Raw genomic sequence first — 53,336 nt, 5'->3', positions numbered from 1 at the left:
GCTCTTCGCCAGGACCCGCTCCCGACGTACGCCGTCGGACAGGAGATCTCCGGGCTCGCCCGTGTCCGTGAAGCCGTTGCGTTCATAGAGCGCGACCGCATTGCTGTTGTCCGGCATCACGGACAAGCGCACCGTCTTGGCACCGCGCTCGGCGCCCCAGCGCTCCACTGCCTGGATCAGGTAGTCCCCCACGCCCTGGCCCCGAGCCGCGGGACTGACCCACATCGAGATCAGCTCGACGCTGTCCGCCCCCTCGCCCGGAACCCCACTGACCATCCCCACCGGACGGCCGTCGAGCAACGCGACGAGATCCCGCGCGCCAGGAATGGACAACCGGGCACGCCAGCGCTCCTCCCGGTCGCCGGAGCCCTGCCAATCCGCCAGCGTCGATCCGAACGCATGGGGCGCCTCGGCGAGCGCCGCCAGTCGCAACTCCCGCCACAAAGGCCAGTCTTCTGATTCCAGAGTGCGTAGCTCAAGCATGATCCAGACCTTGCCCGGCGTCGGGAACGGCAGCAACTTCATTACGGCGGCATGAACGAGGGCCCGAGGGGGCCCTGCCCTGGCCGACCGCCGAGCCGGATCCACGTCGGCTAAGCCGGATTCACGTCGGCCCGCACCAGGTGGTGGTCCGAATAATCGCTGGGTTCCACATGCTGATTGAGCGGTTCGACGCCCCGTAGAAAGATGTAGTCGAACTTGAGGTGCCAGTCGGTGGTCGGCTCGCAGGTGCCGGCGGTGGGCGAGGGACGGCACCGAGGTGACGCGTCCGCGGCCGGTTTCCACATCGGCGCGAGTTCGGGCGCGTCCGGCACGGCGTTGAAGTCGCCGAGAACGATCGCGCGGTCGTGCCGGGCGACCTCTGCGGCCAGTACGCGGGTCTGGGCCGCCCGGACCGTCTCTTGACGTCGTTGGGCGAGGTGCGTGTTGAAGACCCGGACGGGCTTGCCGCCCACCAGGGTGGTCACTGCCATGTACCCCCGGTCCTCGGATCCGCCGTCGGGGTACTCCACGCTGACGTGGTCCGCCATCGGTGCCGCCGAGAGAATCGCCTGACCGAAGGCTCCGGGGCGCCACGGCATTCCCCCGCAGCGACCCCAATTGCGCAGAACCGACCCGTACTCGACGTGGTAGACCAGCCCGTAGAGGTGCTCCAGGTAGTCGCGGATCTGCTCGACGTCACGTACGCACGCCTCTTGCATGCCGATGACCTGGGGCGCGTACGAGGCGATCTCCGCCGCCCGGCCCGCGTTCCCCACCTCGCACGGGTTGCAGATGTTCCATGTCATGACGCGGTTCGGCACGACGTCCTTGACGGACTCGACGGCGAGCGGCCTGCCGAAGAGGGCGAGGGTTCCAACGGGTGCGCTGGGGCCGACGAGCGCCAAGCACACCACGATCATGGCGCCCGCGAGCAACCGATTGCCCCTACCGAACACCATCTCCTCCTCAATGCGAATGCACACGGCGTCACATGACGTCTTCGTACGCGAGGTTAGGCGACGACGTTGTGAGCGACACCGGCGACCGACCCGTCACCAGCGAGAACCGGCTGAAAAGCGGCCCGTTTCGCCACCGAACCGACCTCGTTGAAACGATATGAGCAACGCCCTTCTCGTGATGGACGTCCAACAGGCCATCGTGGACATCGTGGACATCGGCGACGACGTCGACTCCACCTACCTGCCACGCCTGCGCAAGGCGATCGACGGCGCCCGAGCGTCGGGTATCCCTGTGATCTACGTGGTGATCGCGCTGCGCCCCGGCTTCCCCGAAGTCGGCACACGCAACAGGGCCCTCGCCGCCATCGCACGCGCAGGCCTCTACACCGAGGGCGCCCCCGGCACCGAGATCCATCCCGAGGTCGCGCCCCGGCCGGGCGACGTGGTGGTCACCAAGCGACGGGCGAGCGCGTTCTCGGGCAGCGATCTCGATGTGGTCCTGAGGGCACGCGGTATCGACAGCCTCGTGCTCACCGGCATCGCCACCAGCGCGGTCGTACTGTCCACCCTGTGCCAGGCGAACGACCTGGACTTCGACCTCACGGTCCTCGCCGACGCCTGCCTGGACACCGACCCGGAGGTGCACCATGTCCTCATCGACCGGCTGTTCCCGCAGTGGGCGGACGTCGTCACCGTCGACGACTGGGTCAAGGGGATCACACCCCGATAGGCCCGGTTCGGGAGCGAGTTCGGTCGGAACCTAGGCTGATCGGCATGGAATCTGCGGGTGCCGGAGAAACGGTCGGGTTGATGTGTCCGGGTTGCGGTGGTGTCGAGGTCCGGACGGTTGAGGAAGCGCGCCAGAGAAAGGGTGCGAGGCGTCATGGCCTGTACGACCGTCTGGATCCGGGTCCGGACAAGACCGGCGACGGATGCATGCACTTCGCGGAAGGCATGCTGCTGACCGCTCTCGGCATCGGCCTCGTGTACATGGGCGTCGATCAGCACAAACCTCTGTACTCACTCGGCGGTGCGGCACTCGCGCTGGTCTGCTTCTTCGGCACCTTCATGGTCGTACGCAGTGACAGGCGGGAAAAGGACGCCGCCGAAGCCGGGTATCCGCGTGCGGAGCGCCTGTGGCAGCCGGCGCACTACTGCTACGGCTGCACTTCGGTGTTCTGCCCAGGCGGCACCCCGTGGCGGGGAGTGCTCACCCCGGAGCAGTTCAAGAAGCTGGTGTGGACCGAAGCCGGGTACGCCGACCAACTCCTCGCAGGAGACAAGGCAAAGGATGCGCAGATACCGGCGGACGTGCTGCCGGAGTAACCGTGCCCCCCAGACGCGGGCCCGCTCAGTTTCCGGGAGGGGCGGCCAGTGCCTCGACCAGTCGGCGGGCCCGCGTCTCTTCTCCCAGGAGGGTCTCGACCAGAGGGCCCGTGCCCGGATCGGCCGGTGGTTCCGCGTCGGAACGGGAGTCGGGGCGGCCGGGGTCCGGGACACTCGTCGGGCCCGCGCCCTTGGTCTCGTCGATGTACTGCTCGACGGGCCGGGCGTCGGGCGTCAGGCGAACACGGTCACCAGCGGTCAGGGCGCTGTGGACCGAGGCGTAGTCGACGCCCAGGTCGGCGAGTCGCTCGCCACCCGCGTATCGGGAGCCGAGGCCGGTGGTGCTCTCCCCCGCCAGGTGCGGGTACCGCTGCGCGACCTCGTGGGTGGCCAGGACCGCCAGCAGCACGTGCTCGGTGCCCACCGTGTCGCTGCCGAGACGGCGTGCCTGCTCGTAGGTCTCCATTCTCACCCACCAGGCGGGCCGGGCCGCCCAGTTGACCCCGCTGAGCTTGAGCAGCCACCGCATCCACAACGGCGCCCGGCGGTAGTGGCGGTGGCCGAGCAGGACGTCGCGGGTGGGGTGCAGCAAGGGGTCGAGGCTGTCCTCCTGGCTTCCGGTGCCGCCGTCCAGGCGGGCGAGTACGGCCTGCGGTGGGATGCCGCACGTGCCAAGCGCCTCCACCGCGCGGTTGTCCCCCTCCAGCAGTCCCCGCAGCAGATGTTCGGCACCGAACTTCTTGGCGTCCTCTCGCCGGGCCTGTTCCATCGCGGCGGTCAGTGCCCTGGCCGCGGCGCCCGTGTAGCGGGTGCGGTCTTCGCCCTCCTCCCCCAGGACGTCCCTCTCGGTGACGACTCCCTCCGCGTCGTCGTCGGCGCTCCACGCGTCGTCCCGGTCCGTCCGGTCCCGCAGCACCGCGAGGAGCGCGACCTTGGTCGCCCCTTCGGCCGCGAGTGCCTCGCGTGCCGCCCCCTTGGCCGCGGTGATGCCGGCCAGCAGGTGCTCGCTGCCGATGGGTCCCCCGGCGCCCGTCCGCGCGCCGCGCGAGGCCCCCAGGATTCCCACGACGTTCCAGTCGGGTGACTTGGTCGCTTCCATGCGGCCTTTCCTCTTCTCCTTCTCCCTGGTCCTGCGCAGCAGCCTTCCTGACCGGGGCGGAGGTCGCATCGCCCCGCGGAAGGAACCCCTCCTGCAACCTGAGGTAGAGAGCGGGGTGCGGGCCTGGGCTGATCATCGGGCACCACGACGCCGCCCCGTGGAACGCGGTGTGGCGGGAGGGCGAGTTGGCCGGGTCCCGCCGGCGGATGAGACGCCGGCGGGACGGGCGGCCTTCGCTCCCTTCCCTTCCCTATCCCTGACCCTGAGGCCCTTCCCTGCCCCTGAGGCCCTTCCCTCAGGCGAGCCTGGAGAGGGCTTCGGCGAACTCCGCTGGGCGGCTGAAGTAGCCGACGTGGGATGTGGCCAGGGTGTGCACGTCGAAGGGGTTGTCCGGGGTGACGGCATCCGCCTCCGCGATGATGCGGTCCTGCGCCTGGACGGGGATGCTGCGGTCCTCGGAGAGCCGGAAGTAGGTGTGCGGTACCAAACCCCAACGGTCGGCGCGTATCACGGAGTCCGGGCCGATCACGTCGTAGTTCTCGTCCGGGTCCATCGTGTCGATGACCGCGCGGAACTGGGCGTCGGTCCCGTCGGCCATGATGGCGGCCTTGAGTTCGGCGAAGAGATCCGGATCGCTGTGCGCGGCGCGCCAGTTGAGCCGCGCGAAGCCCTGTGCGGCGACGTCGCCGGTGGTGATCCTCGCTACGGCGGCGTCCAGGAGGTTCCCGTCGTCCTCGGCGGGCTGCACCTCGTCCTCCGGCGTGGTGAAGCCGGTCGGGCAGGCGGCCGAGATGTACACGATGCGATGCAGCAGTTCGGGCACGGCGTTGGCGACGGCGCTGAGCGTGATGCCGCCGAAGCTGTTGGCGGCGAGCACGACCGGCCCGTGCGCGGCGAGGCGGGTGACGATGTCGACGACGTACCGGACGTTGTCGTCGAGCGTGATGCCCTTCATGGGCGACGGCGCTGCGGCGAGCGCTTCCAGGTCCTGGGGCGAGGCGAAGTACGGCGCGGGACGATCGGCCGAACTGCCGTGTCCGGGCAGGTCGATGGCGTACGACGCGTGGCCGCGCAGGGCGAGTTCGTTCTGCAGAGGGCCCCATGCCTGGGCATTGCTGGAGGCACCGGGGATGAAGACGTACGTGGTCATGGTGAGGTCCTAGTCATCGGTGTGACGCAAGCGTGCGGTACCGGAGACCGACGTCGAGAGCCGACGTCGGTCAGCGCGTGGCACGGGTGCGCGAGAGCTGCACCTTGATGACGAAACCCATGCGGGCAGAGTAGCCCGACGATCGCTTGAAGAGCACGGGAATTATGGCGGTCCGAGCCAAGTCGGCGGCGAATGCCCGTCGCTGAGCTCCGCTCAGGCGTCGAAGTGACGGCGCGCGTCCTCGATGTGGCCGAGGTATGCGTGGGTCCAGCCGCACATGGCGTCGACCGTGGCGCGCAGGCCCCGGCCCGCTTCGGTGAGGGTGTACTCGACCCGTGGCGGCACGGTGGGGTGCACCTTCCGGTCGACCAGGCCGTTGCGCTCCAGCATGCGCAGGTTCTGGGTGAGCATCTTGTGGCTGATGCCTTCGACCTCGTCGCGGAGCTCGCTGAAGCGCAGGGTGCCCTCGCCGAGCGCCTCGATGATCAGGAGCGCCCACTTGTTGGCGACGTCCGAGAAGATCTCCCGCGCCAGGGAGTCCGCGCGCCGCAGGTCGGCGTCCTCGGGCAGGCCCTTGAGCAGCTGCTTGGTCACCATCAGGTACCCCAGTCACCGAAAAGTGCGTTCTTCCAGGTCGGCGCTCACTCTCCTACGGTTTCCCAGTAACCGCAAGAGAGCACATCAGGAAGGGCGAGACCACCGTGACCACCATCGATGTCTTCCATCACCACGTGCCGGCCGAGAGCGACTTCGGCTACGCGCAGGCGATCAGGTCCGGCGACCTGATCCACATCTCCGGGCAGCTCTCGCTCGACGAGGCGGGCGAGTTCGTCCACGCGGACGAACTCGCCGCGCAGCTCGAGCAGACATACGCCAACACGGACAAGGTCCTGGGCCACTACGGCGTCACTCGGAACCAGGTCGTCTCCCAGACGCTGTACGTGGTGAACCTGCGGGAGAACGCCGCGGCGACGGCGGAGGGCAACCTGGCGTACTTCGGCGACCACCATCCGGTCAGCACGGTCGTCGGCATCACGGAACTGACCTTCCCCGGCCAGGTCATCGAGATCAGCTGCGTCGTGGACACGAAGCTGCCCGCCTGAGCCCACCGCGTGGGGATTCCGGCCGGGCCGGGCACGGGACGAACAGACCGGGCCGGGCACGGGACGAACCGGCGGGACCCGGCCCAGGACGAACAGGCCGGACCAGGCCCGGCCCGCATCGCGGCACTCTGCCCCGTACAACTGCCGGAATGCGCTCGACCCGGACGCGCGGCGCGCGTCCCCTCGCTTGACCTTGACACAATGACAAGGTCTTCACTGGGGAGCCAAGGAGGTGGTCCCGATGACCATGGCGAAACAGGACACCGGCACGACGCAGGCTCTCCAGGGGCTGGAGCACGGTGACTCGTCGGTGCGGCTGCGCACGGCGCTGGCCCTCGGTACGGCCCCCGACCCGCGGTTCGTCGACGCGCTCATCCGGCGGTGCGCGATCGAGCCCGAGTTCTACGTACGCGAAATGCTGACGTGGGCACTCATCCGCCACCCGGATTCCATGACGCTTCCGGCGCTCGTCGGTGAAGTGCGGTCGGAACGTGCTCAGGCGCGCAGCCAGGCCCTGCACACCCTGTCCAAGATCGGGGACCGGCAGGCGTGGCCCGCCATCACGCGGGCACTGCTGACCGACGCCGACGACGAGGTGGCCCGCAGCGCCTGGCGGGCGGCGGTCGTCCTCGTACCCCCAGGTGAAGAGCCCGCACTGACCGCGGTACTGGCGACCCAGCTCGGGCGCGGCGGGCGCGACACGCAGCTGAGCCTCAGCCGGGCGCTCATCGCGCTCGGCGAGGTGATCCTGCCGGCCCTGCGCGCCGCGGCGACGGATCCCGACCCTCACGTGTCCACGCATGCCATCGCCACGGAACGGCTGCTGCGCGACCCGGAGGCCGGGTTCGAGTTCGCGGTCGAGGAGGCGAAGCGCATCGTCGCTCTCGGCGGAGACGAACGGAAGGATGGGTGATCCGTGCTGATCGGTGAGGTGGCGAGGCGGTCCGGGGTCAGCGCCCGCATGCTCAGGCACTACGACTCGCTCGGCCTGGTGCGGCCGACGGGCCGGACCGACGGCGGCTACCGCGAGTACTCCGGCCAGGACGTCCAGCGGATCTTCCACATCGAGAGCCTGCGGTCGCTGGGTCTGTCACTGCGGGACGTCAAGCGTGCGCTGGACGATCCCGGCTTCGCCCCCTCGCAGCTCGTCGACGACCTCATCCGCCAGACACAGGAACGCATCGCGGTCGAGACGGAGTTGCTCACACGCCTCCGTCGGATCGATGCCGCTGAGCCCGCCGGCTGGGAGGACGTCCTGCAGACCGTGTCGCTTCTGCAGGCGTTGGGGTCGAAGAGCGCGGGGACGCGCCAGCGCGCGGCCCTGTCGTCCGCCACGGAGGATCCCGTGCCGGTCGAGGCGCTGGTCCAGGCGGCGCTGAGCGAAACGGACCCGCACGTCGCCGGGGCCCTGCGATGGGCACTGGCACAGTCGGGCGACCGCGGTCCCGCGCTGCTCGCGGAGGGTCTCGGATCGCCGTCGGCCCCGGTCCGCGAGCGCGCCGTCAAGTCCCTCGCCGAGATCACCACTCCCGAGGCGACCACGCTGCTGCGGGACGCCCTCACCCACGCCGACCTCACCGTGCGACGCTGGGCAGCCCTGGCGCTCGGGGCGCGGGGGGCGACCGAAGCGATCCCGACGCTCATCGACATGGTCGTCGGGGGCACGAATGACGTCGACGCGGCCGACGCGCTGAGCACTCTGGCGAACGATGCCGTGCCGACGGGCGATACGGCATCGGCGGACGATGCCGTGTCGACGGACGACACCGCGCTGGCGGATCAGATCGCCACCGGGCTCATCGACCGCCTCACCGACGCCACCGCCGCCCCTTCCGCCCGCCGACGGCTCACCCAGGCACTCGCCGACATCCCGGGAACCACGGCGACGCATGCCCTCACCGAGCTGACGCACGACAAGGATCACGCCGTCGCGCTCACGGCCACCTACGTTCTCGGGATGCGTGACGACGTCGGCGAAGTCCTCAGCGAAGGCCCCGCTGCGGCCCCTTCGCCTTGATCATGTCCCAACTGTCCGTGACCATCGAGACCTTGCCCTTGGCCGGGATGTACGCCGAGCCCTGGTGCAGGTAGTCCAGCAGGAAGACCATCTCGCCCTTCTTGCTGCCGACGAGAAAGGCGATCTGCGGGGACGGGGTGATGCGCGCGGCGGGGTCGGTGGTGCGCATGTACTCCTGGACGTCGGCGTTGAAGAAGGTCAGCGTGCCGCCTTCCTCCGTCTTCAACGCGTAGACCTTCTTGTGGTCCGTCTCGCCCGCCTCGTACGTGGCCTTGCCGCCGGGGGTGAGCATCTTGTTCTGCTCCAGCGGGAACTGGGTCATCCACTTCGCGGTCTCGCTCGCGCCGACTTTCGCACCCAGCTTCTCGTCGCCCGAGTAGAGCGCGACGAGCGCGTCGTCCATCTGGTCGGGGGCGAGGACGCCCTGCCTCTTGGCGGTGTCGCCGACCGGAACCGCGAAGCCGTCGGCGTCCTTGGTCAGTGCCGGCGTCTTGGGGTCCTTCTTGGTCGTCCAGCCGCTCCAGACGGCCTTCCATTCGTCGTCTTGCTTGTCGAAGACGACCGTGGCGCGGCTCGTCTTCGGCGACGTGCCGTTGTGGTCCTTGGTGTCGGCACGCATCACGAACCAGGTCACGCCGCTCTTCGCGGACGGAATCACGAACTCGCGATTCACGTAGGAGAACGGTTTGCGGCCCTCGGCCCTGTCCTTCGCGGACTGCAGCTTGTCCTGCTTGTAGGTGTTCGCGCTTGTCTCGAGGAGCCCGCCGCCCTCGACCGCGGACAGGATGTCGCTGTCGCGCTTCGCGTTGGCCCGGTTGTTGACCTTCACGTAGTTGTCGACGATCTTCTTCGCCTCGGCCTGGGTGACCACGCCCTTGGGGGCACGGTCGGCGGAAGTCCCCTTGCCGTCCCCGGACTTGGAGTCGTCACCGGAGCCGGACGAGCAGGCGCCGGCGGTGAGGGCGAGCACGGTCGTGCCCGCGGCCATGAGGAGGGTGGTACGGATCGTGCGGTGCAAGGACATGAGATTCCCCGTTGGTCGCAATCGTCGTTGGCGTCACTGCCGTTGCTGCCTTTGCTGCCGCCGCCGTCGTTGTCACAGCGGAAGCTGATGCTTCGTATCGCAACGCCACGTTAGCTTTCGCGATGATCCGGTCCGCGCCCAGGGTGGCCCGCGGTGGCCGGTGGCGGCGTCGGCCCGGCTGGCGCGCGATGGCGGCCGGGCTGCCGTACACCGACGCCCGCTGTCCGATCGCGTACGACGATGAAGGCGACGCGGTGGCAGCGGTGACGGTGTGGTCGGCCGGTGCGGGCAAGCCGGGGGGCTCGAGCCGATGGGCTCCCCGAGGTGCGGGACAGGTGCCGGGACGCAGAGATCGATAACGCGTGGGCGCCCACCGCCCCCCCCCTTCTCCCCCTTGGCACCGTGATCCGCTCCCAGCGATGAGTTCCTGCCCCGCCGTGAGTCTCCCCTGGCAGAAACTGAGACCGAGGTCGAGCAGAGGAACAGCCGTGAACGAAGACGTCTGGTCGCTGGTGCATGTGGAGCGTGCGGCGCTGATCGAGGACCTCACCCGCCTCGACGACGAGCAGTGGGAGCTCCCTTCGCTCTGCGCCGGGTGGACCGTGCACGACGTGGTCGCCCATCTGGTCGACACCGCGCGCACGACGCGCCTCCGCTTCATGGGCGGGCTCGTCCGGGCCCGCTTCGACTTCCACCGTCAGAACGCGCGCGGTGTGGAGCGCGAGCGCGGCGCCTTCCCGCAGGAGACATTGGAGCGGCTGCGGCAGGTGGCCTCGCGCAGAACGGGCCCTCCCGCTCCCCTCGACACCCGGCTCGTCGAGGAGGTCGTCCATGGCGAGGACATCCGCCGCCCCTTGGGCATCGCTCACGCCTACCCTCCGGAGGCCGTCGCCAGATCGCTCCGCCTGCAGGTGCGCACCTCGGCGTCGTTCGGCGGGGCCAAGGAACGAGTGGCCGGTCTCCAACTGGCCTCGACGGACACGGACGTGCTGATCGGGGAGCCGGACGGACCGCAGGTGCGCGGAACCGCTCTCTCCCTGCTGCTCGCCGTCTCCGGGCGCGACGAGGCGCTGGACGAGCTCGACGGGCCGGGGCTCGCCGCGCTACGGGCGGCGGCCTGAACGCGAGGGTGCGACGAGCCCTCCCTAAGCCTCGGCGAGGCCTGATCGCGGGATGGCTAAGCTGCGGCGCATGGACATAGTGATCCCGCTCTTCGACAAGTTCGAGCCGCTCGACGCGATCGGGCCGTACGAGGTCCTCGCGTACGTGCCCGGTGCCACCGTGCGGTTCGTGACCGCCGAACCCGGCCTGGTGCAGGACGTGTTGGGCTCCCTGCCGGTGCACGTCCCGACCAGGTACTCCGATGTCGAACGCTGCGACGTCCTGCTGATCCCGGGCGGGGGCAGCTTCAAGGCCATGTCGGACGACCCCGATTTCCTCGGCTGGGTGCGTCAGATCCATGTCGGGTCCCGCTTCACCACCTCGGTCTGCACCGGTTCCCTGGTGCTCGGCGCGGCGGGCCTCCTCGACGGTCTGACCGCCACCACCCACTGGGACGCGGCCGCCCACCTGGAGTCGTACGGCGCCGTCTACACCCCCGAGCGCGTGGTACGGCAGGACCGGGTGATCACCTCTGCCGGTGTCTCCTCCGGCATCGACATGGCCGTGCAGCTGGCCGCGCTGCTCACCGACGAGGTGACCGCCCAGGCGATCCAGCTCTACACCGAGTACGACCCACAACCCCCGTTCGACACCGGCTCGGTGGCCAAGGCTCCGGCCGAGGTCCTCGAACGGGCCCGCAGGCTGGGCTAGGCGAGAGCGACACCGCCCAGCAGTGCGAGCGCGGCCTCCGACGAGGAACCGGCGGGCGTCGTGCACACCACGAGGACCTGTTCCGGCGTGCGGAGGGGCGCCAGCGTCTGTTGCGTGACGGTCAGCGCTCCGATCGCCGGATGGTGCAGGTCGTAGGAGGCCGCGTCGCAGGGCGACACGCTGTGGTCCCGCCACAGGGCGACGAACTCCGGGCTCTTCATCGTCAATTCGCCGATCAGCTCCGCGAGCAGCGGATCCTCGGGGTGCCTGCCCACGACGGTGCGGAGGTTGCCGACGACAGCGCGCGCCTTGCGCCGCCAGTCCTCCCCGTACAGCTCACGGCAGTGCGGGTCGAGGAACAGCATCCGGCTCATGTTCGGGCGGTGGTCCGAGCTTTGTGGAGCCAGCGGGTCCAGGTGCCCTGCGAGCAGCCCATGGCCCAGGCCGTTCCAGGCGAGCACATCGGTGCGCCGGCCGAGGACCAGAGCCGGAACCCCGTCCAGGGCCCGCATCAAATCCCTTGTCTCGTCCGCGACGTGCTCTGGCTGCGGCCGACGGGCCCGCTTCGTACGGCGTGAGGCGTCGGCGAGCCGTGTGAGGTGATCGCGCTCGTGCTCGCCGAGTCGCAGGGCCCGCCCGATGGCGTCGAGCACCTCGGCCGAGGCGCCGCGGGACAGTCCTTGTTCGAGCCGGGTGTAGTACGAGGCGCTGACGCCCGCCAGTTGCGCCAGCTCCTCCCGGCGCAGACCGGCCACCCTGCGCGGCCCGAAGGCGGGCAGCCCGACGTCCTCGGGCCGGAGCCGAGCCCGGCGCGCCTGCAGAAAGTCGCCCAGCGGGCCAGGTCCGTCCATGCACGCAGTGTGCAACATGGCCCTCGGCCCAGCCACTCCCTGCCAGGGGTAGGACACAGCGGGGCTGGCCGGTCCGGGCGGCACCTTCCAAGCTCGGGAGCGTCCGTCCACGCCCCCTCCCCCGAGCAACGAGGAAGACCATGGCACAGATCGCCCTGGGTGACGTCACCGTCACCCGCGTCAAGGAGTACTACGGCCCGGTCGGAATGACTCCCTCGGACTTCTTCCCGGACAGTCCCGAAGGCGCATGGGAACGCCATCACCCCACCCTGGCACCGGACTTCTGGGACCCCGCCACGAACGAGTGCAACTCGGCGATCCAGTCCTGGGTGCTGCGCAGCGAAGGACGCACGATCCTCGTCGACACCGGCGTGGGCAACCACAAGGACCGGCCGTACGCGCCGGTCTGGAACCGGCTCGACACCGGCTTCCTCGACCATCTCGCGGCAGCCGGAGTCCGGCCCGAAGACGTCGACATCGTCGTCAACACGCATCTGCACATCGATCACGTCGGCTGGAACACGTACCTCGACGGCCGTACGTGGGTGCCTACGTTCCCGAATGCCACCTACCTCGTGCCGCGGCGGGACTTCGACTTCTGGAATCCGGCCAACGGCCACGAGCCGCTCCTCGGCCGCGGCAATCAGAACGTGTTCGAGGACAGCGTCGCACCGGTGCACCGGGCAGGGCTCGTCGAACTGTGGGACGACCCCTACCGGATCGACAGGAACCTGCGGCTGGAGCTCGCACCCGGCCACACGCCGGGTTCGTCCGTGCTCGCGCTGGAGTCGGGACGCGATCGCGCGCTCTTCGTCGGCGACCTGCTGCACACCGCACTGCAGATCACGGAGCCGGACACCAACTCCTGCTTCTGTGAGGACCCGGCCCAGGCACGGGCGACGCGGCGCAAGCTGCTCGGCCGGGCGGCCGACAGCAACGCCCTTGTCCTTCCCGCCCACTTCGGCGGTCACGGTGCGGCCGAGATCGCGAGGGACGGCTCGAAGTTCGCGATCAAGGGGTGGGCGGGCTTCCCCCGCATCGCGTGAAGCGCAGGGACCCAAGGCCGAGAGCAAGGAGCCAAGAGCACACAGGCAAAGCACACAGGCACACAGAAGAGAGCGGAGAGGAAGATCCATGCCCCAGCACTCACACCCGCTGGTCAGAACACCTTCAGGCGACGTACGCGGTCTGCGTGACCGGTTCGGCGAGCTGTACCGAGCCATTCCGTACGCGATGGCCCCACGCGGCGCTCGACGCTTCGCCCCGCCCGTACCGCACCCCGGCTGGTCCGGGGTCAGGGACGCCACGCAGCCCTCGCCGACGGCGCCGCAGCCGACCCGCGACTTCGGACGTCTCCACATGACCCCCTACTTCGGACCTGGCTGGGTGCCGGGCGACGAGTACCTGACCGTCGACATCCGCACCCCGGTCGCAGGGGGCGGCGAGAAGCGCCCGGTCATGGTCTTCGTGCATGGTGGCGGCTTCGTCAGCGGCTCCACCCGCGCCGCGCTGTACGACGGCCGAGCCTTCGCCCGTGACGGAGTCGTCCTGGTGACGGTGAACTACCGCCTGGGCGTTCCCGGCTTCCTCGACCTGCCCGGAGCCCCGGCGAACCGCGGACTGCTCGACGTACTGGCCGCGCTGCGCTGGGTGCACGACACCATCCCGTCGTTCGGCGGCGACCCCGGCAAGGTCACTGTCTTCGGGCAGTCTGCGGGTGCCACGATCATCTGCGCGCTGCTGGCAACACCGGAGGCCAAGGGCCTGTTCCGCGGCGCGATCGTCCAGAGCGGCAACGGCACCGGCGCCTTCACCCCCGAACAGGCCCAGCGAGTCACAGCCAGGGCTGCGCAGGCGCTCGGTGTCGAGCCGACCGTCGAGCGGTTCGCCACGATCCCGGACGCGGCCTTTCTCGGCGTCATGCCGGAGCTGTCCGGAATCGACCTGCGCACCTCCACGGCCGGGGATCCGCTGCTCGGGCTGAGCCCGTTCGGCCTGGTCCTTCCCGTCCAGCCGGCCGACGCACTCGTGGACGGCCCTGCTGCCGAGGTCTCGGTGCTCATCGGCAGCAACACCGAGGAGGGGAACCTGTACCTCGTGCCCCAGGACGCGCTGGAACCCACCACCGAAGCCGACGTGTTCGCCGTCGCCGCGGCGGGGTTCACCGAACCGGCCACCGCGGTCGCGGCCCACCGCGCGGCACGCCCGGATGCCACGCCCGGTGAACTGCGTTCAGCGCTGCTGGGCGAAGCGCTGTTCGGCGCCGGCAGCGCGCGCATGGCCGGGGCCCACTCCCGGATCTCGGGCCACCGGACCCATGTCTACTCCTTCGCCCGGCGCTCGACCGCTCTCGGCGGCCGTCTCGGCGCCGCGCACACGGCCGAGCTCCCGTACGTGTTCGACCTCGCCGACGAGCCGTGGCTGCACGGCGACCACGGCTTGCTGGGCCCGGAGGCGGCGCCGGCCGGTCTTGCCGAGGCGATGCACGGAGCCTGGGTCGCGTTCGCGCGCGACGGCGACCCGGGCTGGTCCGCGTACACCTCGGAACAACAGGTGGTGAAGGTGTTCGGCGACCAGTGGGCCGACTAGGCCCCGTGGTCGGGGTCGTGGGTGATCAGGTCTCCCGGCTGGCAGTGCAGGACGTCGCAGATCCTCGACAGGGTCGAGAAGCGGATGGCCTTGGCCCGGCCGTTCTTCAGTACGGACAGGTTGACGACGGTGATGCCCACCTGCGCGGACAGCTCCGTGAGCGTCATGCCGCGCTCGGCGAGGAGCCTGTCGAGGTGGATCCGGATTCCGTGGACTTCCTCTTCAGGCATCAGATGACCCCTTCGTCAGACATCAGATGGTCCCTTCGAGGTCCTCCCGCATGCGCACACCCTCGCGCATGATCTTCCCCATGATCACCGCGGCGAGTCCCGCGAGGACCAGCACCTGCGGTCCGGCGACCGTCGGCCCGGAACCCACGATCGGTGCCATGCTCCCGACGAGCCAGGAGTGGGACCAGCCCGCGACGAGGCCGGCCAGCGGCGCTCCCACGGCGACGCACCACCCCAGGACGGTAAGCCGTCGCGCTACCGCGTCGGTGAACGGCCCCTCCAATACGACGGCCTTCAGGAGCCGTGAGAAGAACAGCAGCGCGAGGAAGGCGAACAGCAGCCAGGGCAGCTGGCTTCCGAGGTCGGCGGCGCGCTGTCCCACGGAGGGGTCGTCCTGACACAGGCGCGCCGCGCTGCTGGACGCCTCCACGCCCTTGTTGATCGGCAGGCCCTCCGGCCCCAGCGAGGCGTTGCGCCAGAAGCCCGTCTCCACGCAGACCGCGCCGTCGTCGAGCATGTGCGTGAACCCCGTGCCGATGAAGGCGAGCCCGCTGAGCAGCGCCAGCGCAAAGGTCAGTGCGGCCAGGGTCCTTGTCAGTCGCGTGTTCACCGCGCCCCTCCCTATCGATTTTCGATATGCCTGAGCGTAGAGGACCATATCGATAATCGACAAGTTCGAGAGAGCCTCCCACCGGCGCGGCGACGCCCGCAGGCTCCTCCGAGCGCCCCATGTCCGGCTGAGCCTCGGGCGATGGCTTCACCGGCCTGGTCATGCGGCAGATACGGATGTCCGCCGGGGCCGTTGCGCGGAGCAAGCGCCGCTCCGGTCTCGCGGTGCACCGGTCGGGCGGAACGCCCCGCCCCACAAAGCACGCGCGACAAAAGGAAAGGCAAGGAGGTCACACACTCCTTGCCACTCTCAACATATAGCTCACGGGGGGCCTTGCGGCAAGGCCCCATTCATGCTGCACAATCTCCGGCCGAAGCCCGGACCTGCGGGAATGAATGGGGGACCTTCATGATCGACGTGATCATCGCCGGTGCTGGACCCACCGGCCTGATGCTGGCGGCCGAGTTGCGGCTGCACGGCGTCCACGTGCTCGTACTGGAGAAGGAGGCCGAGCCGACCCCGGTGGTCCGCGCGCTCGGCATGCACGTGCGCAGCATCGAGGTGATGGACCAGCGCGGGCTGCTTGAGCGGTTCCTCGCGCAGGGCCGGCAGTACCCGGTTCACGGCTTCTTCGCCGGCATCGAAAAGCCGTCCCCCGCCGAGCTCGACACCGCGCACCCCTACGTCCTCGGCATGCCGCAGCCCACCATCGACCGCCTCCTGGCCGAGCACGCCGTCGAGCTCGGCGCCGAGCTCCGGCGCGGCTGTGAACTGGTCGGACTGAGCCAGAACGACCACGGGGTGACCGCCGAACTCGCCGACGGCACACGGCTGGAATCGCGCTACCTCGTCGGCTGCGACGGCGGCCGCAGCACCGTGCGCAAGCTGCTCGGGGTCGACTTCCCCGGCGAGCCCAGCACCATCGAGACCCTGTTGGGCGAGATGGAGGTGGCGGAGTCGCCGGAGACGGTGGCCGCCGTGGTGGCCGAAGTCCGCAAGACCCACAAGCTGTTCGGCCTCGGGCCCTTCGGCGAAGGGGTGTACCGCGTCATCGTGCCGGCCGAGGGCATGGCTGAGGACCGCTCGGTCCCGCCGGCCTTCGACGAGTTCAAGCGCCAGCTACGGGTGTACGCCGGAACCGACTTCGGCGTGCACTCACCGCGCTGGCTGTCCCGCTTCGGCGACGCCACGCGGCAGGCCGAGCGCTACCGGGTCGACCGGGTGCTGCTCGCCGGCGACGCGGCGCACATCCACCCGCCGGTCGGCGGGCAGGGCCTGAACCTCGGCATCCAGGACGCGTTCAACCTCGGCTGGAAACTGGCCGCCGAGGTCCGCGGCTGGGCACCGGATGGCCTGCTGGACAGCTACCACTCCGAACGCCACCCGGTGGCCGCCGACGTACTCGATCTCACCCGCGCCCAGATGCAGTTGATGTCCACCGAGCCGGGGCCCCAGGCCTTGCGCCGACTGATGGCGCAGCTGATGGCCTTCGAGAACGTGAACCGGTTTCTGACGGAGAAGATCATCGCCACCGGCATCCGCTACGACTTCGGCGAAGGGCACGAACTCCTGGGCAGGCGCCTGCCGGACATGACGCTGAAGCGGGGCCGCCTCTACGAACTGACGCACGCAGGCCGCGGCCTGCTGCTCGACCGGACCGGCCGGCTCTCGGTGGCGGGCTGGGCGGACCGCGTCGACCACGTCGTCGACGTCAGCGAGGAACTGGACGCGCCCGCGGTGCTGCTGCGCCCCGACGGTCACGTGGCGTGGGTCGGTGACGGCCAGGGGGAACTGGCCGACAGGCTGGCTCAGTGGTTCGGCGCGGCGGTCGGCTGAGCGCGGATCACACCTCTGCACACTGCGGATCACACCTCTACACACTGCTGAAGAGGTCGTCCAGCGGCGCCGGTACCTGTCCGGGCGCGAAGGGTTCGAGGGCCTCCGCCAACAGCCGGCCGTAGCGGATCTTGCGGCCCTTCTTCGTGCCGAGGAAGCGCCGCAGCTGCTGGTGGCGGGGGCGGCCCTGCTGGGCGGGCTGGCGCAGGAAGGTCTGCCAGGCACGGTCGTCCCCCTCGGCCCGGACGATCTCCTCGACCCGCGGCGTGCCCAGTGCGCGGATCAGCTCGTCCTCCAGGTCCGCCACACAGACGAAGATGCCCTCGCGCGGTGCCCCGGCCCGCTCCAGGCCGCGGTCGTAGAAGCCTCGCTCGTTCTCGTCGCACAGCCCGGTCAGGCGCAGGCCGAGGCCGGGCTCCCCGAGGAGACCGGCATAGCGGCCGACGCTCATCGCCCCGCCCATGGGCACCACGCACACCCCCTCGGCGGCCAGATCCCTGCCGCGCCCCAGGGCCAGCGTCTCGACGGCCGCCAGGTCGCTCGGCCCCTCCAGCAGCACCGCCGTCCGCAACCCCAGCTGCACGGCCAGCTCACTCGCCGGTTCGGCGGGCCCACCGGCCGCCCACTCACGCACCGCGTCCCGAAACGCCCACATGTCCGCCATGCTGCGAGTCTGCACGTCCACGGGCCGACACGACAGGGAATATCCGATGGCCTCGACCGGCATCGACCTCGGCCGCGGCCGCTTGTCGCCCGCGTCGCGCGTCAGGAGCGTCCGGGGTCGCCCTGCCTGATGGTGATCGCGGTATCCATTGGGTCGATGGGTTCGACGAGTTGCTCGAGGGCGATCGAAACAAGGTGGGCCGGAGCATCGCCGTCCAGCAACGCGCTCACGTACTCGATGCACTGCCCCGGGGGCAGCACAGGCACCCTCGTGCGCAGTGTCCGCACGGCCTGCATGCGTCCGCCTGCGGTCACGATCCCTCGTAATTCGTCGTGGAGATCATCCACCGCGGTCCGGACAGGAAGCCCGCGGATGCGGGAACGGTAGTCCGCCTCCCACTCCCCGCTTATCGCGGAGGGGATGCCGATCTGGTGCAGCCCGCCATCGACGCGGTCGACCAGATACGGCGCATTGCCCGCCACCATGACATCGCGCTTCCCGGTACGCACGTACTCCTCTGTCTGCCAGTAGACGATCCACACCAGCTCGTGCTCCTCGACCCCCGCCACGGCCATGCGCATCGAGTCCACGCCCAGGGCGGCCCATGCCTGATTCGGGCCTTCCAGCTCTTCCTCGACGATGCGCACCGCGGCTTCTCGGTCAATCACCCGTGCAGCATTGCCCATTGCCGCTGCGGTGACCGTGAGAATCAGCAGAACAGTGAGCGGCAGCACTGCCGGCGCACGGGCTTGTTACCCTTGACGTATGCATCTCTACTTCCTCTGACCGGGTCCGCCGGCTCCGCCCTCGCCTGACGCGTGAGGCGCCGGGAGCCGCCACGTCGCCCTGCGGCCCGCCCCGTGCTTCTTCACCGGGGCCCGGCCGTCGTCAGACGAAGGCTCGCTCGCACCCTCTCCGCGGCCCCGGGTCGCGCCAGGGGTGACGTACGCCTTCTTCCGGACCCCGGAACACCGGAGGAACACACCATGACCGCCCTCACCCTGCCTGCCCGTGCCCGCGCCCAGCTCACCTGCGCAGGCATCCGCGTCGAGCGCGGGGGCCGCACCGTGCTCGGCGGCGTCGAGATGAAGGTCGCGCCCGGATCGCGCTGGGGCGTCGTCGGCGAGAACGGGCGTGGCAAGTCCACGCTGCTTCACGTGCTCGCGGGCACGCTCACCCCGGACGCCGGGAGCGTGCACCGCAGCGGCACGCTCGCCCTGGCCGAGCAGGAGATGCCGACCGAGGACGCGCGGACCGTCGGTGACTTCGTCGACGAACACCTCGCCGACTCCCGCGCGGCCCTCGCCGCACTCGACGCCGCGGCGCAGGCACTCGCCGACGACCGTCCTCGGGCTGACCAGGCGTACGCCCATGCCCTGGAGGCGGCGCAGGTGCTGGACGCCTGGGACGCCGACCGTCGCGTCGATGTCGCGCTCGCGGGCCTCGGCGCGGTCAGCGACCGCTCCCGCCCGCTGAACACCCTCTCCGTGGGCCAGCGCTACCGCATTCGCCTGGCCTGCCTGCTGGGGGGTACGTACGACTTCCTGCTTCTCGACGAACCCACCAACCACCTCGACCTCGCCGGTCTCGAATTCCTCACCGTCCGTCTGCGCGACCATCCCGGTGGCGCCGTCGTGGTCAGCCACGACCGGGCCCTGCTGGCGGATGTGGCCACCTCCGTGCTCGACCTGGACCCGACGCGCGACGGCCGTCCCTCCGTGCACGGCGGCGGGTACGCCGGCTATCGCGCGGGCCGCGAGGCCGAACTGGTGCGCTGGCAGGCGGAGTTCGAGCAGCAACAGACCGAGCACGCCCGTCTCACGCAGGCCCTGACCGAGGCGCAGAACCGCCTCACCACGGGATGGCGGCCGCCCAAAGGCACCGGCAAGCACCAGCGGGCCACTCGGGCGGGGGCGCTGGTCCGCTCGGTCCGCCGTCGCCAGGACGACCTGGAGCAGCACAAGATCACCGCGCCTGTGCCGCCGCAGAGGTTCAGCCTGCCGTCCCTTCCCGCTCGGCCCGGCATCACCCTGCTGTACGCGGACCAGGTGACCGTCGAGGGCCGGTTGCACCGGCCGGTCAGCCTGACGCTGCGCTCCGGGGACCGACTGGCCGTGACCGGTCCCAACGGGGCAGGAAAGTCGACCCTGTTGTCCGTCCTGGCGGACACGGGAGAGCTTTCCCCCAGCAGAGGACTTTCCCCCAGCACAGGTGGCGTGCACCGGGCTCCTCACACGCGGCTGCGGCTCCTGGGGCAGGAATCGCCGACCGCCACGCACCAACGAGCTCGTCAGCTCTACGCAGCGCACACGGCGCACCTGGTCAGTACGGGTGCGCTCGCGGCGGGCGACGCGGTCGAACTCGGGGCATTGGGGCTGCTCACCTCACGTGACGCCGACAAACCGGTGGCGGATCTGTCGCTCGGCCAACAGCGCCGTCTGGAGCTGGCGTTGACGCTGGCCGCGCGCCCCCACGTCCTGCTGCTGGACGAACCGACCAACCATCTGTCGATCGCCCTGGTCGACGAACTCACCGAAGCGCTCCGGACCACCCGGGCGGCCGTGGTCCTGGCGACACACGACCGGCAGCTGCGGCGCGACATCGACTCCTGGCCACAGCTGCACCTCGACGCGCCGTTGCGGCAGACGACCCTGCGCGCACAGGGATAGCGTGCGTCACCGGTCGCCGGTGCCGTCAAGGAGTGACGGCACCGGCAGCCGGCCTCAGTCGGCCATGCCGCCCGCGAACGGCATCGTCCGCCACTGGCCGACGGACGGCTTCAAGTACTCCATCAACACCGGCAGTTGGGGAACGAGCGCGAGGGCGGCGACGACGCGCAGCGCGCCGACGGCATTCACGAAGCCGAGGACGTCCTTGTTCAACGGCCTCATGCCGTTCCGCTGCGCGCCGCGGTCGTACGCGGCTTCGAGGTCGGGCCCCAGGGCCGCCACGTCCCACTCGACGGGCCCCAGCGTCACCAGCTCGAAGTCGGCGTACAGGTCCCCTGCCACCCCGGGGAAGATGTTCGCGGGCGGCGAGTCGCCGTGGACGGGCTGGAGGTCGATGCCCGGGAAGGCGTTCTCGAATGCGGCGCGTGAGCGAACGAGAGGTTCCAGGACCTGCCACTCGCGGCGCGCGCGGTCGAGGTCGGCCGCTTCGATGAGGTCGGGGCGCTCTTCGAGCCGAGCGAGGCTGTCCGCGATGAACTGCGGTTCGGCCGCGTCCAGATACGACAGCGGCCCCGGGTAGTCGCGCATCGCGGCGTGCAGGGCCGCGGTGCTCTCGGCGTTCGCCACGTAGTCGGGTTCCTTGTCCCGGGCTTCCTCGACGAACTGCCAGAACGTCATCGAGAATCCGTCGCGCTGTACGGGTTCCCGTGGCACGAGGGGGCTGGGCGGGATCACGGGGGTTCCCCGGCCTGCCAGCCAGTGCGTCACGTCCAGTTCCGTGCGCTGGCGGCGCGACTGGAAGTCGGGGTCCGCGTGGCGCGCCAGAACGGTGGGGACGCGAACGACGACCGGTGTGGGCGCGAGGTGGACCACGACGGAGAACAGGTCGTGGAGCACCTCGGCGTCGGTCACGGTCAGCCCGAGATCACGCCCCGCGCCGACAGCCGCGTCCACGGCGGCGGAGGTGCGGTGAGCGATGTGCTGAGGTGTCACGAAATCGGTCACGAGCAGATCGTCGCATGCGCCCGGGGCGGCTGTAATTCGCGTGCTCGCCGCGGCCACCGCGACTACGGTGGCCCTCGTTCAGGTGCGCAGGTTGCGGCTACTTCTCCTGCAAAGAGAGCAACGCGGGTTCGAATCCCGTCGCCGACCTCTGGTCGGTGTCGTCCAGCGGCCAAGGACGCTACGTCGCCGCCGCCGATCTCGATCTCTGGACACCGACGGCGCGAGTCGCCCGCCACGGGGGACCCGGGCGGGCGGCTTCGTCATGTGCGGCGACCGTCTCGGCCGGAACCCTTCGGAGTCCCCCCCTACGCCGGGGAGTGGCGGAGAGTTAAGCTCACCGCATGATCTTCCCGTTTCTCATCGGCGTCGCCATCCTCACCACGGTTGCCGCGGTCGGCACCTGGGTGTGCCTGGAGTTCTGCAAGGCATGTCGTGAGCGCAGGCGTGTGCCTTCCGGTGCCGGTGGTGCATGATCCGGCCGGCGCTCCGTCCTGACGAGCAGTGCTAGCGGCACCCCTCGGGCAGCGTGGCCCCGTTGTGGGACAGGTGCGCGAGAGCGGTGGCGAAGGAGTAGCAGTCGAAGAGCGCTGAATGCTCCTGTCCGGCAACGGGCTTGGGCAGGCCGAGCACGTCCCACAGGCGGCCCACGTTGGCCGTCGCTGTCGTCGGTGCCACGGTGTTCACCCAGGGGCGGATGTTGACGAAGGCGGCGTCGAGCATGCTGTGCTTGAGCTCTTCTCCTCGTGCGCGCGCCCAGCCCAGGTTCTCTCCGAGGACGACCATGTCGTTGCCGTAGGAGAGCACGGTCTGCCCCTCGCAGAACCCCAGGAATTCGCCCAGCGCCTGTGCGGGCGGGAGGCCGCCCTGGTCCACGGACTGCTGGGTGATGCCGGTGAGTTCGGTGAAGTACGCGGACAGGCGGGGGTTGGCCACGGGCTTCACCAGCGTCTCGTACTCCTCGACGATCGAGCAGTCCTCGCTCAGGCGCAGGGCGCCGATCTGCACGACCTCCCGCAGCTGACCAGGTGCCCTCCAGTCCTGCTCCAGCGCACCGGGCCACGACGTGAACTCGAGGTCGAACACAACGAAGGAAGACATGGCGGCACTCTCCCATCCGACGGCTGGGATTGCTGCCTCATCGCGGACTCGTCGCCGCCTGTTTACTCAGCCGCCCGGCGAGCCAGCCCCGCCCACCACACGCTCGCGGCATCTCGATCCGTCCTGCCTCCCCCGTCCCACGTGCAGGCATTGCCGCTCACGCGCTACGACGGGCAACAGAACAGTGTGTCTCCAGGAACTCCGAGAGCACGGTGTGCAGGCGTTCCGGCCGTTCGAAGTGCCGCCGCTCGGCCTCGACGGCCGCACTGCCGCATGGGTCTCGCCGCGTTCCGGCGTGGACCTTACGGCTCGTCCCGTTGCAGCGAGGCCGTGAGCGCGTCCAGTTCGGCGAGGCGCGCCGTGGCGTCGAGGCGGGATGCGGTCGCGACGAGGAGCAGTTCGGTCACGGCGATCTGGTGGGTCAGGGGGGCGATCGGTCCCGCGGCTTCGCGGGGCAGGGGGATCAGGGTCCGGGCGTGCTCGGCCAGGGGCGACTTCCAGGCATCCGTGACGAGCAGAAGCCGTGCGCCCCGTTCGCGTGCCGCCCGGACGAAGGCGGCTGTCCGGGCCGAGTACCTGCGGAAGTCATAGGCGACGACGAGGTCCTGGGACGTCACGTCGAGCAGTGATCTGGCCCGTTCGTGCGCGGGCTCCGGGACGAGTCGGGCTCCGGGCCGCAGCGCACCCAGCTGTCGGACCAGGTAGTCGGCGGCCAGTTCGCTCAGCGGGCCGCCCAGTGCCCAGATCGATCGGGCTGTCGCGAGACTGTCGGCCGCCGAGTCCAGCAGGGGTGGGTTCACGGCTGCCAGCGCGCCGGACAGGCCGTCCTGCAACTCGCGTGCGGCGCTGCCCGGATCAGGGGCCTGGGCTGCGAACTCGCGCAACCGTGACCGGTCCTGCGCGCCGGCCCGGACGGCGGTCTGGAACTCGGCGAAGGAACCGAAGCCGAGCCGGTCGACCAGCCGGGATGCGGTGGGAGCGCTCACCCCGGCCCGGTCCGCGAGCGTACGCAGCGAGTCCAGCGCCGCGAAGGGATAGTCGTCCAGCACGACCCGGGCGACCGCGCGCTCGCCCGGCGGGAGCTTGGGATAGGCGGCTTCGAGTCGGGACACCACAGGGGACACCACAGGATCCATGTCGCCATATGTTACATGAGGCACTGCTTGACGCCGATGATGAAACAGATGTTACGTTCCCCTTCATGGAATCCTGGCAAGGACTGATCGACAGCGCGTACCGGCGCTGGCTGCCCGTCACCGACCGCACCCCGTCCGTCTCCCTCAACGAGGGCAACACCCCGCTGCTGCGCTCCCGCCATCTGTCGGAGGTCACCGGCTGCGACGTCCGGCTCAAGGTCGAGGGAGCCAACCCCACGGGCTCCTTCAAGGACCGCGGGATGACCGTGGCGATCAGCAAGGCCGCGGAGGAGGGCGTCGAGCTCGTCCTCTGCGCCTCCACCGGGAACACCAGCGCCTCGGCTGCCGCCTACGCGGCACGGGCCGGCATCACCTCGGCCGTCCTGGTCCCCGCGGGCCGCGTCGCGCTGGGCAAGCTGGGCCAGGCCGTCCGCTACGGCGCACGGATCGTCGAGGTGGCGGGCACCTTCGACGACTGCCTGCGCATCGCCCGCGACCTGGCCGACCACCACCCGGTCGCACTCGTCAACAGCGTCGGCAACGAACTGCGCCTGTCCGGTCAGCAGACCGTCGCCTACGAGACCGCGGACGCGCTCGGCGCCGCCCCCGACATCCACTGTCTGCCGGTCGGCAACGGCGGCAACATCACCGCGACCTGGCGCGGGTACCGGACCTTCCACGCCGTGGGGCGCATCGGCCGGCTGCCGCGCATGTGGGGTTTCCAGGCCGCCGGAGCGGCCCCGCTCGTGCACGGGGCGCCCGTCGCCGACCCGCAGACCGCGGCGAGTGCGATCCGCGTGGGCAATCCCGCGACCTGGCAGGGCGCCGTCGACGCACGCGACGAGTCCGGCGGCCTGATCGGTGCCGTCACGGACGAGCAGATCTTCGACGCCTACCGGCTCCTGGCCCGCCGTGAAGGCGTGTTCGTGGAACCGGCGTCGGCGGCCGGCGTCGCCGGGCTCCTCGACCGGCACGACCGCGGCCTGCTCACCCCGGGCCAGACGATCGTCATCACCCTCACCGGCAACGGGCTCAAGGACCAGGACGCCTCCCTGCGCGACGGCTACACCCCGGTCGAGACCAGCTCGACGACCTCCGAAGTCGCCCGCGCCCTCTCCCTCGAGGCTCCGGCGTCACCGCGGGGCTGATGACTGGCTCAAGGGTCCCGCCGCGCCCCCTCCAGGACGACCGGGAGGCTGCGCACGCTGTTGAACAGCAGGGACGGCAGCGGGGCGGGGGCAGCCTGCCCCAGTGACAGATCCGGGAAGCGGGCGAAGAGTGCGGGCAGGGCGGTCGTCGCCTCAAGTCGGGCCAGGGGTGCGCCCAGGCAGTGATGGATGCCGTGCCCGAAGGTGACGTGCTGCCGGGTGTCACCGCGGGTGAGGTCGAACTCGTCGGCATCCGGGCCGTGCTGCTCCGCGTCCCGCCCGAAGGATGTGTACCCCAGGAGCACCGGCTCGCCCTCACGTACGGCGCGCCCTGCGAGGTCCACGTCGCAGCGGGCGTAGCGGAACGGCAGGTTGGCCACCGGTGGGTCCCAGCGCAGGGTCTCCTCGACGGCCGCGGCCCACGAGTGCCGTCCTCTGCGCAGCAGTTCGAGCTGGGCGGGGTGGGTGAGCAGGGCGCGTACCGCGTTCAGCAGCAGACTGACGGTCGTCTCGTGGCCCGCGACGAGCATCAGCATCAAGGTGTCGACCAGTTCGGACGCGCTCAGTTCGGACGCGCTCGGCCCCGGCTGCGCGGTCGCGCCCGTCTCAGTCGTGGTCTCGTCGGTCGTGGTCCCGGTCTCGGCCCCGGTCCCGGTCCCGGTCTCAGACGCGGTCGCGTTCCGTGCGGCTACCAGCGCCGTCGTCAGGTCGCCTCCCGGCCGCGCGCGGCGTTCCTCGATCAGCTCGGCGAGGGCCTCGCGCAGCGCCGCGTGCGTGGCCGCGGCCTCCTCGGGCGAGGCCGCGGTGCCGAACAGTGCCGCGCACAGCGCGCGGACCCGCGGGGCCCGGTCGGCAGGCACGCCGAACAGTTCGCAGATGACCCGGATGGGCAGCGGGTGGGCGAAGCACGCCCGCAGATCCACCGGCTCCCCCGCGGCGCGGGCGGGCAACTGCGCCATTCCGTCCAGGAGTTCGTCGGTCAGCGCGGTGACGCGGGGTTCCAGATCCCGCACCCGACGCGCGGTGAAGGCGCGGGCCAGCGGGGTGCGCAGGCGGCGGTGGTCGGCGCCCGTCGCGGTGGTCATGTTCTGCATGGTCACCAGCGGCGCCAGCGGCCAGTCGGCGGCGACTTCACCGCGCCGCCAGGCACCCCACAGGGCGGGATCCTTCGCGAAGCGTGCATCCGCGAGCACCTGACGACCGATCTCCTGACGGGTCACCAGCCACGCCGCGACACCACCCGGCATCTCCACGGCAACCACCGGGCCCTCGGCCCGCAGACGCGCGCCCTCTGCGTGGTGGTCCTGCCCCAAGGGGTCGAGGAGGAACAAAGGCACGGCGGCCAGGCTCATGCCCTTCACCTTAGGGCGAGTTGAGGTACCGCACGCGCGTCAGCCTCGTACGGATCGCCGGCCGGGGAAGCCCGCACCATCCCCGGCCGTCTCGGCCCTCCGGACTAGGGCCTCTCCGGACAAGAGCCCTGCGGACAAGGGCCTCTGCGGTGATCTCTGTAGGCAGCTACATGACCTGCGGTGAAGCCTTGTAGGTCGGCACTACGGCTGTGATCGACATCCGCGGGGTACCGTCGGCGGCGCCATGATCCCGGACGGCGCTACAGGCGCACGGAGGACAGCACGATGAGCGGCGTGCAGCAGTACGACGAGATCGGTGAGGCGTTCGAGGGATTCAAGGCCCTGCCGCTGACGCAGTACGGAGAGGTCCCCAGCTTCCTGGCCATGGTCGGTGACGTGCGCGGCAAGTCGGTCCTCGACCTCGCGTCCGGCACCGGCTTCTACAGCAGGGAGTTCAAGCGGCGCGGTGCCACCGAGGTGCTCGGCGTCGACATCTCCGGTGAAATGGTCGCCGCCGCGCGGGGGTTCGAGGAGCGCGATCCGCTGGGCGTGCGCTACGAGGTGGGCGATGTGGCCGAACTGAGGCCGCTCGAGGTGCCCTTCGACATCGCGCTGGGAGTTCAGCTGCTCAACTACGCGCCGGACACCGCCGCGATGGAGCGGATGTGCCGCAACGTGCACCGTAACCTGAAGCCCGGTGGCGAGTTCTTCATGCTCGCCCAGACGCCCGAATACCGCTTCGACGGACCGTCCTTGGCCAAGTACGGCTTCCTCTGCGAGGCGACCGGCGAGGAGATCGAGACCGGGCCGCGCGTCCGGATCACCGCGCTGCTCGACCCGCCGATCTCGTTCATCGGCGCCTGCCCGCGCGGCGAGGTCTACGAACAGTCCCTGCGGGCGGCCGGGTTCAGCGAGGTGACCTGGGTCCCGCTCGAGGTATCGGAGGCCGGGGTCAGCAGGTTCGGCGCGGACTTCTGGGCGCAGGCCCTCTCCAACCCCCCGCTGACGATGCTGCGTTGCCGCGCCTGAGGACCGACCGCGCCCGCCCCGGGCGACCCAAGCACGGCAAGCGATTTGCCGAGGCGGCAACTTCGATTGCCGCATCAGGGTCGTGGGTTGCAGTCTGGTGATCAACCAGAGGACAGCCGACGATCAACAGGAGAGCGCACCATGACGACCCATCACGACAACACGTCCACCACCGCCCGGACCTCCGACGAGAAGGGACCGTTGGGCAACCGCGTGCACCACGTCCGGGCCGGCGAGCTGGACGGCTTCGCCGCCATCAGCGGCAGCACGGTCGGCTCGAAGAAGCTCTGGATGGGCATGGTGGAGAACCCGCCGCTGAGCTCGACGGACAATCACCACCACGGCGCTTCGGAAGCCGGGATCTATGTCGTCAGCGGCCACCCCGTGTTCGTCTACCACGACGGCACACAGGAGGTACGCGTCGCCGCGGGCCCCGGCGACTTCTTCCTCGTCCCTCCGTTCGTCCCCCACCGCGAGGAGAACCCCGACCCCGACGAGCCCGCGGTCGTCGTCATCGCACGCACCACGCAGGAGCCGATCAAGGTCTCCGTTCCCGAGCTCTACCAGCACCAAGTGGCGGACGGTGCCGAGCAGTAGAGGGGGCGGAAGGGGGAAGGACCGGCTCAGCCCAGGAGCCGTCGGAGCCAGCGTGTGCGGGCGTTGCGTGCGTCCTGCGTGAGGGCCGCCCGCGGCGCCATGCCGTCGAAACCGTGGTACGCGCCGGGCCACACATGCAGCTCGGCCTCGCCTCCCGCCCGCCAGATCGCGTTCGCGTACGCCACTCCCTCGTCCCGGAACATCTCGGCCGACCCGACGTCGACATAGGTCGGCGGAAGTCCGGACAGGTCCGTGGCGCGGGAGGGGGACGCGTAGGGCGGGAGGTCCGCGGCTCCGTAGCGGTCGCCCAACAGCGCCTTCCAGGCGGTCTCGTTGGAGGTGAGGTCCCAGACTCCGCGTCCCGTCATCTGGCGGTCGGAGAAGGTGTCGTTGCGGTCGTCGAGCATCGGGCTCAGCAACAGCTGGCCCAGCGCCCCCGGCCCGCCGCGGTCGCGGGCCAGCAGGCCGAGGGCCGCGGCGAGCCCGCCGCCCGCGCTCTTGCCTCCGATGACGATGCGGTCCGCGTCGACGTCGAGTTCGGCGGCGTGCGCGGCGGCCCAGACGAGTCCGGCATAGCAGTCCTCCAGCGGCTCCGGGTACTGCGCGCGGGGCGCCAATCGGTACTCGACCGAGATGACGGCCAGTTCGAGCGGGAGGACCCACTCGCTCAGGATCCGCGGCAGCACGGACCACGCGTTGCCCATGATCATGGCGCCGCCGTGCATGTAGTAGAGCAGGGGCAGCGGCTGTCCGGTGAGCCCGGAGGGCCGCGCGCTCACGAGCGTCACGTCGGGTGCGCCCCGCGGTCCCGGCACGTGGACCTCCGTCACCTCGAACCGGCCGTCGGCGCGGAGGTCGTCGGCGGTCGGCCTGGGCCGGGAGGTGGCATCGCGCCGCTGCCGGGCCGCGAGGTTCTCCGGGGTGATCGACTCCCGGGCCTCCTTCCTCACCGCCTCCAGTGCGACGGCCAGTTCGGGGTCGAAGGCGGGCGCCGCCTTCGGGTGATCACCGAACTCCGACGGCGTATGACGGATGGCCGTCATGCCCTACCTCTCTGTCGATTGGCTTCGACCGCGCAGCCGATGAAGGCGCGCACCCTGGCGGTCTCGTTCGCGGGCAGCCAGACCGGGCCCCACTGCACGGGCGGGGCGTCGGACAACGGAACGTACGCGATGTCGGGACGGGCGTGGTACTGACCGAAGTGCTCGCCCACGGGATAGACGCCGCGGCCCATCGCGACCGTGGTGAGGATGTTGCTGAGCCCGCTGCACACCGGCCCCCTCAGCGTGGGGCGGCCGCTGGGCGTGTGGCTCGGCGTGCGGTCCCGCCGGAACTCCGCGGAGATCTCATCGGGGAGTTGGACCAGCGGGACCTCGGCCAGCACCTCCAGGGAGACCGACTCCCTGCGGGCCAAAGGGTGGTCGGCGGCGATGGCCAGGACGCGGGGTTCGGACAGCAGCACGGGGCCGTTGCGCGCGCCGGGGAAAGGGAAGGAAGCGACGAGGACGTCGATCTCGCCTTCGCGCAGCCGCGTGGCACTCGTGCCCATCTCGCCGGCCTGCAGGCGGACCGCGCAGTCGGGGTGGCGATCGGCGAACAGGGTGACGGCCTTGAGGACCAGCTGTTCCGTGCCCGGCCCCAGGAAGTGGATCTGCAGCTCGCCGGTGACGCCCTTGCCCGCCTCCACCGCCCTGCGGATCGTCGCCTCCATCTCGGCGACAGCGGGGCGCAGTTCGTCGGCGAGCTGCCGGCCCAGGGAGGTCAGCCGCACCTGGCGGCTGGTGCGTTCGAAGAGGGCCGCGCCGATACGGCCTTCCAACTTCTTGATGGTCTTGCTCACTTGACCGGTCGTCAGATGCAGCCGGGCCCCGGTGCGCCCGAAGTGCAGCTCCTCGGCGAGGATCAGAAACGTCTCGATCTCATGCCGCTCCCACATGCGTCGGCGCCCCTCCCCCGAATCCGTCCCCCGGTGTTCACCATGCGTCGTTGCCCGCAAGGCAATGATCGTAACGCCATCGGCGCTTGCCGGTCCGCGGGGGGGCAGCGCATCGTAGAGATCATCGATCGGACGGACCTCCAGGAGCCTCTCGCATGCGTACGTTGATCAGCACTTCCTTTGTCTCGCTCGACGGTGTAGTGGAGGCTCCCGGCGGTGAGCCCGGCTACCGGAACTCCGGATGGACGGCCAAGCACGTCGACTTCCTCCCGGAGGCGTTCGAGATCAAGGGGCGGGAGCAGCAGGAGGCCACCGCGATGATGATGGGCCGGGTCAGTTACGAGGCGTTCAGCCCCGTCTGGCCGGGCATGGAGGACTTCGCGCAGTACAAGGAGATGCCCAAGTACGTCGTCTCCACCAGCCTCACCGACGGAGACCTCGTGTCGGACTGGGGCAGGACCACGATCCTGCGCTCACTGGAAGACGTGGCCGCGCTCAAGGAGACCGAGGGCGGGCCGATCATCATTCACGGCAGCGCCTCGCTCAACCGCGGCCTCTCGGACGCCGGGCTGATCGACCGCTACCACCTGCTCGTGTTCCCTCTGCTGCTCGGCGCGGGCAAGCGGCTGTTCAGCGACTCGGACAAGGACGCCCAGAAGCTGAGGCTCGTCGAGCACGAGGCGTACGCCAACGGTCTGCAGAAGCAGATCTTCGACGTCGTCCACTGACGGGCAGGGGCAGCCGGTTCCTGTCAGCCGGTTCCCGTCAGCAGGCTCCAGGCGGGACGCTGGCTCGTCACCGTCTGCCCGATCGTGGCCACACCGGCGGCCGGGCCGCTCCACCACTCCTCGGGGGTCGTCCGGTGATCCCACTCCAGGGTCTCGCAGACGACGTCCCGCAATCCGGCCTCACCCAGCAGGGCGGCCAAACCTTCTTCGGTACGGGGAAAGCCGTCGTCGCGGGCCGGCGCGGGCAGATGAACGGGGCGGTCGACCCCCGCGGCCTGGACGGCTCTCCCGAGGAGAGCTTGTCCTGCGGCTGCGGGTACCGCCCAGACGGTGACCGCCATCCGCCCACCGGTCCGCGTCACCCGGCTCAGTTCCGCCAGCGCCGTCCGAGGTCGTCCGACGTGGTTGAGCACGAAGTTGCCGACCACGGCGTCGAAGGTGTCGTCGGCGAAGGGGAACACGGGCATGGGTTCCTCCTCGAAGCTGCCCGCATCTCTTCCTGGGGCCCAGGTCCTCCCTCGTACGCGGCGGCCGCGAGGTGCTTGATCATGATGTCGACCGCAGGGGACGGCTCCGACAGTGCCGTCATGGGGCGAGCGTCGCCTCGACCAGTTCGGGCCAGTCCGTCCTCGTCCCCTCCCGCTCCGCCTCGGCGAACCTCGCATCCCCGAGGTGGCGCCGCGCCACCCGCTCGATCCGGGCCACGTCAGGGTGGGAGCGGTCCGGCAGTCCGCGCACGCCTGTGCTCGCCGCGAGCAGCCGAACCGCCTGCTCGTGCTCGCCCTGGCGCAGCGCCAGGTCCGCGACCCCGACGAGCACCTGAGCGATGGCCTGCAGGTACCCCGACTCGGCCGCCGCCTCGCAGGCCGCCGCGCGGTGCGCACGGGACTCGTCCAGGTCGTCGACGAGGTAGCCGAGCACGTCATGCGTCACCGCGCGGACATGATCCGCGTCGTCGCCCAACAGGGCCCGTGCCACGTCGAGTTGACCGCGTGCCTCCTCGGCGTCGCCGCTCCACCGGGCGAGCCCCGCCTTCGCGAGCGCCAGCTCGGCCAGCGCGTCCGGCCAGGTCACCCGCTCCGCGCACCGCTCGGCCTCGGCGAGGGCGGCCGCACTGGCGTCCTTGTCGCCCAGGAGCCAGTGCAGCTGCCCCTGCCGTGCCCGCATCCGGATGACGTCCTCGGCGGCGCCGAGCTCGGTGACGACCGCGATCGCCTGCTCGTAGTAGGCGCACGCCCCGGCGAACTCACCGCGCACCGCGACCCGGTCCGCCAGCTCGCTCAGGGCGAAGTAGGTCCCGTACCGCTCACCCAGCGCCCGGAACTCGGCGAGCGCGGTCTCCAGGTACGCCTCGGCCGCAAGTCCTTCCTGCCCGCCGAGGCCGAGCACGATCCGCATCTTGCCCAGGTGCAGCCGGGCCAGCGCGCGCACCCATGGGTCCTCCTCGTCGAGCACCGGCTCCCATGCCTCCAGGAGGGCGTCCGGCGCACGCAGCATGCGGTCCAGCGCGCCGACCAGCCCGAGCAGCGGGTAGCGGTGCTCGCCGCGCCGACCGAACGCGTACGCCTTGTGGATCCACTCCGCGGCAACGCGCTCGTCGCCACGCCCGGAGCTCACGAACAGCACGACCAGCGCGTACGCCGCGGCCCTGACCTCGTCGGTCACCTCGCCCGGCGTCCTGGTGGCCGCGGTGAGCAGCTCGAAGCCCTCGGTCCTGTGCCCGCTGAGCCACCAGTACCAGGCCGCGCCCGCCGCGAGCCGCATCGCCCCCTGCGCATCGCCCGTCGCGAGCGCACCCCGCATCGCCGCACCGATGTTGTCGTGCTCGGCCTCCAGCACGGCCAGCCAGTCCAGTTGCTCGGCGCGGCGCAGACGGGGCTCCGCGGCCTCGGCGAGCTCGGTGAAGTGGGCCAGGTGCGCGTGGCGGACCGACTCCGATTCCCCCGCCTCGGCGAGCCGCGCACCGGCGTACTCCTTGATGGTGCCGGTCATGCGGTAGCGCGGGGCACCGTCCCCCTCGGCGAGCAGCAGCGACTTCTCGGTCAGCGCGGTGAGCAGGTCGAGCACCTGCTCCCGCTCCACCACTCGCCCCTCATCGAGCACAGCGCCCGCACAGACCCGTTCCGCCGCCTCCAGGCTCGCCCCGCCGGAGAACACCGAGAGCCTGCGCAGGACCGTCCGCTCCGCGTCGGTGAGCAGCTCCCAGCTCCAGTCGACCGCCGCGCGCAACGTCTTGTGCCGTGGCAGTGCGGTCCGGCTGCCGCCGGTCAGCAGCCGGAACCGGTCGTCGAGCCGGTGGGCGAGCTGGTCGACGGACATGGTGCGCAACCGGGCGGCGGCCAGTTCGATCGCCAGCGGGCTCCCGTCGAGGGCCCGGCAGACGCGCTCCATCGTCGCCAGCGTGTGGCCGTCGGCCGCGAGGTCCCTGCGCACCGCACCCGCCCGGTCCCGCAGCAGACGGACGGCCGGTGAGGACTCGATCCCGGCCGCGTCCGCGTCCTTCTCCGGCAGGGCCAGCGGCTCGACCGGCCACAGGGCCTCGCCGGTGATGCCGAGCGGTTCGCGGCTGGTCGCCAGGATCCGCAGCCGCCCGCACTCGCCGAGCACCCGGTGGGCGAAGAGGGCAGCGGACTCGATCACGTGCTCGCAGTTGTCCAGGATCAGCAGGGCCTCCCGCTCGCGGATCGCGGCGATGAGGCGGTCGATCGGCTCTGCGTGCGGGGGCCCGCCGAGCAGGGAGTCGCGCAGGCCGATCCCGGCGAGCGTCGTCTGCGTCACGTCGGTCACGTCGCCGTCCGTGCCGATGGCTGCGAGTTCCACCAGCCAGGCCCCGTCCGGCAGGTCGCCGAGCAGCGTGCGCGCGGTCTCCGTGGCCAGCCTGGTCTTCCCCGCGCCGCCCGGACCGATCACTGTGGTGAGCCGGTGCTCGGCCATGAGTCCGCGGACCGCGGCGACATCGGCGTCCCTGCCGACGAACGTGGTCAACTCGGCACGCAGGTTGGTCTTTCGGCTCTCCTCGCGCCGCCCCACCTCGCCCCGCAACAACGCGACGTGCAGCGCGGCCAGCTCCGGCGAGGGATCGGCGCCCAGCGCCTCGGCCAGGGCCTCCCGCGCGCGCTGGTACACCAGCAGCGCCTCGCTGTCGCGACCGGCCGCCGCGAGGGCCCGCATCAGCGCGGCGACGAGCCGTTCCCGCACCGGGTGCGCGGCCACCAGGTCGGTCAGCTCCGCGATCAGCTCGGCACCGCGCCCGAGGGAGACCTCCGCGTCGGCCCGCTCCTCCGTGGCGGTCAGGCGCAACTCCTCGAGTCGGACGGCCGCGGCGTCGAAGGCGGCACTGTCCTGCAGAGCGACGTCCTGCAGGGCCGCACCGCGCCACAGTTGATGGGCCTCGCGCAGCAGCCGTACCCGCCGGGAGGCGTCCTCGGTGAGGCCCCGGCCCGCGGTGACGAGGCGTTCGAACCGTACGGCGTCGACGGCGTCGGGCTCCAGCGACAACCGGTAGCCGTCCCGCTGCCCCTCGACCACCGCGTCCGGCAGAGCCTTGCGCAGCCGGGACACCAGGCGCTGCAGGGCGTTCGCCGCGTCGGCGGGCGGGCGCTCGCCCCAGATCCAGTCGACGAGCGCCGACTTCGGGACCACCTGGCCCGGCTTGAGCGCGAGGGCGACCAGCAGTCCGCGCAGCCGCGCGCCGGGCACGTCGACCGGCCTGCCGTCGTCCGTACGCACCTCGAATGGGCCCAGCATCCCGATCTGCACCTGCTGATTTTGTCACGGTCGTTCGAGCAGGCACTCGGGCAGGCATTCAGGCAGGCAGCCAGCTGCCGAGACGCTCCCGCGGGCCGCTCTTCACTCCCCCGGCGTTGCATCTGACTCAACGATCGTTCGCCAATGGTGCCTTGATGACCGATCCCGCCCAGCGGATCGTGGAAGGCACCCCAACAGCCAAGCCATGCACGGGAGCAGCCATGGACGCCTCGGTCACCACCACCCGCCCCACCCAGCAGGGCCGGACCCCTCTGCGCGTGAAGGCGTTCGACCACCTGGTCCTCAACGTCGGGGACGTGGAGCGGTCCCTGCACTTCTACACGGAGCGCCTCGGCCTCGAACCGGTACGGGTGGCCGAATGGCGGGCGGGCAAGGTCCCGTTCCCCTCGGTCAGAGTCACCCCGGACGTCATCCTCGACCTGTTCAGCCGCCCTCGCGGGGAGTCCAACGTCGACCACATCTGCCTCACCGTGGAACCTCTGGACTGGGACGAGTTCATCGCGTCTGAGGACTTCGACGTCCTCGAAGGACCGGTCGAGCGCTTCGGTGCGCGCGGCACCGCCACGTCGGTCTACGTCCAGGACCCGGACGGCAACACCGTGGAACTCCGCTGGTACCCGCAGGACGTCGTCCGGTACCCGCAGGACGTCGTCGACCCGTCGCACGAGCTCGGGCAGTGACACGCCTTGGGTCTGTCACACACGCTCGGGGTCACCCGCGTGCTGCGGCACCGCACGCGTAGTGCGAAGCGGTGACAGGAAGTTGGGCAGGAAGCTGAGCGTCATGCCTGCCGCGCCGACCCACAGCGTCGCGGTCGCTCCGAGTGCGGCGCCCGACGCCCCGCCCAGGAGCCCGCCCAAAGGAATACCGCCCCAGGACACGAACCGGGCCGTCGCGCTGACCCGGCCCAGGAGGCGATCCGGGGTGAGGGCCTGTTGGAAGCTGGCCTGGGCCACCACGCGCACGACTCCGCCCAGCGACAGAGCCGCGAGCCCCACCGCGGCGACGTACACACTCCAACCCGGTCGCGCCAACGGCATCAGGACGGTGAGGGGGCAGGTGACAAGGGGCGCGATCCAGACGACCGGGCCCTGCCCGATACGTCTCGACGCCCTCGTCGCCAGCAACGCGCCGAGCAGAGCGCCGCAGCCCATCCCCGACAGAACGAGGCCGATACCGAAGGAACCGAGGCCTATTTCCCTCTCCAGGAAGACCAGCAGCATCGTCTGATACATGATCAGGAAGAGGTTGAAGATCGCGTCGCCCGTCATGACGGCCCGCAGGACGGGCTGACCGAGGACGAATCTCAACCCCTCCTTGATGTCGCGCCCCAGTCGAGGACGCTCACTCGGCACCGGCTTCTCTTCGCGCGTGCGGATCCCCAGGGCGAGCAGGCCCGACATGGCCATCCCGAACGCACTCGCCAACAGCGTCGCGGGTGCGCCCACCCAGCCGACCATCGGTCCGGCCACCCCCGGTCCGCTGATGCTGGTCACCGAGCGGATGGCCGAGAGTTTCGCGTTGGCTTCCACGAGCCTGCCGCGGCCCACCAAGTGCGGCAGACAGCTGACGTACGCGACGTCGAAGAACACGGTCAGCACTCCGTGGACCAAGGCGACCGTGCAGAGCCACCAGATGGTCAGCAGGTCCGCCCACCATGCCACCGGCACCGTCAACAGGACGGCTGCCCTTGCGAGATCGGTGCTGATCATGACGGAACGCTTGCGCATGCGGTCGACCCAGGCGCCGGCCGGCAGCCCCACGAGGAGCGAGCCCGCCGTGGTCATGGCGGTCAGCAAGCCGATCTGGAACTCGTCGGCCTCCAACGCCATGAGGGCGACCAGGGGCAGGGCGAGGAAGATGATGCGGTCGCCCAGCTGACCGAGCGCGGTGGCGGCGAACAGACGCGCGAAGTCCGGGTCACGCAAGAGGCCGGGACGGGAGGGGGAAGGCATGCGGTTCTCCTGCTGTCGGCTTGGAAGGGACGGCTGACGGCGGATTGACAGGGTCAGCTGCCGGCGGATCGGAAGGGTCAGCTGTCGGCAGATCGGAAGGGACTGCTGCCAGCGGATCGGAGGGGACTGCTGCCGACGGGTTGGAAAGATCGACCCCGAACTCGTACGCCACTTCCCTGCGCGCGTCGGGAATGACGATGTCGGCGGTCTCCACCGGACGCCCGTCGGTGTCGTAGATGATCCGCTCGATCTGGAGAACCAGGTCACCGACGGCGACCCCCAGCAGATTCGCCTGCTCCTGGGTGGCACGGGCCGGGCGCGGCAGTTCCAGCACGGTCTCGACGACCACGCCGATGGAACGCATGCGCTCGACCACCCCCTTTCCCGCGAGGGGACCCATCTCGGGCAGGACGACCGGCGTCCCGTCCGTGATGGCCATCGGCTCCCAGGATTGCGAGAGTTGGACGGGCTGACCGTCGGCGAGGAACTCGTAGTGGGTGGTGACGCAGAGGTCTCCGGGGACGATGGCGAGCCGCTCGGCGATCGCGTCCGGGGCGGGGACGCGCACCTGGCTGTGCGCGTCCCAGGCGCCTGCCCTGCCCCGCTCCCGCACGCCTGCGCCGGAGGGGAGGCCACCCCGGCGATCACGGTGCCGGGAGCGGACCATCCGAAGGCGCTCGCGCGGCATGCGTACGTAGGTGCCGGACCCCGCGCGCCCTTCGAGGAGGCCGCTGATGATCAGGCCGTCCACGGCCCTCTGCATGACGTTGCGCCCGACCCCGTACTCCTCGGCGAGCCGCGCCCGTGACGGCAGCCGCTCGCCGATGGACCACTCCCCGGCGAGAATCCGAGCACGCAGCGCGTCGGCCACGGCAAGGTAGGGCGCCTCTCGGGGCATGGGTGACTCTCCCGTCGCTCGCTGTCCGTCACCCGGTGATCCCGGGCGGCATCGGCAAGCTACTTCACCGCCCGGAAGCTACTGGAGTAGCAATACGCTCGGTGCTCAGAGGCCTTCGGCGATCGGCATGCGGCGGTCGACCGGTGACATCGGGATGCGATGAGCCTGGAGCGAACGGTCCGCCATCTGTTTGTATGGCCCCTTGTTGTACGACTCCTTGTCGTACGACCCGCTGTCGTACGACTCCTTGTTGTACGACCCCTCGGAACGCAGCTCAGGAGGTGACGGACATGGTGTCCACGGATAGCGTCCTCGCATTCGCCGCGATGTCGCTGCTGGTGATCGTGATTCCGGGGCCGAGCGTGCTGTTCGTGATCGGCAGGGCCCTCGCCCACGGCCGCCGCACGGCCCTCGCGACGGTCCTCGGCAACCTGGTCGGTTCGTACTTCCTGGTGATCGCCGTGGCGTGGGGTCTCGGCGCGCTGGTGGAGAGCTCAGCGGCCGTGTTCATGGGCGTGAAGCTGGCAGGCGCGGTCTATCTCGTCTACTTGGGCGTGCAGGCGTTCCGGCACCGCAAGGACATGCGCGCGGCGGACATCGAGGCGCCTGCGGGTGAGCGGCGCGGCGATCTGCGCACGATCCTGGACGGGATCTTCGTGGGCGTCACCAACCCGAAGGGCATCGTCTTCTTCGCGGCGGTGCTGCCGCAGTTCGTGGACCACTCGGCGGGCCATGTCCCCCTCCAGATGATGCTGTTGGGGCTGGTCCCGGTCACCATCGGCATGGTCACGGACACGCTCTGGGGCCTGGGCGCCTCGGCGGCGCGTTCCTGGTTCGCCCGGTCGGACCGGCGTCTGTCGATGGTCGGCGGTGCGGGCGGCTTCGCGATGATCGGCCTGGGCGTGACGGTGGCGGCGACGGGCCGCGCCGACTAGCCGGCCAGAGGCCGCACGTACGGCCGCGGCCCGGTGGCCGAGCGCACGGGTCGCGGATCCACCCACGACAGAGCCCAGGTCGCCCGCGCGGGCGACCTGGGCTCTGTGGTGTCCGTCAGCCCTCGGTCCAGCCGTGGCTCTTCGCCCTCTGGGCGAGGCTCGTGCGCACGCTCAGGATCTGTTCGCCGGTGAGCGAGGGCGCGGACTGCAGCAGCACCTCGGTCACCTCCCTGAGGTACTCGTCGGCGCTGAGCACGTCGCACATTCCGTCGTGGTCGACCACCGACCTCTGCGACGCGGACGCCGTCGACGCCGCCAGGCCCTTTCCGCCGACTTCGAGGGCCAGTTGGACGGACGACGCCTTGGGACCGCGGTCGCCCTCCTCGATCTCGAACTCCACGGCCAGCCCCTGCCGCACCTGCTCCTCGGGGAACAGCAGGTCGTTCACGTGCAGGAACACGTCGTCGCCGCCGACCTCCGGAGCGATGAACCCGTAGCCCCGCGCACTGTCGAACCGCACCACTCGACCGACAACCGTCACAACAACCCCCCAAACCAGCTCGGGCCCCTTGCCCGAACACCTCTGGAGGATCCTAACCTCCCGGCCGACCGGCACCGCAGGGAGCGAAGTGGCATCGGTTCCGGCTCAGCGCACGCGGTCGTAGACGAGCGACAACGTGCCGTGTTCGCCCGCGGATTGATGAACGAGCGCCCGCTGTCCCGCGGGCAGGCCGTCGTCGAAAAGGCGCGGCCCGGGCGTCGGCGATCTTCGTACGCTTCCACGGCGCACCGTCGAGGGTGGAGGACAGGACCACCTTGTCGGCGTCGACGAGCCACTTGGCGAAGGCCTCGTCGAGCGGGTCCGCGCCCTCCAAGCCGATGCCGGTCGGCCAGAAGCCGAGGAACCCCCTCGGCGTTGACCCGCCCGAGCAAGGCCGTCGTCGCCGGCTCCCAGAGGCGTGTCAGGTGGTCGCGTGCGACGTCGGTGACGGCGTACGGCATCACCCAGCTCATGTCCAGCGGGTCGTCAGCCTTCGCGTAGTGGCCGTCGAATGGGGTCAGGGGCGTCGTGCGGTGTCGTCCGCGTCTGCGGTGGTGTGCGTATCCGCGGCGTTGTGCGTGTCCGCGGCCAGGGTCGCCGCGAGTTTGTCCAGGCTCTGGCCGAAGCCGATCTCGATGCCTGCGATGAAGTCCGCGGAGTCGACGGTGCTGTCGGTGATCCGGAAGCGCACGTCGAGGTCCGTCCCCGTGCCCGCGTCGGCGGGCCGGAGGCCGAGGTCGACATGGAAGGTGAAGGCGAGGCCGCTGCCGTCGGGCAGCTGCGGTGAAAGCCGGTAGGCGAGGCACTCGCCGGGGCGCACCTCGTCGACAACTCCCTCCGCGCGCCCGGCGGCCAGGGCGGAGCCGTCGGTGTCCTCGGCCTCGCGGTACTCCTGGACGATCCGCCCGCCCGGCCGCGCGTCGAAGACGAGCTCGGAGACGCGGAGATCGTCGGGAGTCCACCAGCGGGCGAGCAGCGCCGCCTCGGTCAGGTGGCGCCACACCAGCGCGGGACGCCCGGCCGGCGACCTCTGGAACCTGGACGAACGGCCGTCGGCCCACCCCGGCTACTCCGCCGCGAGCCGCTCCGTCTGGAGGCTGAGCCCGTAGCGGTCGTAGGTCGCGCGCGGGCCGTCGGCCGCCTCCGCGGTGTCGGCGAGCGCGGCGAGGGCGGCGAGGGCGGCCGCCAACTCCCGCAGGGGGGTGGGCCGGAGCGTGTAGATGCGGCGCTGGCCGGAACGCTGGGAGGTGACGACTCCGGCGCGTTCGAGGGTCTGCAGGTGCTTGGTCGTCTGCGGCTGACGTGCCTCGGCGAGCTGGGCGAGGACGCCGACGGAGCGGGGCCGCTCGGCCAGCAGACTCACGAGCCGCCATCGGACCGGGTCGGCGAGTGCAGTGAGGAGTGCGTCCATGGAAAGATATATTCTCCGCAGAGAATATTCCCGTCAAGGCATACGAAAGAATCGACAGAGTATCGCCGCCGAACCGGGACTCCCGGCTCCCAGCTGCCGCTCCAGCCACACCAGCCGCTCCAGCCGCTTCCCCGCGGGAAAACCGCATGCGCCCCTGCCCGGCTGATCCCTACGCTGAAGCGATGGACTCCGTTCAGGTCAGGCCGATGCACGAGGACGACCTCGCTTCGACGGAACGGGCTTCCGCGGTGACGTTCTTCGAGGCCGACCAGAGCACCAGACGGGTCAGCGAACCGGAGCCCGAGCCGCGGTCGGCAGCCGCTTCCAAGCAGTGGATCGAGCGGATGCGCTTCTTCCTGAACGTCGACCCCGAAGGCTGCTGGGTCGCGTTCGACGAGGATGCGGACGGCGGCAGAACAGTGGGGTTCGCCATCTCGCAGAACCGCGACGACCTGTGGTTCCTCGCCACGTACGGAGTGCTGCCCGGCCATCAGGGACTGGGCATCGGAAAGCGCCTGATGGGCGCCGCACTCGCCCACGCCGACGGGCGCCCTGGCATCTTCTCGTCCAGCGTCCACCCCGGAGCCACCCGCCGCTATCGGATGGCGGGCTTCTCCCTCCACCCGCAGATGCGGATGGTCGGCACCGTGGACCGGTCCACGCTCCCCGTCGTCGACGGCCTCCGGGAAGGCCGACCGGACGACTTCGAGTGGATGGACCGACTGGACCAGGACCTGCGCGTGGCAGGCCACGGCCCCGACCACGGCTACATGCACGACACCCTGCGACTGGTCGTGCACCGGGACCCGGCGAGGCCGGGGTACACCTACCTCGACGACAAGGGCCAGGCGTCGCTCCTGGCCGCCGCACACCCGGAGACCGCACGGAAACTGCTGTGGGAGGCCTTGGCCTCGTCACGGGGCGACACCTTGGTCAACTGCATCACCGCCCCCAACGAATGGGCGATCGACGTCGGCCTGGCCGCACGCCTCGACATCGGCCAGGAGGGCTACATCGCCGTCCGCGGCATGCCGGTTCCGGCGCCGTACCTGGCCAGCGGGCACTTCCTCTGACGAGCCGTCGAGGAGCCATCGAGGCTCAGGTGAGCTCTGATCAAAGCTGAGCCGAGGTGGTCGCGTTCGTAGTGGTGCCTCCTCGTCGCCGCGGCCATCTGCCGCAGGTCGGGGCCCGTCAACTGCTCCCGGAAGGCCGAGAGTTCCTCGCTGCGTCGCTATCGGGGGCCGACCGCTCTCTGGAGGCGGAGTTGGCCGATCTCCGCCGCGTTCTTCATCAGTTCCGCGTTCACCCAGGCCACCATGTGCGCGACCGTGTGCCGGGGGTCGTTCTGCCAGGGGAACGGCGCGGTTGCGGCCAGGTCCGCGTCGGCCAAGTGGTCCAGCGCCGTCAGCCAGTCCTCGCGCAGTCCCCGTAGCCACGCGACGGTCGGCCTGCCCTCGCCCGGCCAGATGATGTCGCCGCGCTCCCGCGGAGCCCTGCCGTGGGCGTGGTCGATGGCCACGCTCCACCACCAGCCGATGTGCCAGCTCAGCCAGCCGATGGTCGGCACGGGAACGGGGTCGGGCTCGCTGTCCGCCCAGTCCGGCACCCAGGTCCCGTCAGCGGCCCTGCGTACGGTCCAGCACTCCGCCGCGGGCTCCCACAGGAAGTCGTCGGGTTCGAGCCGCTCCAAGTGGTACTCGAACAGCGACCAGGTCAGGTCGAACTGCCAGCGCAGCAGCTCACGTGCGTGCCGTGAGGAGGATTCGTGTGGGGGCGCAGTCACCGGCCGACCCTTGCACACCCTCGGCGCCCTCGGGAAACGAGTTTCCGGAAGCCCCGCTGGACGCGGCGACCGGCGTCCCGTGCTCAGTCGCGTTCGAAGCGGCGCATGGTGCCGATCACGGAGAAGCCACGGCGTGCGTACCAGTGGCGCGGCCGATCCGTCGCGGACGCGGCCAGGAACCGGGTGCCGCAGCTCTCGTCAACTGCCCGGCCCAGGGCGGCACTCAGGACCTCATCGGCATCACCGCGCTCCAGGTGGTCCGCCGCGGTGTTCAGGGCCTTGAATCGGGCGACGCCGGTTTGAATCGGGCGACGCCGGTTTCCGGGTCCGTGGAGAGGTCGGCCCACGAAGCGACCTCGCAGTTCTCCGCGCGGGCGGATGCGAAGCGGGCGAAGGTGTCGTCGCGTCTGCCCTCGCAATATCCCCGCAGCCACTGGCGCCGCCCGCGCACACGGAGGTGAGGGGCAGCGCGTGTTCGTCACGTCCACTCTCACTGCCCGGATGCCCGGAGGCATATCCCCTGGGCAACCCGGCCCGGGTGCGGAACCGTTGGGTTCATGACCACACACACTCGGGCGACGGCGTCGACGGCGCGCCTCGTCCGTGCGGCTCTGGCCCTCGGTGCCGCTCTCGCCGTTTTCACCGCCCTTCCCACCAGCACCGCCTACGCCGCCACCGGCACGTTCTTCTACCACTCCCCCGAGTCGGGTGACCTGGAGATGACCGACCCCGGGAACGGCGAGTGCCGTCTCCTCCTCCAAGGTGCGGACAGCGCCTCGAACCAGACGGACACCATCGCCACGGTCTACTTCGACCAGGGCTGCGAGGAGTCCGCGGGCACGCTGTTGCCGGGAGGCAGCCAGGGCTTCCCCGAGCCCATTCCGCACAGCGTGATGTTCGGCTAGGGACGACTGACCTGCCGAGCATGTGGAGAGCCTGAGGCCACGCTCAGACTCACGCCCGCACGTACCGCCGCGCCCACGCCTCGAAGCTGGTGAGCGGTATGCCGAGGTCCCTCGCGTGCTGGGGGCGGCCGTGCTGCTCGGCCACGTTCATCCACTCGTACGAGGAACCCATCGGCGGCATCCCGGCGGCCAGCGCTTCCTCCTCGGTCATGTCCGGCGCGGACACCTTCGTACCCAGCACGCGGGAGAGCACATCGGCGACTTCGATCACCGACAAGTGGTCGCTCATCAGGTCAAGTTCGACCCCGTCGAAGCGCTCCGGCGCGACGACGGCAGCGGCGGCCGCGCTGCCGATGTCGTCCACCGCCACCAGCGTCAGCCGGGTCCAGGGCTTCAGGACGCTCACCAGGCCGCCCTCGATGCCGTGCGGGAAGAGGACCCCCGCGGAGGGAAGGAGGTTCTCCATGAAGAAGCCCGGCCTGATCAGCGTCCAGTGCGGGAAGCCGGCCGCGCGGACCGCGTCCTCGATCCCGCACTTGGCGGCGAAGTAGGGCTCCATCGAGGCCCAGCGGCCCTCGGCCCAGCCGGGGGCCTCGGTGTGCCGGCCCGCGCCGCTGACCGACGTGTGCACGAACTGCGGCACTCCGGCGGCCTTCGCTCCCTCGACGAGGTTGGTGCCCTGGGCCAACTCCCCTTCGAAGTCCACGCCTTCCGCGGTGATGGCGGGCATCTGCACGGAGAAGACGGCACGCACTCCCTCGGCGGCCCTGATCACGGAATGGCGGTCGTGGAGATCGCCGGTGACGAGTTCGACGCCGAGCGCCTCGATGGCCTGGGCGCGGTCGGTGGCCGGGTCGCGCACCAGAGCACGGACGGGAACGCCCTGCGCGAGCAGGGCTCGGGCGGTGGCGCCACCCTGTTTGCCGGTGGCGCCGGTGACTAAGACGGGCGCGGATTCTGTGGACATGCCTCTCCTTCGGTACTCGAGAAATCGCGGCACTCTGGGCGCTCGCGGCACCCGGGGCGCTCGGGCGCTCGGACGCTCGCGGCACCCGGGCGCTCGCGGCACTCGGGCGCTCGCGGCACTCGGGAAATAAGTGGCGGGCCCCGCCGTTTACGCTTCGATACGATACGGCGGGCCCCGCCGCTTAGCAACGCTGGAGGACGCCATGCCCGAGCGCCAACGAGCCGACGCCCGGCGCAACTTCGCGCGGATTCTCACCGTCGCCGAGGCGGAGGTCGCCGTCCACGGTGCCGCCGCCTCGCTGGAGCAGATCGCCCGCACCGTGGGCGTCGGCTCGGCCACCGTGCGCCGCCACTTCCCCACCCGCCGCGCGCTGTTGGAGGCGGTGGCGCAGAAGCGGATCGAGGCTCTGTGCGTCCGCGCCCGCGACCTGACCGGCCGGGACGACAGCCGTGCGGCGCTCCTGGAATGGCTGAGTGACGTCGTCGACTACTGCGTCCGGGCCCGCGGTCTCGCGGCCGCGCTGGCCTACGACACCGCGGCCGACCCGGTGCACGAGAACGGCTGCGGTGCAGCGCTGGAAGAGGCGGCGAGGCCACTGCTCGACCGTGCCGTGCGGGACGGCACGGTGGCGCGCGATGTCACCGTCACCGACCTGATCACGCTGATCGTCGGCATCGCCCTGGCCACGGAACACCATCCCGACCCCGCCGCTCGTGCGGACCGGCTGTTCCGGCTGACGGTGGCGGGGCTCAGCCCGCAGAGCTGAGCGCGGGCCCGCGGCGCCGGACGACCCAGCCCCCAGCCCCCGGCCGTCTGAGCTGGGACGAGGTGGCCCCGCCCGTCATCCTTCGACAGCGCCTCGGTGAAGCAGGTGGCGCAAGCGCTACGGCCGCTGAACCGTCGGCTGGCGCCGCTCGCACGACGAAGGGGACTTCGACGGCGGCCCGGTCGGCAACTGGTGCCGCCCGCCGCACTCGATCACCACCCCGAGGACATGCTTCCCCGTGTCGTCACGGCGCTGCGCGAATGGCGGGGCCGGCCGGAGACACTCGCCGGACGGTTCGAGGCGTACCCACTGGAACTGGCCGGCATCGAGGACCAGCAGACCCTCTGGGAGCGCTCGGCCCGCAACCTGATCCTGCAGGTGACCGACCGCACCGGCCGTGGAAGCGGCTGACGCTCGACGGGGTCGATCTGCTCCGGCGCGTCAGCTCCCAGGCCGAGAACCCCGGGGAGGGACTGGCCCCGGCCCGGCACATCGACGACTGCTTCGCGGACGCCCGACGCGGTTCCTCGTGATCACGTCACCGCCGACACCCGGCGGAACGCGGTCCTGACACCGAGCATGTCCACAGCGCGAACGGTGTCAGGACCGTGTCAGTCGTATGTCCGGACGGTCGGCGACTGTTGCTGCGACCACCGCTACGAAAGGCATTCCGATGGATCAACCGGTTTCCGTCCCGCACGGCCTGCCCATGGAGCGCGACGCCGGCCCCTTCGACCCGCCCCGCCGCATCACCGAGCTGCGCGAGGCCCGTCCCGTCAGCCCCATGCTCTTCCCCGACGGTCACGAGGGCTGGCTCGTCACCGGTTACGAAGCGGTACGTCAGCTCATGGCCGACACCCGGTTCAGTTCACGCCAGGACATCGGTGTCGTCCACGTGCCGTACGAGACGCCCGGCATGCCCGCTCCCACCGAGCCGTCGCCGACGATGCCCGGCGTGTTCATCGCCATGGACCCGCCGGACCACACCCGGCTGCGGCGCAGGCTCACGGGGGCCTTCACCGTCAAGCGCATGAAGCAGCTCGAAGAGCACATCGTCGGCATCGTCGAGCGGCAGCTGGAGGATCTTGCGCGGCTCGCCCCGCCTGTCGACCTGGTCAAGGAGTTCGCGCTGCCGGTGCCGTCACTGGTGATCTGCGAAATGCTCGGCGTCCCGTACACGGACCGCGAGAGCTTCCAGGCGAATTCCGCCAAGTTCCTGGAGAAGGAGGTGACGCTGGAGGAGAAGATGGCCGCGCTCTCGGGGCTGACCACGTTCCTCGCCGAGCTGGTCACGCGCAAGCGCGCCGAACCCGACGACGACCTGTTGTCCGACCTGGCCCGCCATGACGACCTCTCCATCGAGGAACTGACCGGCGCCGCCTTCCTGTTGCTGCTCGCGGGCCACGAGACCACCGCCAACATGCTCGCCCTCGGCACCTTCGCGCTCCTGGAGCACCCCGAGCAGCTGGCCGAACTGCGGGCCGACCCGGGGCTGATGCCCGGGGCGGTCGAGGAGCTCCTGCGCTACCTGTCCATCGGCGACATCTTCTACCGCTACGCCACGGAGGACATCGAACTCGGCGGCGAGACCATCCCCAAGGGATCGACCGTCACCGTCTCGCTGCTGGCGGCCAACCGCGACCCGCAGCGCTTCGAGAACCCCGACACCCTGGACATCCACCGCACCGCCCGCGGCCATCTGTCCTTCGGTCACGGCGTCCACCAGTGTCTCGGCCAGCAGTTGGCGCGCATCGAGATGCGGGCCGGTTTCGACGGACTGCTGCGCCGCTTCCCGACCCTCGAACTCGCCGTTCCCTCCGACGAGGTGAAGCTCAAGACCAACATGAACATCTACGGCGTCCATGAACTGCCGGTCACATGGACAGAGACGGCGCGCTAGCACCGTCGGCCCAGCCCGTGCATCGGACAGTCAGTCGGATGCCTCGGGCTGCGCCTTCCTCATGCGCTTCAGGTAGCGGGCGAATGCCGCCCAGAAGTGCACGGGGTAGATCCATTATGCGTGTGCGCGAAGGCTGCTGTCACCGTCCTCCTGAATGATCTTTGCGCCTGTTTGCCCCTTTAGGGTTTCAGGCGAAGCAATGACGCACCAACGCACAACCGCACTACAGGAGTTGATCGTGGCCCAGGACACCGCCGCACTGGCAGCGGAACTCAAGGACATGGCTGCAGCCGACCAGCGGACCTCGGTCCGCGCGCACAGCGACGACCCCGTCGAGCAGTTGAACTGGCGCCGACTGACGGCCCGGCACGGCGACCGTCTCGGCGAGATCATGGACGAACACGGCTGGCCGACCGCCGACTTGGTCGGCGAGGAGGCCGCCCATGCGGCATGGCTCATCGCCCAGCACGCCGACCGGCAGCTCGACATCCAGCGACGCGCCCTGCGGCTGATGGAACAGGCGGTGTCGGAGGGCACGGCCAGCCCCCGCGACCTGGCCTTCCTGCGCGACCGCACGCTCGTCAACGACGGCCACAAGCAGATCTACGGCACCCAGATCGCCGGCGTACAGGACGGGGCGCCGGTCCCATGGCCCTGTGAGGAGCCCCAGCGCATGGACGAACTGCGCGCGGAGGTGGGCATCGAGCCCTTCGACGAGTACGTCGCGCAGTTCGCGGTGGCCTGACGCCTCGCCGTCGCCGTCGCCCTTGCCCTTGCCCTTGCCGGACGCGTCGTCACGGGCAGAGGGGGGTCAGGCGCAGCAGTCGCAGCCGGGGCCGCAGCCGCACGCGCCCTCCCGTGCCTTGTCCGGCGCGTCGGCGACGGGAACGGCACAGCAGGCGTCACCGCGCCAGGCGTCACGCCCTTCCTTCACGGCGACGGCGGCGATGACCAGGGCCGCGATCGGGTCGGCCCAGGACCAGCCGAGCAGCCAGTTGGCGAGCAGGCCGACGAGGAGGACGGCGGACAGATAGGTGCACAGCAGGGTCTGCTTGGAGTCGGCCACGGCGGAGGCCGAGCCCAGTTCACGGCCCGCGCGGCGCTGGGCAGCGGACAGGAACGGCATGATCGCGAGCGAGAGTGCGGCGAGCACGATGCCCGGGAGGGAGTGCCCGGCCTCCCCCGTTCCCGTGACGGCACGGACGGAGTCGACGGTGACGTAGGCGGCGAGGGCGAAGAACGACAGGGCGATGATGCGCAGCGTGGTCTTCTCGCGGGCCTCGCGCAGCGCGTGGTCGGTGGCGGAGAACTGCCAGGCCACCGCGGCGGCGGAGGAGACTTCGATCACCGAGTCGAGACCGAAGCCGATCAGCGCGGTGGAGGAGGCGAGCGCACCGGCCGTGATGGCCACGACGGCTTCGATGACGTTGTACGTGATGGTGGCGGCGACCAGCAGCCGTATGCGGCGCGTGAGCACGTCGCGGCGGGCGGCGCCGGGACCGGGGTCGGCTCCGGGGCCGAGCGATATCGAGGCCATCAGCAGCAGCCCTTCTCCTCCGCGTCCGGACACGTGCGGTCGGCCTCGACGGCCACCACGGCGGTGCACAGGTCGTCCAGCGCGTGCCCCAGGCGTTCGTCGGCGAGTTCGTAGCGCGTGCGTCGACCGTCCGGCACGGACACGACCAGGCCGCAATCGCGAAGGCAGGCAAGGTGGTTGGAAAGCCGGGTGCGGGAGACGCCCAGGGACTCGGCCACCTCGGAGGGGTACGCCGGACCTTCGGCGAGGGCGAGCAGGATGCGGCAGCGGATCGGGTCGGCGAGGGCGCGGCCGAAGCGCGCCAGGACCTCGACTTGGGAAGCGGTGGTCAGCACCGCACCCACAGTACAGAGAATCCTGAATTCAGGAAACCATGTACTCAGGTCGCTTCCGGCGACTCCGGGATCGAGCCGTACGACCGCCCCCGGCCCGGCCGACCCGCCTTGGCCGCCCGCTCGTCCGCCTGCCCGCCTGCCCGCCTGCCCGCCTGCCCGCCTGCCCGCCTGCCCGCCGATGATGTTCGACGACCTGGTCAGGACCGACGGTGATCGATCAGCAGCTCCTCCCGGCCGCCGGGCGCGAAGGCCTCCATCCGAGGGCAGTCCGCGACCAGCACCTCGACCCCAACGCCCGACTCAGACCTCAGCGACCTTGCTGACGACCGTCTCGTCGGGCGTCAGCGGCCGACCGTCCTGCGCGTAGACCCGCAGGGGGCGCAGAGGGCGGCCGTCGCGTCGGTCGGTCAGTTCCGAGTGGGGTTCACCGGGGGCGAAGAATCGGGCCTCGCCCCACTGACGCAGGGCGACGATGACGGGGAAGAGATCACGGCCCTTGTCCGTGAGTACGTACTCGTTGTGCGCTCCTCCGCCTGCCGCCGGCACCGTTTCCAGGATTCCGCCCGCGACCAGCGCGCGGAGTCGGGCGCTCAGGATGTTCTTGGCGACGCCCAGGCTGCGCTGGAACTCGCCGAAGCGACGGCTGCCGTCGAAGGCGTCGCGCACGATCAGGAGCGACCACCAGTCGCCGATCGCGTCGACCGAGCGCGCGACCGGGCAGTCGCTGTCGTCGAAGCGGGTCCGCTTGACCACTGAGTTCTCCCTCGACCCGATGTTGGTTGCATCATGCTACCACTCACCTCTACGGTCATCGGTAGCAAGTTGCAACCATTCACCGATCCGTCGGAAGGCTTCCCATGCCTCAGGCGTCTCCCGCCGTACTGCCCCGTGGCTCCACCGCACTGTTCGCGCTCGCCGGTGGCATCGCGGTCGCCAACGTCTACTTCGCGCAACCGCTCCTGGTCGCCCTCGGTGACGAGTTCGGCATCTCCCCGGTGGCCCTCGGCGCCATCGTCACGCTCACCCAAGTCGGGTACGGCCTCGGCCTGTTCTTCCTCGTCCCGCTCGGCGACCTGCTCGACCCCCGGCGCCTCATCACCGCCCAACTGCTCCTGCTGGGCGTCGCGTTGCTGCTGGTCGCCACCGCGACCACCGCCGCGGTGCTGCTCGCCGGGATGGCCGTCGTCGGACTGCTCGCGGTCGTCACACAGTCGCTCGTCGCCTGCGCGGCTTCGCTGGCGCGGCCCGAACGCCGTGGGCGCGTCGTCGGGACCGTCACCAGCGGCATCGTCGTCGGCATCCTGCTGGCCAGGACCGTCTCCGGACTGCTCTCCGACCTCGCGGGCTGGCGCTCCGTCTACCTCACGTCGGCCGTGCTGGCCTGCGCGGCAGCCGTCGCGCTCCACCGGGTCGTCCCGCCGCGGCAGGCGGCCCCGCCCGCACTGGGATACGGACGGCTGCTCGCCTCCACCGTCCGCCTCTTCGCCCAGGAACGGCTGCTGCGCCTGCGCGCTCTGTTCGCGCTTTTGGTCTTCGCCTCGTTCAGCACCCTGTGGAGCAGCGTCGCCCTCGCCCTCAGCGATCCCCCCATGTCCCTGTCGCAGACCGCGATCGGCGCGTTCGGGCTGCTCGGCGCCGCCGGGGCGCTCGCCGCGAACGCCGCGGGCCGCCTCAACGACCGCGGCCACGCGAACCGGACGACCGGCTTCGGTCTGGCCCTGCTCGTCCTCTCGTGGCTGCCCCTCGCCTTCACCCGCCAGTCCCTGTGGGCCCTCGCGATCGGCGTGATCCTGCTCGACCTCGCCGTCCAGGCCGTCCACGTCACCAATCAGAACGTGATCCACGCGCTGCGCCCCGACGCGGGCAGCCGCCTCATCGGCGGGTACATGGTCTTCTACTCGATCGGCAGCGCCGCCGGAGCCATCGCGGCGACCGCCCTGTACTCCACGGCGGGCTGGACGGCGGTGTGCCTGCTGGGCGCCGGATTCAGCGGGCTCGCGCTCGTGTTCTGGGCGTTCTCCAGGAACGGCGCGACAGCCGCCGGGGAGGCGGGACCGCTCCGCGTGACGGGCGCTGCGGAAGCGGCGGAGTCGGCGGACGTCGCATGATCGTCGTATCCGCCGTCGCACCCGCCTCCGGGGAGGATCAGCCGCGGGGCGCCCAGTCGATGTCGTCCTGGAGCGGAGCGGCACCGATGTCCCTCCGCATTTCAACTCTGAGGATCTGGACGGCATCGGCGTACTCGCCGATGCGTGCGAGGAACTCCGGACTGTGCCGTCCGCGGCGCTGGGCGGTGGCCTCACGCATCGTCAGCAGGCTGTTGAACACCTCGTTCATGGCGGCGGCCACGGAATTGGGGGCGAAGAGAATGACTCGCTCCCGCATCACATAGAGCCGACTCCCTTGAAAGACCTGCCGGTTGGACTCCTCCAGCTCTTCAGGGGTGAGCCGGTCGACTCGCGAGGCCAGACTCCGGAGCGCCTCGGCGGATTCGTTCATGGCCTGCAGAAAGCCCAGGTAGATCTCGACGCGCGCCGTCTCGCGATGCTGCCGGCGCGCGTCTCTGCTGCGAAACCGCTCGGCGATCAGCGTGCTGGCCACTCCGATGGTCGTGCCCAGAAGAGTCGACAGCAGGGTGAACCACTGCATCGCGGCCTCCCCGGACCGGGAGAACTGGGGAGAACTGGGGAGAACTCAGGGACGGGGCGCGGCCGATGGGCCCGCGGAACGTCGGGCAGGTCACCGGGGCAGCCGCTGCGTGCGGACATGTGCCCGCTCTACCGCTATACCGCGCGGCTGCCGCGGCGGCCAGACGAGTGAGCCCGGCCCGCGAATCCGTCCTTCAGCGCTCGACACCCCAGCGGCGCGCCACCGCTTCGAGGCGTTCGAGTTCGCGTTGTGCCGCCGCCGGGTGCGCCAGGTCGAGGGCCATTCCCGCGCGGCCGGTGATGTAGCGGATGTCCTGGCGGGCGGCGCAGTCCAGGCCGGGGACGTCCTGGAGGCTGCGGGACGTGACGCGCAGGAAGAGGGCGATGGTGTCGAGGCGATCGCGCAGGGCGAGGGGCAGTGACTGCCGCAGCTCGTCCTTGGCGTAGTCGCGCGCCTGCCGATCGGCCTCGTCGGGGCGGGGTGGCGTGGGGGCCCAAGGAAGGCCGGCCGCACGGGCCTCGTCGTACATGTCCGCCACCAGCGTGCGCGCCGACGAGGGGTCACCCTCGTCGGCGGCCGCTCGGGCCGACGCCAGCATGGAGCGCAGCCGGGCGCGGACCTCGGGGTCCTCGCCCGTGCGGGCGCTCAGATAGCCGGTCCACACGTCGAACGCCTTGCTCAGCTCGGCGTCCAGCATGACGTCGTACGCTTCCGACACTCCGTCCCCCTCCTGCCCTTGCGGGTTACTTCGGCTCGGTCGCGATCTGGATCAGGTTGCCGCAGGTGTCGTCGAAGACGGCAGTGACGACAGGGCCCATCTCCAAGGGCTCCTGGGTGAACCGGACGCCGAGCTTGCTCATGCGGTCGTACTCCGCCTGGACGTCGTCGACGGCGAACTGGGCGAGCGGGATGCCGTCCTGCACGAGCGTGTCGCGGTAGGTCCTGGCGGCCGGGTGCCCGGCGGGCTCCAGGAGGAGCTCGGTGCCGCCGGGCTCGTCGGGCGAGACGACGGTCAGCCAGCGGGCCCCCTCACCCACCGGGACGTCGTGCTTCTTCACGAAGCCGAGGATCTCGGTGTAGAAGCGCTCGGCCTTGGCCTGGTCGTCGACGAAAACGCTGGTCATATGGATCTTCATGGGGTGCTCTCCTCGGGTCCGGGCGGCTCGGGCACGCGCCATCGCTCGGTGATCTGCCGCAGCGGGGCGGCGTTCAGGTCGTGGAACTTGTAGCGGCCCTCCCGCCTGGTTTCGACGAGCCCGGCGGCCTCCAGCACCGCGAGGTGCTGGGAGACCCCTTGGCGTGAGATGCCGAGCTGGTGCTTCATGCTCAGTCGGGAACAGATCTCGAACAGTGTCTGCCCTGATCTGTCCGTCAGCTCGTCGAGGATGATGCGGCGAGTGGGGTCGGCCAATGCTTTGAAAAGGTCGTCGGCCACAACCTCAGCATAGGCAAGCCCCCACTTGCCTATCAAGTCGAGGAGTCGGCCACCTGCACCGCGCCCGGGGTGCCCAGCAGGTCGAGCGGCAGATAGGCGGACCTGACGCCGAGCTCCCATCCGTGGGCCTGCACCGCCAGGGCGGCCAGCGCGAGGGCACGGATCGGCAGCAGGGTCCTGGGGGCGGATCGGGGCCCGCGCTCTCCCTGTGCTCGGCCAGCCGGATCGCGAGGGCCTCTTCGAAGGCCTGCTGGTCGTCGTCGAGGAGGACGCGGAGCAGGCGCTGGTCCGGGGCCAGCGGCCCTGCGGCATCCAGCGCCCTGGCCCCTGCCCTGCTCGCCTCGTCGTCCGCCTTGCACAACGGCACCTTGGGCCAGTCCCGGGGAAGGTGACCCTCCGCCCGCGTCACATAGCCGCACAGCGCGTCCATCTCCGCGAGGTCCGCCGGAGCCGAGGTCGACTCCAGGGCCGAGTGCGGTACTCCGTCATGGATCGAGGGCGCGTAGTCCACCTCCAGCAGCAGGCCGATCACCCGCTGCCACTCCCAGATCACACCGCTGGCCACGGCAAGCGCGAACGCGTCGCCCCACGTCCGCGCGGTGGGCGCCTCCCCCACGACCTCGTCCCCGAAGGACTGCTCCTCGGTGCTGAGTTCCTCGTCGACGAGGGGCAGCGGGATCCTCTGGTACCCGTCGGGAAAACAGCCGACGCTCAGCGCGCCGAGCGCGCATTCCGCCGCGGTCCGCAGGGCCAGGCGGGTGGTCTGTCGAGCGCGCCGTCCCGGCCGCCTTGCACGGTTCGGGCGGCGACGTGGTCCAGGAGCTCGTCCTGCAGGACCCGGATCCGCGCCAGCGACAGGGCGTCGTAGCGCAGTGAGTGCCAGTGTCCGAAGGCCCGCCCTCAGATGTCCTCCAAAGCCCGCTCCAGGCCCTGCCGACCGACCTCGTGACGCTGTATTTCCCGCACGGATTCCGGCACGGACGCCGCCCCTTTCCATGATCCATCCACTCGGAAGCGGCACGCTGTCAGCGGGCTGTGACAACGCCCGCCAGGGCTTCAGCCCCTCAGCCCTTCAGCCCTTCCGCCCTCTAGGCCGCCTG

56 protein-coding genes and 6 pseudogenes (2 of these 62 cut by a window edge) are annotated in these 53,336 nt (G+C 70.5%); 26 read left to right on the top strand and 36 right to left on the bottom strand.

Going from position 1 to position 53,336, the window contains the following annotated elements:
- Positions 1-483 carry the 5' portion of a GNAT family N-acetyltransferase gene (locus AB0B50_RS03800; RefSeq protein ID WP_362325083.1) on the bottom strand. 15 nt of this gene lie to the left of the window's left edge, so the window shows 483 of its 498 coding nt (coding positions 1-483); the start codon lies at positions 481-483; the stop codon falls past the left edge of the window.
- Between the two features lie 110 nt (positions 484-593).
- Entirely contained in the window at positions 594-1,442 is an 849-nt protein-coding gene (locus tag AB0B50_RS03795; RefSeq protein ID WP_362324960.1) for an endonuclease/exonuclease/phosphatase family protein, read from the bottom strand.
- 157 nt (positions 1,443-1,599) lie between these two features.
- Between AB0B50_RS03795 and AB0B50_RS03790 the strand changes: the two genes are divergently transcribed.
- The gene (locus tag AB0B50_RS03790; protein ID WP_362324957.1) at positions 1,600-2,172 is read left to right on the top strand and encodes an isochorismatase family cysteine hydrolase; all 573 of its coding nucleotides are present in this window, start codon (positions 1,600-1,602) and stop codon (positions 2,170-2,172) included.
- Between the two features lie 44 nt (positions 2,173-2,216).
- Positions 2,217-2,768: a hypothetical protein gene (locus AB0B50_RS03785; protein ID WP_362324954.1), complete on the top strand. Its 552-nt coding sequence runs from the start codon at positions 2,217-2,219 to the stop codon at positions 2,766-2,768.
- Positions 2,769-2,793: 25 nt separating this feature from the next.
- Here the strand turns inward: AB0B50_RS03785 and AB0B50_RS03780 are convergent, their stop codons facing one another.
- From AB0B50_RS03780 to AB0B50_RS03770, 3 genes are all read right to left on the bottom strand, one after another.
- Positions 2,794-3,867: a Clp protease N-terminal domain-containing protein gene (locus AB0B50_RS03780; RefSeq protein WP_362324951.1), complete on the bottom strand. Its 1,074-nt coding sequence runs from the start codon at positions 3,865-3,867 to the stop codon at positions 2,794-2,796.
- A gap of 295 nt (positions 3,868-4,162) precedes the next feature.
- The gene (locus tag AB0B50_RS03775; protein WP_362324949.1) at positions 4,163-5,017 is read right to left on the bottom strand and encodes an alpha/beta hydrolase; all 855 of its coding nucleotides are present in this window, start codon (positions 5,015-5,017) and stop codon (positions 4,163-4,165) included.
- 213 nt (positions 5,018-5,230) lie between these two features.
- A complete protein-coding gene (locus AB0B50_RS03770; RefSeq protein ID WP_362324946.1) occupies positions 5,231-5,614 on the bottom strand; it encodes a helix-turn-helix domain-containing protein in 384 nt (127 codons plus the stop codon).
- A 104-nt stretch (positions 5,615-5,718) separates the two neighbouring features.
- Between AB0B50_RS03770 and AB0B50_RS03765 the strand changes: the two genes are divergently transcribed.
- From AB0B50_RS03765 to AB0B50_RS03755, 3 genes are all read left to right on the top strand, one after another.
- Positions 5,719-6,120, top strand: coding sequence for a RidA family protein (locus AB0B50_RS03765; protein WP_362324943.1), 402 nt, complete (start codon positions 5,719-5,721; stop codon positions 6,118-6,120).
- 241 nt (positions 6,121-6,361) lie between these two features.
- Positions 6,362-7,033, top strand: coding sequence for a HEAT repeat domain-containing protein (locus AB0B50_RS03760; protein WP_362324940.1), 672 nt, complete (start codon positions 6,362-6,364; stop codon positions 7,031-7,033).
- A gap of 3 nt (positions 7,034-7,036) precedes the next feature.
- Complete coding sequence (locus tag AB0B50_RS03755; RefSeq protein ID WP_362324937.1) at positions 7,037-8,137, top strand: HEAT repeat domain-containing protein; 1,101 nt, start codon at positions 7,037-7,039, stop codon at positions 8,135-8,137.
- Here AB0B50_RS03755 and AB0B50_RS03750 read toward each other — a convergent pair.
- A complete protein-coding gene (locus AB0B50_RS03750; RefSeq protein ID WP_362324934.1) occupies positions 8,103-9,161 on the bottom strand; it encodes a hypothetical protein in 1,059 nt (352 codons plus the stop codon). The genes AB0B50_RS03755 and AB0B50_RS03750 overlap by 35 nt on opposite strands.
- 179 nt (positions 9,162-9,340) lie before the next feature.
- On the opposite strand from AB0B50_RS03750, the pseudogene AB0B50_RS03745 reads away from it, so the two are divergent.
- The 3 genes and pseudogenes from AB0B50_RS03745 to AB0B50_RS03735 all read left to right on the top strand — a co-directional run.
- Positions 9,341-9,477: pseudogene (locus AB0B50_RS03745) on the top strand (GNAT family N-acetyltransferase); the annotation flags it as partial.
- 172 nt (positions 9,478-9,649) lie between these two features.
- The gene (locus AB0B50_RS03740; protein WP_362324932.1) at positions 9,650-10,282 is read left to right on the top strand and encodes a maleylpyruvate isomerase family mycothiol-dependent enzyme; all 633 of its coding nucleotides are present in this window, start codon (positions 9,650-9,652) and stop codon (positions 10,280-10,282) included.
- 70 nt (positions 10,283-10,352) lie between these two features.
- Positions 10,353-10,973 (top strand): DJ-1/PfpI family protein, encoded by a 621-nt coding sequence (locus AB0B50_RS03735; protein ID WP_362324929.1) that lies wholly within the window; start codon positions 10,353-10,355, stop codon positions 10,971-10,973.
- Here the strand turns inward: AB0B50_RS03735 and AB0B50_RS03730 are convergent.
- Positions 10,970-11,824, bottom strand: coding sequence for a helix-turn-helix transcriptional regulator (locus AB0B50_RS03730; RefSeq protein WP_362324926.1), 855 nt, complete (start codon positions 11,822-11,824; stop codon positions 10,970-10,972). The genes AB0B50_RS03735 and AB0B50_RS03730 overlap by 4 nt on opposite strands.
- Positions 11,825-11,964: 140 nt before the next feature.
- Between AB0B50_RS03730 and AB0B50_RS03725 the strand changes: the two genes are divergently transcribed.
- Both AB0B50_RS03725 and AB0B50_RS03720 read left to right on the top strand, forming a co-directional pair.
- Positions 11,965-12,870 (top strand): MBL fold metallo-hydrolase, encoded by a 906-nt coding sequence (locus tag AB0B50_RS03725; protein WP_362324924.1) that lies wholly within the window; start codon positions 11,965-11,967, stop codon positions 12,868-12,870.
- 88 nt (positions 12,871-12,958) lie between these two features.
- Positions 12,959-14,413 (top strand): carboxylesterase family protein, encoded by a 1,455-nt coding sequence (locus AB0B50_RS03720; protein ID WP_362324921.1) that lies wholly within the window; start codon positions 12,959-12,961, stop codon positions 14,411-14,413.
- On the opposite strand, the gene AB0B50_RS03715 is transcribed toward AB0B50_RS03720, so the two are convergent.
- Both AB0B50_RS03715 and AB0B50_RS03710 read right to left on the bottom strand, forming a co-directional pair.
- Positions 14,410-14,643: a helix-turn-helix transcriptional regulator gene (locus AB0B50_RS03715; RefSeq protein ID WP_362324918.1), complete on the bottom strand. Its 234-nt coding sequence runs from the start codon at positions 14,641-14,643 to the stop codon at positions 14,410-14,412. The two genes, AB0B50_RS03720 and AB0B50_RS03715, sit on opposite strands and share 4 nt — an antisense overlap.
- A gap of 22 nt (positions 14,644-14,665) precedes the next feature.
- Positions 14,666-15,253: a DUF2975 domain-containing protein gene (locus AB0B50_RS03710; RefSeq protein WP_362324915.1), complete on the bottom strand. Its 588-nt coding sequence runs from the start codon at positions 15,251-15,253 to the stop codon at positions 14,666-14,668.
- Between the two features lie 408 nt (positions 15,254-15,661).
- Between AB0B50_RS03710 and rox the strand changes: the two genes are divergently transcribed.
- Positions 15,662-17,089, top strand: a complete 1,428-nt coding sequence (gene rox, locus AB0B50_RS03705; protein WP_362324912.1) for a rifampin monooxygenase — start codon at positions 15,662-15,664, stop codon at positions 17,087-17,089.
- 37 nt (positions 17,090-17,126) lie between these two features.
- On the opposite strand, the gene AB0B50_RS03700 is transcribed toward rox, so the two are convergent.
- Both AB0B50_RS03700 and AB0B50_RS03695 read right to left on the bottom strand, forming a co-directional pair.
- The gene (locus tag AB0B50_RS03700; RefSeq protein ID WP_362324909.1) at positions 17,127-17,753 is read right to left on the bottom strand and encodes a TOPRIM nucleotidyl transferase/hydrolase domain-containing protein; all 627 of its coding nucleotides are present in this window, start codon (positions 17,751-17,753) and stop codon (positions 17,127-17,129) included.
- Between the two features lie 101 nt (positions 17,754-17,854).
- The gene (locus AB0B50_RS03695; RefSeq protein WP_362324906.1) at positions 17,855-18,487 is read right to left on the bottom strand and encodes a YrhB domain-containing protein; all 633 of its coding nucleotides are present in this window, start codon (positions 18,485-18,487) and stop codon (positions 17,855-17,857) included.
- Between the two features lie 252 nt (positions 18,488-18,739).
- On the opposite strand from AB0B50_RS03695, the gene AB0B50_RS03690 reads away from it, so the two are divergent.
- Positions 18,740-20,422, top strand: coding sequence for an ATP-binding cassette domain-containing protein (locus AB0B50_RS03690; RefSeq protein WP_362324903.1), 1,683 nt, complete (start codon positions 18,740-18,742; stop codon positions 20,420-20,422).
- A gap of 54 nt (positions 20,423-20,476) precedes the next feature.
- Here AB0B50_RS03690 and AB0B50_RS03685 read toward each other — a convergent pair whose 3' ends face one another.
- Complete coding sequence (locus AB0B50_RS03685) at positions 20,477-21,427, bottom strand: aminoglycoside phosphotransferase family protein (RefSeq protein ID WP_362324901.1); 951 nt, start codon at positions 21,425-21,427, stop codon at positions 20,477-20,479.
- A 341-nt stretch (positions 21,428-21,768) separates the two neighbouring features.
- On the opposite strand from AB0B50_RS03685, the gene AB0B50_RS03680 reads away from it, so the two are divergent.
- Positions 21,769-21,900: a hypothetical protein gene (locus tag AB0B50_RS03680; protein WP_362324898.1), complete on the top strand. Its 132-nt coding sequence runs from the start codon at positions 21,769-21,771 to the stop codon at positions 21,898-21,900.
- Positions 21,901-21,931: 31 nt separating this feature from the next.
- Here the strand turns inward: AB0B50_RS03680 and AB0B50_RS03675 are convergent, their stop codons facing one another.
- On the bottom strand, positions 21,932-22,525 hold the full coding sequence (locus AB0B50_RS03675; protein ID WP_362324895.1) for a 3'-5' exonuclease: 594 nt from the start codon (positions 22,523-22,525) through the stop codon (positions 21,932-21,934).
- 302 nt (positions 22,526-22,827) lie between these two features.
- A complete protein-coding gene (locus tag AB0B50_RS03670; protein ID WP_362324892.1) occupies positions 22,828-23,661 on the bottom strand; it encodes a MurR/RpiR family transcriptional regulator in 834 nt (277 codons plus the stop codon).
- Positions 23,662-23,726: 65 nt separating this feature from the next.
- Here AB0B50_RS03670 and thrC point away from each other — a divergent pair, with 65 nt between their 5' ends.
- Positions 23,727-24,809, top strand: coding sequence for a threonine synthase (gene thrC, locus AB0B50_RS03665; RefSeq protein WP_362324889.1), 1,083 nt, complete (start codon positions 23,727-23,729; stop codon positions 24,807-24,809).
- An 8-nt stretch (positions 24,810-24,817) separates the two neighbouring features.
- Here thrC and AB0B50_RS03660 read toward each other — a convergent pair whose 3' ends face one another.
- Positions 24,818-26,161, bottom strand: coding sequence for a cytochrome P450 (locus AB0B50_RS03660; protein ID WP_362324886.1), 1,344 nt, complete (start codon positions 26,159-26,161; stop codon positions 24,818-24,820).
- Between the two features lie 285 nt (positions 26,162-26,446).
- On the opposite strand from AB0B50_RS03660, the gene AB0B50_RS03655 reads away from it, so the two are divergent.
- Positions 26,447-27,190 (top strand): class I SAM-dependent methyltransferase, encoded by a 744-nt coding sequence (locus AB0B50_RS03655; RefSeq protein ID WP_362324883.1) that lies wholly within the window; start codon positions 26,447-26,449, stop codon positions 27,188-27,190.
- 141 nt (positions 27,191-27,331) lie between these two features.
- Entirely contained in the window at positions 27,332-27,787 is a 456-nt protein-coding gene (locus tag AB0B50_RS03650) for a cupin domain-containing protein (RefSeq protein WP_362324880.1), read from the top strand.
- A 26-nt stretch (positions 27,788-27,813) separates the two neighbouring features.
- Here the strand turns inward: AB0B50_RS03650 and AB0B50_RS03645 are convergent, their stop codons facing one another.
- Together AB0B50_RS03645 and AB0B50_RS03640 are read right to left on the bottom strand one after the other, a co-directional pair.
- Positions 27,814-28,830, bottom strand: a complete 1,017-nt coding sequence (locus AB0B50_RS03645) for an alpha/beta hydrolase (RefSeq protein ID WP_362324877.1) — start codon at positions 28,828-28,830, stop codon at positions 27,814-27,816.
- On the bottom strand, positions 28,827-29,723 hold the full coding sequence (locus AB0B50_RS03640; RefSeq protein ID WP_362324874.1) for a LysR family transcriptional regulator: 897 nt from the start codon (positions 29,721-29,723) through the stop codon (positions 28,827-28,829). Before AB0B50_RS03640 ends, AB0B50_RS03645 begins: the two co-directional genes overlap by 4 nt.
- Positions 29,724-29,878: 155 nt before the next feature.
- Between AB0B50_RS03640 and AB0B50_RS03635 the strand changes: the two genes are divergently transcribed.
- A complete protein-coding gene (locus tag AB0B50_RS03635; protein WP_362324871.1) occupies positions 29,879-30,451 on the top strand; it encodes a dihydrofolate reductase family protein in 573 nt (190 codons plus the stop codon).
- Between the two features lie 53 nt (positions 30,452-30,504).
- On the opposite strand, the pseudogene AB0B50_RS03630 reads toward AB0B50_RS03635, so the two are convergent.
- Together AB0B50_RS03630 and AB0B50_RS03625 are read right to left on the bottom strand one after the other, a co-directional pair.
- A pseudogene (locus tag AB0B50_RS03630) lies at positions 30,505-30,918 on the bottom strand (methyltransferase domain-containing protein); the annotation flags it as partial.
- Between the two features lie 118 nt (positions 30,919-31,036).
- Positions 31,037-34,210, bottom strand: a complete 3,174-nt coding sequence (locus AB0B50_RS03625; RefSeq protein ID WP_362324868.1) for a BTAD domain-containing putative transcriptional regulator — start codon at positions 34,208-34,210, stop codon at positions 31,037-31,039.
- Positions 34,211-34,419: 209 nt separating this feature from the next.
- Between AB0B50_RS03625 and AB0B50_RS03620 the strand changes: the two genes are divergently transcribed.
- On the top strand, positions 34,420-34,899 hold the full coding sequence (locus tag AB0B50_RS03620) for a VOC family protein (protein WP_362325080.1): 480 nt from the start codon (positions 34,420-34,422) through the stop codon (positions 34,897-34,899).
- 15 nt (positions 34,900-34,914) lie between these two features.
- On the opposite strand, the gene AB0B50_RS03615 is transcribed toward AB0B50_RS03620, so the two are convergent.
- Entirely contained in the window at positions 34,915-36,174 is a 1,260-nt protein-coding gene (locus AB0B50_RS03615) for an MFS transporter (protein WP_362324865.1), read from the bottom strand.
- Between the two features lie 148 nt (positions 36,175-36,322).
- Positions 36,323-37,072, bottom strand: a pseudogene (locus tag AB0B50_RS03610) (GntR family transcriptional regulator); the annotation flags it as partial.
- Between the two features lie 290 nt (positions 37,073-37,362).
- Here AB0B50_RS03610 and AB0B50_RS03605 point away from each other — a divergent pair.
- Positions 37,363-38,007 (top strand): LysE family translocator, encoded by a 645-nt coding sequence (locus AB0B50_RS03605; protein ID WP_362324862.1) that lies wholly within the window; start codon positions 37,363-37,365, stop codon positions 38,005-38,007.
- A gap of 115 nt (positions 38,008-38,122) precedes the next feature.
- Here the strand turns inward: AB0B50_RS03605 and AB0B50_RS03600 are convergent, their stop codons facing one another.
- From AB0B50_RS03600 to AB0B50_RS03590, 3 genes and pseudogenes are all read right to left on the bottom strand, one after another.
- Positions 38,123-38,548, bottom strand: a complete 426-nt coding sequence (locus tag AB0B50_RS03600; protein WP_362324859.1) for a cold shock domain-containing protein — start codon at positions 38,546-38,548, stop codon at positions 38,123-38,125.
- 105 nt (positions 38,549-38,653) lie between these two features.
- Positions 38,654-39,069: pseudogene (locus AB0B50_RS03595) on the bottom strand (riboflavin biosynthesis protein RibD).
- A pseudogene (locus tag AB0B50_RS03590) lies at positions 39,066-39,959 on the bottom strand (metalloregulator ArsR/SmtB family transcription factor). The pseudogenes AB0B50_RS03595 and AB0B50_RS03590 overlap by 4 nt, the downstream one beginning before the upstream one ends.
- Before the next feature lie 182 nt (positions 39,960-40,141).
- Between AB0B50_RS03590 and AB0B50_RS03585 the strand changes: the two are divergent.
- Positions 40,142-41,032 (top strand): GNAT family N-acetyltransferase, encoded by an 891-nt coding sequence (locus AB0B50_RS03585; protein ID WP_362324856.1) that lies wholly within the window; start codon positions 40,142-40,144, stop codon positions 41,030-41,032.
- 158 nt (positions 41,033-41,190) lie between these two features.
- On the opposite strand, the gene AB0B50_RS03580 is transcribed toward AB0B50_RS03585, so the two are convergent.
- The gene (locus AB0B50_RS03580; protein ID WP_362324853.1) at positions 41,191-41,742 is read right to left on the bottom strand and encodes a DinB family protein; all 552 of its coding nucleotides are present in this window, start codon (positions 41,740-41,742) and stop codon (positions 41,191-41,193) included.
- Positions 41,743-41,825: 83 nt separating this feature from the next.
- Positions 41,826-42,089: a hypothetical protein gene (locus AB0B50_RS03575; RefSeq protein ID WP_362324850.1), complete on the bottom strand. Its 264-nt coding sequence runs from the start codon at positions 42,087-42,089 to the stop codon at positions 41,826-41,828.
- Positions 42,090-42,299: 210 nt separating this feature from the next.
- Between AB0B50_RS03575 and AB0B50_RS03570 the strand changes: the two genes are divergently transcribed.
- Complete coding sequence (locus tag AB0B50_RS03570; RefSeq protein ID WP_362324847.1) at positions 42,300-42,647, top strand: hypothetical protein; 348 nt, start codon at positions 42,300-42,302, stop codon at positions 42,645-42,647.
- A gap of 49 nt (positions 42,648-42,696) precedes the next feature.
- Here the strand turns inward: AB0B50_RS03570 and AB0B50_RS03565 are convergent, their stop codons facing one another.
- Complete coding sequence (locus tag AB0B50_RS03565; protein WP_362324844.1) at positions 42,697-43,614, bottom strand: NmrA/HSCARG family protein; 918 nt, start codon at positions 43,612-43,614, stop codon at positions 42,697-42,699.
- A 202-nt stretch (positions 43,615-43,816) separates the two neighbouring features.
- On the opposite strand from AB0B50_RS03565, the gene AB0B50_RS03560 reads away from it, so the two are divergent.
- The 4 genes from AB0B50_RS03560 (at position 43,817) to AB0B50_RS03545 (ending at position 47,025) form a co-directional block, all read left to right on the top strand.
- The gene (locus AB0B50_RS03560; protein WP_362324841.1) at positions 43,817-44,380 is read left to right on the top strand and encodes a helix-turn-helix domain-containing protein; all 564 of its coding nucleotides are present in this window, start codon (positions 43,817-43,819) and stop codon (positions 44,378-44,380) included.
- A gap of 228 nt (positions 44,381-44,608) precedes the next feature.
- On the top strand, positions 44,609-44,791 hold the full coding sequence (locus AB0B50_RS03555) for a hypothetical protein (protein WP_362324838.1): 183 nt from the start codon (positions 44,609-44,611) through the stop codon (positions 44,789-44,791).
- A gap of 262 nt (positions 44,792-45,053) precedes the next feature.
- On the top strand, positions 45,054-46,280 hold the full coding sequence (locus AB0B50_RS03550) for a cytochrome P450 (protein WP_362324835.1): 1,227 nt from the start codon (positions 45,054-45,056) through the stop codon (positions 46,278-46,280).
- 238 nt (positions 46,281-46,518) lie between these two features.
- Positions 46,519-47,025, top strand: a complete 507-nt coding sequence (locus AB0B50_RS03545) for a DUF6624 domain-containing protein (RefSeq protein WP_362324832.1) — start codon at positions 46,519-46,521, stop codon at positions 47,023-47,025.
- A 66-nt stretch (positions 47,026-47,091) separates the two neighbouring features.
- On the opposite strand, the gene AB0B50_RS03540 is transcribed toward AB0B50_RS03545, so the two are convergent.
- The 3 genes from AB0B50_RS03540 to AB0B50_RS03530 form a co-directional block, all read right to left on the bottom strand.
- Positions 47,092-47,817, bottom strand: coding sequence for a cation transporter (locus AB0B50_RS03540; RefSeq protein WP_362324830.1), 726 nt, complete (start codon positions 47,815-47,817; stop codon positions 47,092-47,094).
- Positions 47,817-48,152, bottom strand: coding sequence for a metalloregulator ArsR/SmtB family transcription factor (locus tag AB0B50_RS03535; protein WP_362324827.1), 336 nt, complete (start codon positions 48,150-48,152; stop codon positions 47,817-47,819). Before AB0B50_RS03535 ends, AB0B50_RS03540 begins: the two co-directional genes overlap by 1 nt.
- 300 nt (positions 48,153-48,452) lie before the next feature.
- Positions 48,453-48,905, bottom strand: coding sequence for a helix-turn-helix domain-containing protein (locus AB0B50_RS03530; protein WP_362324824.1), 453 nt, complete (start codon positions 48,903-48,905; stop codon positions 48,453-48,455).
- Between the two features lie 104 nt (positions 48,906-49,009).
- Here AB0B50_RS03530 and AB0B50_RS03525 point away from each other — a divergent pair, with 104 nt between their 5' ends.
- On the top strand, positions 49,010-50,260 hold the full coding sequence (locus AB0B50_RS03525; protein ID WP_362324821.1) for an MFS transporter: 1,251 nt from the start codon (positions 49,010-49,012) through the stop codon (positions 50,258-50,260).
- Between the two features lie 37 nt (positions 50,261-50,297).
- Here the strand turns inward: AB0B50_RS03525 and AB0B50_RS03520 are convergent, their stop codons facing one another.
- From AB0B50_RS03520 to AB0B50_RS03495, 6 genes and pseudogenes are all read right to left on the bottom strand, one after another.
- Positions 50,298-50,801: a hypothetical protein gene (locus AB0B50_RS03520; RefSeq protein WP_362324818.1), complete on the bottom strand. Its 504-nt coding sequence runs from the start codon at positions 50,799-50,801 to the stop codon at positions 50,298-50,300.
- 193 nt (positions 50,802-50,994) lie between these two features.
- Positions 50,995-51,519: a hypothetical protein gene (locus tag AB0B50_RS03515; protein WP_362324815.1), complete on the bottom strand. Its 525-nt coding sequence runs from the start codon at positions 51,517-51,519 to the stop codon at positions 50,995-50,997.
- Between the two features lie 25 nt (positions 51,520-51,544).
- Positions 51,545-51,937: a VOC family protein gene (locus AB0B50_RS03510; RefSeq protein WP_362324812.1), complete on the bottom strand. Its 393-nt coding sequence runs from the start codon at positions 51,935-51,937 to the stop codon at positions 51,545-51,547.
- The gene (locus tag AB0B50_RS03505) at positions 51,934-52,236 is read right to left on the bottom strand and encodes a metalloregulator ArsR/SmtB family transcription factor (protein ID WP_362324809.1); all 303 of its coding nucleotides are present in this window, start codon (positions 52,234-52,236) and stop codon (positions 51,934-51,936) included. Before AB0B50_RS03505 ends, AB0B50_RS03510 begins: the two co-directional genes overlap by 4 nt.
- A 32-nt stretch (positions 52,237-52,268) precedes the next feature.
- Positions 52,269-53,233, bottom strand: a pseudogene (locus AB0B50_RS03500) (immunity 49 family protein).
- A gap of 91 nt (positions 53,234-53,324) precedes the next feature.
- Positions 53,325-53,336: the final stretch of a hemolysin family protein gene (locus tag AB0B50_RS03495; protein WP_362324806.1), read on the bottom strand. It continues 1,011 nt past the right edge of the window; the window shows 12 of its 1,023 coding nt (coding positions 1,012-1,023); its start codon lies beyond the right edge, outside the window; it ends in the stop codon at positions 53,325-53,327.

The organism is Streptomyces sp. NPDC041068 (genome assembly GCF_040647455.1).
Taxonomy (GTDB): Bacteria; Actinomycetota; Actinomycetes; order Streptomycetales; family Streptomycetaceae; genus Streptomyces.
The sequence above is the reverse complement of the archived record's forward strand: the minus strand, read 5'-3'. Positions and strand labels throughout refer to the sequence as shown.

Coding starts and splice junctions, on each gene's coding strand:
- AB0B50_RS03795 (WP_362324960.1), bottom strand. CDS start 1,442: ATGGTGTTCGGTAGGGGCAATCGGTTGCTCGCGGGCGCCATGATCGTG.
- AB0B50_RS03790 (WP_362324957.1), top strand. CDS start 1,600: ATGAGCAACGCCCTTCTCGTGATGGACGTCCAACAGGCCATCGTGGAC.
- AB0B50_RS03785 (WP_362324954.1), top strand. CDS start 2,217: ATGGAATCTGCGGGTGCCGGAGAAACGGTCGGGTTGATGTGTCCGGGT.
- AB0B50_RS03780 (WP_362324951.1), bottom strand. CDS start 3,867: ATGGAAGCGACCAAGTCACCCGACTGGAACGTCGTGGGAATCCTGGGG.
- AB0B50_RS03775 (WP_362324949.1), bottom strand. CDS start 5,017: ATGACCACGTACGTCTTCATCCCCGGTGCCTCCAGCAATGCCCAGGCA.
- AB0B50_RS03770 (WP_362324946.1), bottom strand. CDS start 5,614: ATGGTGACCAAGCAGCTGCTCAAGGGCCTGCCCGAGGACGCCGACCTG.
- AB0B50_RS03760 (WP_362324940.1), top strand. CDS start 6,362: ATGACCATGGCGAAACAGGACACCGGCACGACGCAGGCTCTCCAGGGG.
- AB0B50_RS03750 (WP_362324934.1), bottom strand. CDS start 9,161: ATGTCCTTGCACCGCACGATCCGTACCACCCTCCTCATGGCCGCGGGC.
- AB0B50_RS03735 (WP_362324929.1), top strand. CDS start 10,353: ATGGACATAGTGATCCCGCTCTTCGACAAGTTCGAGCCGCTCGACGCG.
- AB0B50_RS03730 (WP_362324926.1), bottom strand. CDS start 11,824: ATGGACGGACCTGGCCCGCTGGGCGACTTTCTGCAGGCGCGCCGGGCT.
- AB0B50_RS03725 (WP_362324924.1), top strand. CDS start 11,965: ATGGCACAGATCGCCCTGGGTGACGTCACCGTCACCCGCGTCAAGGAG.
- AB0B50_RS03720 (WP_362324921.1), top strand. CDS start 12,959: ATGCCCCAGCACTCACACCCGCTGGTCAGAACACCTTCAGGCGACGTA.
- AB0B50_RS03715 (WP_362324918.1), bottom strand. CDS start 14,643: ATGCCTGAAGAGGAAGTCCACGGAATCCGGATCCACCTCGACAGGCTC.
- rox (WP_362324912.1), top strand. CDS start 15,662: ATGATCGACGTGATCATCGCCGGTGCTGGACCCACCGGCCTGATGCTG.
- AB0B50_RS03700 (WP_362324909.1), bottom strand. CDS start 17,753: ATGGCGGACATGTGGGCGTTTCGGGACGCGGTGCGTGAGTGGGCGGCC.
- AB0B50_RS03690 (WP_362324903.1), top strand. CDS start 18,740: ATGACCGCCCTCACCCTGCCTGCCCGTGCCCGCGCCCAGCTCACCTGC.
- AB0B50_RS03680 (WP_362324898.1), top strand. CDS start 21,769: ATGATCTTCCCGTTTCTCATCGGCGTCGCCATCCTCACCACGGTTGCC.
- AB0B50_RS03675 (WP_362324895.1), bottom strand. CDS start 22,525: ATGTCTTCCTTCGTTGTGTTCGACCTCGAGTTCACGTCGTGGCCCGGT.
- AB0B50_RS03670 (WP_362324892.1), bottom strand. CDS start 23,661: ATGGATCCTGTGGTGTCCCCTGTGGTGTCCCGACTCGAAGCCGCCTAT.
- thrC (WP_362324889.1), top strand. CDS start 23,727: ATGGAATCCTGGCAAGGACTGATCGACAGCGCGTACCGGCGCTGGCTG.
- AB0B50_RS03660 (WP_362324886.1), bottom strand. CDS start 26,161: ATGAGCCTGGCCGCCGTGCCTTTGTTCCTCCTCGACCCCTTGGGGCAG.
- AB0B50_RS03655 (WP_362324883.1), top strand. CDS start 26,447: ATGAGCGGCGTGCAGCAGTACGACGAGATCGGTGAGGCGTTCGAGGGA.
- AB0B50_RS03650 (WP_362324880.1), top strand. CDS start 27,332: ATGACGACCCATCACGACAACACGTCCACCACCGCCCGGACCTCCGAC.
- AB0B50_RS03645 (WP_362324877.1), bottom strand. CDS start 28,830: ATGACGGCCATCCGTCATACGCCGTCGGAGTTCGGTGATCACCCGAAG.
- AB0B50_RS03640 (WP_362324874.1), bottom strand. CDS start 29,723: ATGTGGGAGCGGCATGAGATCGAGACGTTTCTGATCCTCGCCGAGGAG.
- AB0B50_RS03635 (WP_362324871.1), top strand. CDS start 29,879: ATGCGTACGTTGATCAGCACTTCCTTTGTCTCGCTCGACGGTGTAGTG.
- AB0B50_RS03620 (WP_362325080.1), top strand. CDS start 34,420: ATGGACGCCTCGGTCACCACCACCCGCCCCACCCAGCAGGGCCGGACC.
- AB0B50_RS03615 (WP_362324865.1), bottom strand. CDS start 36,174: ATGCCTTCCCCCTCCCGTCCCGGCCTCTTGCGTGACCCGGACTTCGCG.
- AB0B50_RS03605 (WP_362324862.1), top strand. CDS start 37,363: ATGGTGTCCACGGATAGCGTCCTCGCATTCGCCGCGATGTCGCTGCTG.
- AB0B50_RS03585 (WP_362324856.1), top strand. CDS start 40,142: ATGGACTCCGTTCAGGTCAGGCCGATGCACGAGGACGACCTCGCTTCG.
- AB0B50_RS03570 (WP_362324847.1), top strand. CDS start 42,300: ATGACCACACACACTCGGGCGACGGCGTCGACGGCGCGCCTCGTCCGT.
- AB0B50_RS03565 (WP_362324844.1), bottom strand. CDS start 43,614: ATGTCCACAGAATCCGCGCCCGTCTTAGTCACCGGCGCCACCGGCAAA.
- AB0B50_RS03560 (WP_362324841.1), top strand. CDS start 43,817: ATGCCCGAGCGCCAACGAGCCGACGCCCGGCGCAACTTCGCGCGGATT.
- AB0B50_RS03555 (WP_362324838.1), top strand. CDS start 44,609: ATGCTTCCCCGTGTCGTCACGGCGCTGCGCGAATGGCGGGGCCGGCCG.
- AB0B50_RS03550 (WP_362324835.1), top strand. CDS start 45,054: ATGGATCAACCGGTTTCCGTCCCGCACGGCCTGCCCATGGAGCGCGAC.
- AB0B50_RS03540 (WP_362324830.1), bottom strand. CDS start 47,817: ATGGCCTCGATATCGCTCGGCCCCGGAGCCGACCCCGGTCCCGGCGCC.
- AB0B50_RS03525 (WP_362324821.1), top strand. CDS start 49,010: ATGCCTCAGGCGTCTCCCGCCGTACTGCCCCGTGGCTCCACCGCACTG.
- AB0B50_RS03520 (WP_362324818.1), bottom strand. CDS start 50,801: ATGCAGTGGTTCACCCTGCTGTCGACTCTTCTGGGCACGACCATCGGA.
- AB0B50_RS03510 (WP_362324812.1), bottom strand. CDS start 51,937: ATGAAGATCCATATGACCAGCGTTTTCGTCGACGACCAGGCCAAGGCC.